This window comes from Pseudomonas sp. PDM26 (assembly GCF_019219185.1).
Taxonomy (GTDB): domain Bacteria; phylum Pseudomonadota; class Gammaproteobacteria; order Pseudomonadales; family Pseudomonadaceae; genus Aquipseudomonas.
The window spans coordinates 1-54,999 of the sequence record NZ_JAHUWC010000015.1; the positions used below are offsets into that span (position 1 = coordinate 1).

General features: G+C 60.7%; 58 protein-coding genes and 1 pseudogene. 30 read left to right on the top strand and 29 right to left on the bottom strand.

What is annotated here, in order from left to right; all coding sequences use genetic code 11:
* From KW849_RS25210 to KW849_RS25255, 10 genes are all read right to left on the bottom strand, one after another.
* On the bottom strand, positions 1 to 246 hold a 246-nt coding region (locus tag KW849_RS25210), incomplete at its 3' end, for a hypothetical protein (RefSeq protein ID WP_218431800.1).
* A complete protein-coding gene (gene tssH / locus KW849_RS25215) occupies positions 243 to 2,885 on the bottom strand; it encodes a type VI secretion system ATPase TssH (protein ID WP_218431803.1) in 2,643 nt (880 codons plus the stop codon). The genes KW849_RS25210 and tssH, both read right to left, overlap by 4 nt.
* Before the next feature lie 150 nt (positions 2,886 to 3,035).
* Positions 3,036 to 3,533 (bottom strand): type VI secretion system tube protein TssD, encoded by a 498-nt coding sequence (gene tssD / locus KW849_RS25220; RefSeq protein ID WP_218431805.1) that lies wholly within the window; start codon positions 3,531 to 3,533, stop codon positions 3,036 to 3,038.
* 24 nt (positions 3,534 to 3,557) lie between these two features.
* Positions 3,558 to 5,276: an OmpA family protein gene (locus KW849_RS25225; RefSeq protein WP_218431810.1), complete on the bottom strand. Its 1,719-nt coding sequence runs from the start codon at positions 5,274 to 5,276 to the stop codon at positions 3,558 to 3,560.
* 10 nt (positions 5,277 to 5,286) lie between these two features.
* Positions 5,287 to 5,967 (bottom strand): type VI secretion system protein TssL, short form, encoded by a 681-nt coding sequence (tssL, locus tag KW849_RS25230; protein ID WP_218431811.1) that lies wholly within the window; start codon positions 5,965 to 5,967, stop codon positions 5,287 to 5,289.
* On the bottom strand, positions 5,964 to 7,319 hold the full coding sequence (gene tssK / locus KW849_RS25235) for a type VI secretion system baseplate subunit TssK (RefSeq protein WP_218431812.1): 1,356 nt from the start codon (positions 7,317 to 7,319) through the stop codon (positions 5,964 to 5,966). Before tssK ends, tssL begins: the two co-directional genes overlap by 4 nt.
* A gap of 40 nt (positions 7,320 to 7,359) precedes the next feature.
* Positions 7,360 to 8,898, bottom strand: coding sequence for a type VI secretion system contractile sheath large subunit (gene tssC, locus KW849_RS25240; protein ID WP_218431813.1), 1,539 nt, complete (start codon positions 8,896 to 8,898; stop codon positions 7,360 to 7,362).
* Between the two features lie 33 nt (positions 8,899 to 8,931).
* Complete coding sequence (gene tssB / locus KW849_RS25245; RefSeq protein WP_218432126.1) at positions 8,932 to 9,435, bottom strand: type VI secretion system contractile sheath small subunit; 504 nt, start codon at positions 9,433 to 9,435, stop codon at positions 8,932 to 8,934.
* A gap of 471 nt (positions 9,436 to 9,906) precedes the next feature.
* On the bottom strand, positions 9,907 to 10,725 hold the full coding sequence (gene ppk2, locus KW849_RS25250; RefSeq protein ID WP_218431814.1) for a polyphosphate kinase 2: 819 nt from the start codon (positions 10,723 to 10,725) through the stop codon (positions 9,907 to 9,909).
* Between the two features lie 58 nt (positions 10,726 to 10,783).
* The gene (locus KW849_RS25255) at positions 10,784 to 12,505 is read right to left on the bottom strand and encodes a SulP family inorganic anion transporter (protein WP_218431815.1); all 1,722 of its coding nucleotides are present in this window, start codon (positions 12,503 to 12,505) and stop codon (positions 10,784 to 10,786) included.
* Positions 12,506 to 12,830: 325 nt separating this feature from the next.
* On the opposite strand from KW849_RS25255, the gene KW849_RS25260 reads away from it, so the two are divergent.
* Positions 12,831 to 13,283 carry a hypothetical protein gene (locus tag KW849_RS25260; RefSeq protein ID WP_108216005.1) on the top strand — a complete coding sequence of 151 codons (453 nt, stop codon included), beginning with the start codon at positions 12,831 to 12,833 and terminating at the stop codon, positions 13,281 to 13,283.
* 247 nt (positions 13,284 to 13,530) lie between these two features.
* Here KW849_RS25260 and KW849_RS25265 read toward each other — a convergent pair whose 3' ends face one another.
* Positions 13,531 to 14,013: a hypothetical protein gene (locus KW849_RS25265; RefSeq protein WP_218431816.1), complete on the bottom strand. Its 483-nt coding sequence runs from the start codon at positions 14,011 to 14,013 to the stop codon at positions 13,531 to 13,533.
* A 120-nt stretch (positions 14,014 to 14,133) separates the two neighbouring features.
* Positions 14,134 to 14,613 carry an anti-virulence regulator CigR family protein gene (locus KW849_RS25270; protein ID WP_218431817.1) on the bottom strand — a complete coding sequence of 160 codons (480 nt, stop codon included), beginning with the start codon at positions 14,611 to 14,613 and terminating at the stop codon, positions 14,134 to 14,136.
* Between the two features lie 111 nt (positions 14,614 to 14,724).
* Here KW849_RS25270 and KW849_RS25275 point away from each other — a divergent pair, with 111 nt between their 5' ends.
* The 3 genes from KW849_RS25275 (at position 14,725) to KW849_RS25285 (ending at position 16,207) form a co-directional block, all read left to right on the top strand.
* Entirely contained in the window at positions 14,725 to 14,868 is a 144-nt protein-coding gene (locus tag KW849_RS25275) for a hypothetical protein (RefSeq protein ID WP_218432132.1), read from the top strand.
* 175 nt (positions 14,869 to 15,043) lie between these two features.
* Complete coding sequence (locus KW849_RS25280) at positions 15,044 to 15,280, top strand: hypothetical protein (protein WP_218431819.1); 237 nt, start codon at positions 15,044 to 15,046, stop codon at positions 15,278 to 15,280.
* A 189-nt stretch (positions 15,281 to 15,469) separates the two neighbouring features.
* The gene (locus KW849_RS25285; RefSeq protein ID WP_218431821.1) at positions 15,470 to 16,207 is read left to right on the top strand and encodes a hypothetical protein; all 738 of its coding nucleotides are present in this window, start codon (positions 15,470 to 15,472) and stop codon (positions 16,205 to 16,207) included.
* A gap of 33 nt (positions 16,208 to 16,240) precedes the next feature.
* Here KW849_RS25285 and KW849_RS25290 read toward each other — a convergent pair whose 3' ends face one another.
* On the bottom strand, positions 16,241 to 17,044 hold the full coding sequence (locus KW849_RS25290) for a hypothetical protein (protein ID WP_218431823.1): 804 nt from the start codon (positions 17,042 to 17,044) through the stop codon (positions 16,241 to 16,243).
* Between the two features lie 219 nt (positions 17,045 to 17,263).
* Here KW849_RS25290 and KW849_RS31500 point away from each other — a divergent pair, with 219 nt between their 5' ends.
* A complete protein-coding gene (locus KW849_RS31500) occupies positions 17,264 to 17,548 on the top strand; it encodes a fructose-bisphosphate aldolase (protein WP_256357371.1) in 285 nt (94 codons plus the stop codon).
* 118 nt (positions 17,549 to 17,666) lie between these two features.
* Here the strand turns inward: KW849_RS31500 and KW849_RS25300 are convergent, their stop codons facing one another.
* The 4 genes from KW849_RS25300 to KW849_RS25315 form a co-directional block, all read right to left on the bottom strand.
* Positions 17,667 to 18,215, bottom strand: coding sequence for a cupin domain-containing protein (locus KW849_RS25300; protein WP_218431825.1), 549 nt, complete (start codon positions 18,213 to 18,215; stop codon positions 17,667 to 17,669).
* Between the two features lie 405 nt (positions 18,216 to 18,620).
* Positions 18,621 to 19,919 (bottom strand): FAD-binding oxidoreductase, encoded by a 1,299-nt coding sequence (locus KW849_RS25305; RefSeq protein WP_218431827.1) that lies wholly within the window; start codon positions 19,917 to 19,919, stop codon positions 18,621 to 18,623.
* A 51-nt stretch (positions 19,920 to 19,970) separates the two neighbouring features.
* Positions 19,971 to 21,461, bottom strand: coding sequence for an aldehyde dehydrogenase (locus tag KW849_RS25310; protein ID WP_218431829.1), 1,491 nt, complete (start codon positions 21,459 to 21,461; stop codon positions 19,971 to 19,973).
* A gap of 197 nt (positions 21,462 to 21,658) precedes the next feature.
* A complete protein-coding gene (locus tag KW849_RS25315) occupies positions 21,659 to 23,035 on the bottom strand; it encodes a glutamine synthetase family protein (protein WP_218431831.1) in 1,377 nt (458 codons plus the stop codon).
* A gap of 284 nt (positions 23,036 to 23,319) precedes the next feature.
* On the opposite strand from KW849_RS25315, the gene KW849_RS25320 reads away from it, so the two are divergent.
* The 5 genes from KW849_RS25320 (at position 23,320) to KW849_RS25340 (ending at position 28,673) form a co-directional block, all read left to right on the top strand.
* Positions 23,320 to 24,081, top strand: a complete 762-nt coding sequence (locus tag KW849_RS25320; protein ID WP_218431833.1) for a gamma-glutamyl-gamma-aminobutyrate hydrolase family protein — start codon at positions 23,320 to 23,322, stop codon at positions 24,079 to 24,081.
* A 352-nt stretch (positions 24,082 to 24,433) separates the two neighbouring features.
* Positions 24,434 to 25,576 (top strand): polyamine ABC transporter ATP-binding protein, encoded by a 1,143-nt coding sequence (potA, locus tag KW849_RS25325; protein WP_218431835.1) that lies wholly within the window; start codon positions 24,434 to 24,436, stop codon positions 25,574 to 25,576.
* Entirely contained in the window at positions 25,573 to 26,487 is a 915-nt protein-coding gene (locus KW849_RS25330) for an ABC transporter permease subunit (protein WP_218431837.1), read from the top strand. Before potA ends, KW849_RS25330 begins: the two co-directional genes overlap by 4 nt.
* The gene (locus KW849_RS25335) at positions 26,484 to 27,368 is read left to right on the top strand and encodes an ABC transporter permease subunit (RefSeq protein WP_218431839.1); all 885 of its coding nucleotides are present in this window, start codon (positions 26,484 to 26,486) and stop codon (positions 27,366 to 27,368) included. Before KW849_RS25330 ends, KW849_RS25335 begins: the two co-directional genes overlap by 4 nt.
* 207 nt (positions 27,369 to 27,575) lie before the next feature.
* The gene (locus tag KW849_RS25340) at positions 27,576 to 28,673 is read left to right on the top strand and encodes a polyamine ABC transporter substrate-binding protein (protein WP_218431840.1); all 1,098 of its coding nucleotides are present in this window, start codon (positions 27,576 to 27,578) and stop codon (positions 28,671 to 28,673) included.
* Positions 28,674 to 28,915: 242 nt separating this feature from the next.
* Here KW849_RS25340 and thpR read toward each other — a convergent pair whose 3' ends face one another.
* Entirely contained in the window at positions 28,916 to 29,458 is a 543-nt protein-coding gene (thpR, locus tag KW849_RS25345) for an RNA 2',3'-cyclic phosphodiesterase (protein WP_218431841.1), read from the bottom strand.
* A 391-nt stretch (positions 29,459 to 29,849) separates the two neighbouring features.
* Between thpR and KW849_RS25350 the strand changes: the two genes are divergently transcribed.
* Positions 29,850 to 30,044, top strand: coding sequence for a hypothetical protein (locus tag KW849_RS25350; protein ID WP_056727280.1), 195 nt, complete (start codon positions 29,850 to 29,852; stop codon positions 30,042 to 30,044).
* A 14-nt stretch (positions 30,045 to 30,058) separates the two neighbouring features.
* On the opposite strand, the gene KW849_RS25355 is transcribed toward KW849_RS25350, so the two are convergent.
* Together KW849_RS25355 and KW849_RS25360 are read right to left on the bottom strand one after the other, a co-directional pair.
* Positions 30,059 to 30,412: a DUF1428 domain-containing protein gene (locus KW849_RS25355; protein ID WP_108216019.1), complete on the bottom strand. Its 354-nt coding sequence runs from the start codon at positions 30,410 to 30,412 to the stop codon at positions 30,059 to 30,061.
* Positions 30,413 to 30,429: 17 nt separating this feature from the next.
* Complete coding sequence (locus KW849_RS25360) at positions 30,430 to 31,494, bottom strand: hypothetical protein (protein WP_218431842.1); 1,065 nt, start codon at positions 31,492 to 31,494, stop codon at positions 30,430 to 30,432.
* On the opposite strand from KW849_RS25360, the gene KW849_RS25365 reads away from it, so the two are divergent.
* Positions 31,472 to 31,819: a hypothetical protein gene (locus KW849_RS25365; protein WP_218432133.1), complete on the top strand. Its 348-nt coding sequence runs from the start codon at positions 31,472 to 31,474 to the stop codon at positions 31,817 to 31,819. The two genes, KW849_RS25360 and KW849_RS25365, sit on opposite strands and share 23 nt — an antisense overlap.
* Positions 31,816 to 32,076, top strand: a complete 261-nt coding sequence (locus KW849_RS25370; RefSeq protein WP_218431843.1) for a hypothetical protein — start codon at positions 31,816 to 31,818, stop codon at positions 32,074 to 32,076. Before KW849_RS25365 ends, KW849_RS25370 begins: the two co-directional genes overlap by 4 nt.
* A 23-nt stretch (positions 32,077 to 32,099) precedes the next feature.
* Here the strand turns inward: KW849_RS25370 and KW849_RS25375 are convergent, their stop codons facing one another.
* Positions 32,100 to 32,336 carry a hypothetical protein gene (locus KW849_RS25375; RefSeq protein ID WP_218431844.1) on the bottom strand — a complete coding sequence of 79 codons (237 nt, stop codon included), beginning with the start codon at positions 32,334 to 32,336 and terminating at the stop codon, positions 32,100 to 32,102.
* Between the two features lie 179 nt (positions 32,337 to 32,515).
* Between KW849_RS25375 and KW849_RS25380 the strand changes: the two genes are divergently transcribed.
* The 6 genes from KW849_RS25380 (at position 32,516) to yghX (ending at position 39,725) form a co-directional block, all read left to right on the top strand.
* Positions 32,516 to 34,279: an L-lactate permease gene (locus KW849_RS25380; RefSeq protein ID WP_218431845.1), complete on the top strand. Its 1,764-nt coding sequence runs from the start codon at positions 32,516 to 32,518 to the stop codon at positions 34,277 to 34,279.
* A gap of 178 nt (positions 34,280 to 34,457) precedes the next feature.
* Positions 34,458 to 35,957 carry a glycolate oxidase subunit GlcD gene (glcD, locus tag KW849_RS25385; RefSeq protein WP_218431846.1) on the top strand — a complete coding sequence of 500 codons (1,500 nt, stop codon included), beginning with the start codon at positions 34,458 to 34,460 and terminating at the stop codon, positions 35,955 to 35,957.
* Complete coding sequence (gene glcE, locus KW849_RS25390; RefSeq protein WP_218431849.1) at positions 35,957 to 37,021, top strand: glycolate oxidase subunit GlcE; 1,065 nt, start codon at positions 35,957 to 35,959, stop codon at positions 37,019 to 37,021. Before glcD ends, glcE begins: the two co-directional genes overlap by 1 nt.
* A gap of 3 nt (positions 37,022 to 37,024) precedes the next feature.
* Positions 37,025 to 38,242 carry a glycolate oxidase subunit GlcF gene (gene glcF, locus KW849_RS25395; RefSeq protein ID WP_218431850.1) on the top strand — a complete coding sequence of 406 codons (1,218 nt, stop codon included), beginning with the start codon at positions 37,025 to 37,027 and terminating at the stop codon, positions 38,240 to 38,242.
* A gap of 19 nt (positions 38,243 to 38,261) precedes the next feature.
* Complete coding sequence (locus KW849_RS25400; protein ID WP_108216027.1) at positions 38,262 to 38,663, top strand: heme-binding protein; 402 nt, start codon at positions 38,262 to 38,264, stop codon at positions 38,661 to 38,663.
* A gap of 174 nt (positions 38,664 to 38,837) precedes the next feature.
* A complete protein-coding gene (gene yghX, locus KW849_RS25405; protein WP_218431851.1) occupies positions 38,838 to 39,725 on the top strand; it encodes a YghX family hydrolase in 888 nt (295 codons plus the stop codon).
* 145 nt (positions 39,726 to 39,870) lie between these two features.
* Here yghX and KW849_RS25410 read toward each other — a convergent pair whose 3' ends face one another.
* Positions 39,871 to 40,524, bottom strand: a complete 654-nt coding sequence (locus tag KW849_RS25410; protein WP_218431852.1) for a peroxiredoxin — start codon at positions 40,522 to 40,524, stop codon at positions 39,871 to 39,873.
* Between the two features lie 123 nt (positions 40,525 to 40,647).
* Positions 40,648 to 41,592 (bottom strand): aldo/keto reductase, encoded by a 945-nt coding sequence (locus KW849_RS25415; RefSeq protein ID WP_218431860.1) that lies wholly within the window; start codon positions 41,590 to 41,592, stop codon positions 40,648 to 40,650.
* Between the two features lie 128 nt (positions 41,593 to 41,720).
* On the opposite strand from KW849_RS25415, the gene KW849_RS25420 reads away from it, so the two are divergent.
* The 4 genes from KW849_RS25420 (at position 41,721) to KW849_RS25435 (ending at position 45,051) form a co-directional block, all read left to right on the top strand.
* Entirely contained in the window at positions 41,721 to 42,509 is a 789-nt protein-coding gene (locus KW849_RS25420) for an alpha/beta hydrolase (protein WP_218431861.1), read from the top strand.
* Between the two features lie 253 nt (positions 42,510 to 42,762).
* The gene (locus KW849_RS25425; protein ID WP_218431862.1) at positions 42,763 to 43,392 is read left to right on the top strand and encodes a hypothetical protein; all 630 of its coding nucleotides are present in this window, start codon (positions 42,763 to 42,765) and stop codon (positions 43,390 to 43,392) included.
* A 19-nt stretch (positions 43,393 to 43,411) separates the two neighbouring features.
* Positions 43,412 to 44,041 carry a metalloregulator ArsR/SmtB family transcription factor gene (locus KW849_RS25430; protein WP_108216033.1) on the top strand — a complete coding sequence of 210 codons (630 nt, stop codon included), beginning with the start codon at positions 43,412 to 43,414 and terminating at the stop codon, positions 44,039 to 44,041.
* A gap of 149 nt (positions 44,042 to 44,190) precedes the next feature.
* Positions 44,191 to 45,051 carry a CAP domain-containing protein gene (locus KW849_RS25435; protein ID WP_218431863.1) on the top strand — a complete coding sequence of 287 codons (861 nt, stop codon included), beginning with the start codon at positions 44,191 to 44,193 and terminating at the stop codon, positions 45,049 to 45,051.
* A 570-nt stretch (positions 45,052 to 45,621) separates the two neighbouring features.
* Here KW849_RS25435 and KW849_RS25440 read toward each other — a convergent pair.
* Together KW849_RS25440 and KW849_RS25445 are read right to left on the bottom strand one after the other, a co-directional pair.
* Complete coding sequence (locus KW849_RS25440) at positions 45,622 to 46,254, bottom strand: DUF5074 domain-containing protein (RefSeq protein WP_218431864.1); 633 nt, start codon at positions 46,252 to 46,254, stop codon at positions 45,622 to 45,624.
* A gap of 35 nt (positions 46,255 to 46,289) precedes the next feature.
* Entirely contained in the window at positions 46,290 to 47,510 is a 1,221-nt protein-coding gene (locus KW849_RS25445; protein ID WP_218431865.1) for a helix-turn-helix domain-containing protein, read from the bottom strand.
* A gap of 84 nt (positions 47,511 to 47,594) precedes the next feature.
* Between KW849_RS25445 and KW849_RS25450 the strand changes: the two genes are divergently transcribed.
* On the top strand, positions 47,595 to 48,353 hold the full coding sequence (locus tag KW849_RS25450; RefSeq protein WP_218431866.1) for a DUF899 domain-containing protein: 759 nt from the start codon (positions 47,595 to 47,597) through the stop codon (positions 48,351 to 48,353).
* A 12-nt stretch (positions 48,354 to 48,365) separates the two neighbouring features.
* On the opposite strand, the gene KW849_RS31510 is transcribed toward KW849_RS25450, so the two are convergent.
* Positions 48,366 to 48,488 carry a hypothetical protein gene (locus KW849_RS31510; protein ID WP_256357372.1) on the bottom strand — a complete coding sequence of 41 codons (123 nt, stop codon included), beginning with the start codon at positions 48,486 to 48,488 and terminating at the stop codon, positions 48,366 to 48,368.
* Between the two features lie 5 nt (positions 48,489 to 48,493).
* On the opposite strand from KW849_RS31510, the pseudogene KW849_RS31515 reads away from it, so the two are divergent.
* Positions 48,494 to 48,607 (top strand): annotated as a pseudogene (locus KW849_RS31515) (thiamine biosynthesis protein ThiJ); the annotation flags it as partial.
* Here the strand turns inward: KW849_RS31515 and KW849_RS25455 are convergent.
* Entirely contained in the window at positions 48,590 to 49,360 is a 771-nt protein-coding gene (locus KW849_RS25455; RefSeq protein WP_218431867.1) for an APH(3')-II family aminoglycoside O-phosphotransferase, read from the bottom strand. The pseudogene KW849_RS31515 and the gene KW849_RS25455 overlap by 18 nt on opposite strands.
* 71 nt (positions 49,361 to 49,431) lie before the next feature.
* Entirely contained in the window at positions 49,432 to 49,926 is a 495-nt protein-coding gene (locus tag KW849_RS25460) for a DUF2938 domain-containing protein (protein ID WP_218431868.1), read from the bottom strand.
* A gap of 81 nt (positions 49,927 to 50,007) precedes the next feature.
* On the opposite strand from KW849_RS25460, the gene KW849_RS25465 reads away from it, so the two are divergent.
* Positions 50,008 to 50,442, top strand: coding sequence for a helix-turn-helix domain-containing protein (locus tag KW849_RS25465; RefSeq protein WP_218431875.1), 435 nt, complete (start codon positions 50,008 to 50,010; stop codon positions 50,440 to 50,442).
* Positions 50,443 to 50,548: 106 nt separating this feature from the next.
* Here the strand turns inward: KW849_RS25465 and KW849_RS25470 are convergent, their stop codons facing one another.
* Positions 50,549 to 51,163: a helix-turn-helix domain-containing protein gene (locus KW849_RS25470; protein ID WP_218431877.1), complete on the bottom strand. Its 615-nt coding sequence runs from the start codon at positions 51,161 to 51,163 to the stop codon at positions 50,549 to 50,551.
* A gap of 183 nt (positions 51,164 to 51,346) precedes the next feature.
* Between KW849_RS25470 and KW849_RS25475 the strand changes: the two genes are divergently transcribed.
* From KW849_RS25475 to KW849_RS25490, 4 genes are all read left to right on the top strand, one after another.
* Positions 51,347 to 52,483 carry an FAD-binding oxidoreductase gene (locus KW849_RS25475; RefSeq protein ID WP_218431879.1) on the top strand — a complete coding sequence of 379 codons (1,137 nt, stop codon included), beginning with the start codon at positions 51,347 to 51,349 and terminating at the stop codon, positions 52,481 to 52,483.
* Between the two features lie 27 nt (positions 52,484 to 52,510).
* Entirely contained in the window at positions 52,511 to 52,891 is a 381-nt protein-coding gene (locus KW849_RS25480; RefSeq protein ID WP_218431882.1) for a RidA family protein, read from the top strand.
* Positions 52,892 to 52,987: 96 nt separating this feature from the next.
* Complete coding sequence (locus KW849_RS25485) at positions 52,988 to 54,043, top strand: hypothetical protein (protein WP_150725381.1); 1,056 nt, start codon at positions 52,988 to 52,990, stop codon at positions 54,041 to 54,043.
* Between the two features lie 274 nt (positions 54,044 to 54,317).
* The gene (locus tag KW849_RS25490) at positions 54,318 to 54,743 is read left to right on the top strand and encodes a GNAT family N-acetyltransferase (protein ID WP_218431884.1); all 426 of its coding nucleotides are present in this window, start codon (positions 54,318 to 54,320) and stop codon (positions 54,741 to 54,743) included.
* Positions 54,744 to 54,999 lie beyond the last annotated feature (256 nt).

A 54,999-nucleotide genomic window follows, 5' to 3' on the forward strand; every position in this document is an offset into this window, starting at 1 on the left:
GGGCGGTTTGGGCGCTTCCCAGGAGAATACCTGCAGGGTCGAGGGATCGGCGTACAGCTTGAAGTCGGCGTATTGGCCGATGAGTTTTTCCGCGCCGAGGTCGAGGTCGCTGCAGGTGAATTCGATGGTGTAGCGGTACGGCTGGCTGAGGTGTTCTTCGCCGTTGAAGGCGAGGACGTCGAGGTCCGCGTCGAGCTGGTCGATGTGCAGTTTGTAGCGGCGGTGGTCGAAGAATTTTGTGCTCATGGTCGGGCCTCCAGAATCGTGGAGGGCAACAGGTCATCAAACTGCAAGGTGACGCCTTCCTCGTCGCTGTAACCCAGGGTCACGCCAAGGGTTTTCTGCTGGGCAGCCTGACGTTGCAGCAGCTGCTGACTGAGCACCGGCAGAATCTGCTGGTTGAGCAGGCTGTCGATGTTGCGCGCACCGGTGTCGGGTAGCAGGCAGGCGGCGACCAGGGCGTCGTGGAGTCCGTCGTCGATGTGGCAGGTCAGGCCGTAGTGACCTTGCAGACGCTTCGCAACCCGGGCCAGCTTGAGCACGACGATGCGTTTGAGCGCGTCGGCTGCCAGCGGGCGGTAGATCAGGGTCTGGAAACGGGCGAGCAAGGCGGGCTGGAAGTGCTCGCGCAGAATCGGTCGCAGCCATTCCTGCAGCTCGCTGTCGCCGGCTTCGGGATGTTCCTGCAGACCGCTTTGCAGTTCATCGCTGCCAAGGTTGGAGGTCATGAGGATGACGGTGTTGCGGAAGTCGATTTCGCGCCCTTCGCCATCGCGCATGAAGCCACGGTCGAACACCTGATAGAACAGGTTGAGCACGTCGCGGTGGGCCTTCTCCACTTCGTCCAGCAACACCACGCTGTAGGGCCGCTGGCGCACCGCTTCGGTGAGCACGCCACCCTGGCCGTAGCCGACGTAGCCCGGTGGCGAGCCTTTGAGCTGGCTGACGGTGTGGGCTTCCTGGTACTCGGACAGGTTGAGGGTGATCAGCGACTTTTCGCCGCCGAACAGGCAGTCCGCCAGGGCCAGGGCGGTCTCGGTCTTGCCGACGCCGCTGGTGCCGACCAGCAGGAACACACCGAGTGGCGCCTGTTCTTCGGTCAGGCCGGTCTTGGCTGCGCGCAGGCGCTGAGCCAGTGCGCCGAGGGCCTGTTCCTGGCCAATCACCCGCTCGGCCAGTTGCGATTCAAGGGCCAGCAGGCTGGCCTGTTCGTCCTTGAGCAGGCTGCCCAAGGGCACACCGGTCCAGTCGGCGATGACTTCGGCGACGCTGCGCGCGTCGACGTCGAGAGACAGCAACGGTTGTCCGACCTGGGCTTCGGTCAATTGCTGCTGCAACTGCGCACAGCGATCACTACTCAGAGGGTCGGCCTGGCGCGCGTCAAGCAGTTGCAAGGTCAGGTCGAGTTCATGGCGGTATTGGCCCAGCAGTTCGTCCTGCTGCTGTTGCAGCTCGGCCTGTTGCTCAATGATCAAGGTCAAACGCTCATCGGCGGCGTTGCCACTGAGTTGCGCGTCCTGTTCAAGCGCCTGCTGTTCCAGCGTCAGCGCGGCATGTCGGGCCTTGAGGCGGACCAGTGCCTGGGGCTCGCAATCGAGGCCCATGCGCACGCGGGCGCTGGCCGTGTCGAGCAGGTCGACGGCCTTGTCCGGCAACTGGCGGCCGGTGAGGTAGCGCCGCGACAGGCAGACCGCCGCCTGCACCGCCGCGTCCTGGATGTGCACGCCATGATGACTGGCATAACGGGCCTTGAGGCCGCGCAGCATCAGGCAGGCGCTGGCATCGTCCGGCTCGTCGACCTTGACCATCTGAAAACGGCGTTCCAGGGCGGCATCGCGCTCGAAGTACCGCTTGTATTCGCTCCAGGTGGTCGCGGCGATGGTGCGCAGTTCACCACGGGCCAGGGCCGGCTTGAGCAGGTTGGCGGCATCCGCCCCGCCCGCCTGGTTGCCGGCGCCGATCAGGGTATGGGCTTCGTCGATGAACAGCAGCACCGGGTGGGCCGACTGCTGCACGGCCTCGATGACATTTTTCAGGCGTTGTTCGAACTCGCCCTTGATCCCGGCGCCAGCTTGCAACAGGCCGAGGTCCAGGGTGCGCACGCTGACCGACCTGAGGCTGTCCGGCACGTTGCCGTCCGCGATGCGCAAGGCCAGGCCTTCGACCAGCGCCGTCTTGCCCACGCCCGGCTCGCCGACCAGGATCGGGTTGTTCTTGCGGCGGCGACCGAGGATGTCGATGACCTGGCGGATCTCATCGTCACGCCCGAACACCGGGTCGATCTGCCCTGCCCTCGCCTTGGCCGTGACATCCTGGGTGAATTTGTCGAGCACTGCTTGCAGGGCATCGTGGGGGGCGCCTCCCTGGAGTGGAGTCGCCATGGGTTGGTCCAGGGCACTTTCCTGCTGAACCTGCGGACGCTCCTCGGAGTGCTCATCGAGCAAGGCGCCCAACTGCTGCAACTGAGTCTGGCTGAGGCTCAGCAATGGCAAGGCTGCTTCGCATGCCAGCAGATCGGGACTTTCCAGCAAGGCACCGAGCAAGTGGACCGAACGCAGGCTGTCATGGCCGTCCAGGGATGCTCGCAGCCAGGCCTTCTCGATCAGTTTGTACAGCCGGCCACACAACTGCGGCTTGCCCTGCACGCTGCGCGGCAGCATGTCGAGTTGGTCGAGCAAGCCGCGCCACAGCACATCCATGTCCCACTCATGGCGACGCGCGATCAGGGTCAGGTCGCCCTCGCCCAGCTCCAGCAACTTGAGCAGCCAGTGTTCGATACTGATGCGTCCATGGGCTCGGCTCTGACACAACGTGGCCGCGGCACTGAGCGCCTGGGCGCAGTAAGGATTGAGGCGGCGCAGCAGGCGCGTGGAGTTGTCGGGCATGGCGATACGTCCTTGTGCTGAGGATTCAGCTTGTGGTCGGTGATGGCGAAGAAAGGGGGATTGATGGGCTCGGTTGAGCGTCCGCGAGCAGAGGCTCAACCGAGCACACCGAAACCAGCAGGCAGGTGCCCGCCTGCTGGTCGTCGTGAATTACCCCCTCTGGCGCGAGCGAGTTTTCCAGGAATCATCGTGCGCGATGTTGCCGTCCTTATGGAGCCAGGTGATTTCCTCGTAGCGCAGTTCAACCTCCTCCAGATGGTTGTACTTCGCTTTGCTCACATCCTTGATGTCGTGCATTTTCGAGGAAACATTCACCACCTTGACATTTACCAGCGTGGTGACGAAAAACTCCGCTTCCTGACCGGCTTCGTTGATTTTATACGACTTGAATACAGCCTCTTTTAAGGTCTGGCCGGTGGTCAGTGCTTTGTAAAGGTATGGGCTGGAAGCATCGACTTCCTTGGTGAACACGTAAGGCTTATGGACTCTGGCACCAGTAAGCTTGCCGGTATTGTCATCGGTGGGAACGGACATGTCGTGATTCTGACTGACCACCTCGATACTGCCTTCGCGCCCCTCGACATCGCTTGAGCCTTTAATTTCTGCGCCGCCATCATCTTTCAGCCACAGGTGTATGGGAGATGCCATTTGAAGCTCCTTTTCTCAGAACAGTTATGCCGCGTTTGCGGCAAGGGGTTGTACGCCTGCCCCGGCCGAGGGAAGCGCGCAGGCCCCCGCTTCCGGCACCAGACGGATATCGACGCGACGGTTGGCCTGACGCCCCGCCTCGGTGTCATTGCTGGCGATCGGCTGGCTCTTGCCAAAGCCCTGCACCGCGAAACAGCTGTCGGGGATGCCACCCATGCGTTGCATCCATTCGCGCACCGCTGCCGCGCGGGCACGGGACAACTGCAGATTGTGTTCGTCGCTGCCGACTGCATCGGTATGCCCGGAGATGATGATGAGCCAGCCGGGCTGAGCCTTGATGCCGACCAGAGCGTCAATCAGTACCTTGGTCGACTCAGTCTTGAGCTGCGCGCTTGCAGTGCTGAACAGCGATAGGCTGTCCAGGCGTATCGTTCGTGCCGCTCGCACCGGCCTGGGGCCTGATGACGGTTGTCGGTGGCCGGCGATGGTCGCCAGCAGCCGTTCACGCAAGCGTTCGCCGTGGTACAGGCCAAGCCCCAGTGCCAGGGGCGCGCCCTGACGGTAGTAACTGTCCAGGCGCACGGCGTCCTCACGCAGCACGTTCAAGGCCTCCTCCCGCAGTGCAAATTCGGGTTGATCACGACGCTCGGTGGGGGCAATTGAGGTGTAACGGCGCAGGTCATCAGTAACTTGCCGCAGCAACAAGGTGTTCTGCCAGGCTGAACTGCTCAGGGCGACGACAACGGCAACCGCAAACAACCACAACGCGACCACGCTCGCGCGGCGCATTGGCCGACGTTGGGCCTGCACTGGCAGCATGCTCAGCAAGGGATCAGGGAACGGCAACGATGCCGCCACTGCTTGCACCTGTGCATCGGCATCAAGCAACCCGGTCTTGTCCCGCCGCCATTGCTGCCACAGGTTGCCGGACAGTTTTCCGGGCAGCTGCGGAACCAGGGCGCTGGCACAAATCACCGGCAGGCCGACGGGATGGCGAGCTTCACGGCAGGCGAAATGCGGCAGGACATGCTCTCCCAGCCAGGCCGCAGCACTGTTGAACAGCACGCTGGCCTGCATCCGTTCACTGCGGGTGACGTTGTCAGCGGGCAGCCGCTGCCAGTCGTCAGGATTGAGGAAGGCGCCCGCCTCACGGACATTGGAGTGGCCCTGCCCTGCCTCCCGACTGAACCAGGCACCATTGCCTGCCGACGATTGCAGGTAGCTGACAAGCATCAGCGGCAGCGCGATGCCACGCTTGCGAATCAGCGATACCTGATAATTGAGCGTGCGCACTCGCCCGGCCAGAATGGCGGCATCGCTGTGCTCGCCCGGATTGACAATGAGCATCACGCTGAGCTGCTCGCCCCATCCCGGCCGCAAGGCCAGGATGTCTTCGACCAACTCCGGAAGCTGCTCCACCCGGGGCACTCGCAAGTAACTGCCTTGTTCGATATTGCGCAACACCGGCGGCCCGGTGTCGGCCTCACCAAACAGGCTTTCGAGGCCATCACCACATACCAGTACCAGCGGACGACTATAGGCCGCCGGTGGCAATGCCAAGCGATCAACCGAATCCGGCATTTGTCGCTGACGTGCGATGCGGGCACATGCGACCGCCACACCACCGACAACGATCACGGCGAGGGCAACTCGACTCCATCCGCTCTGGGGGAAGATGGCCAACAGCACCAGGGCAAGCGTCCCGGCCCACAGCCAAAGCCCTTGTCTAAGTTTGAGCGTCATCGGCCCCACCTCAGGCTTCTGCGGACAACAGGGTCGCCACCAGACCGTCCAACATCTGGTCGAGGCCATACCAGATACCGACCAACAACAGAGTGACGGCCGCGGCGTTGATCAACGGTGAGCGCAACCAAAGCCCATTGACGCCGGGGCGGTTGCTGCCAGGTGCCGTCGATGCCTGACGCAGTTTCAGCGGGGGGACCTGTGCAGTCAGCGCGGCCAGCAATTTCTCGCGCTCGGGGTCGTTGACGTCGCTATATTTCCCTTCAAAACCAAGGGCCAGTACCCGTTGAAAGGCCGTCAGTACATGCAGATCCGGCGCCGGTTCGCGCAGCAATTCACGCATGTCTTCGTACAGGAACACCCCGGCCTGGTGGCGATTGAAAAACTTCGCTTGCAGCGGCTCGCTGGCCCAGCGAGTGTGGGCATCATTCTTGGCAAGCTTGAGCATGGTTTCGTCCAGCAACGCGCATTGGGCGTGGCTGATATGTTCGATGCTGCGTTGTGCCAACCCGGCCGCCTCCAGGCGCTGGCGAACCTGTTCGACCTGCTTGATGCAATGCGCCTTGACCTCATCGCTGTTTTGCCCCGAGGCGCCTTGCTGCAACTCGACCACCAGCAGGTAGCTGTCTTGCAACAACTCATCGATATCGACCGTCATGGCGGCCTGTTTTTTTGCTTCGATCAGGTTCATGCGCGCAATACCGCAAACAGTTCAAGTTTGACTTCGGCCAGGGTACTCGGGACATAGAAGGCACAGACACCTTGGGCGAGGATGGCTTTGCCCTTTTCATGGCTGAGATCAAGGGCGAAGTACTGGTTTTCCAGACGCAGGGGAATGGCCGCCGGTACATGGCTGAGGGATTGCAACGGCACGCCGTCGAGGGCGGCATTAACCAGTTGATCGACCTCATCCGGTGAACCGATCTTGCACAGCCGCGGGAACTGACTCTGCAACTGCACGGCGGGCATGCGGCAACGCACCGACAGGTAAAAATCAGCGCCGTCGGGCTCGCGTAGACGGGCGTCTTCGAGCCGCACCTGCCAGCGGTTGGCGCTGTGTTCTTCGAGTGCCAGGGCGATGACGCGCGAAGGTAGACTGGCTTCCAGCAATGTTGAAATCAAGCGCAAAAGAGGCGGGAATACGCTTTCCAGCTGCTCGTGGCGGTACGGCGGAATCTGCTCGACATCGTGTTCAAGGGAAAAGGTCAGCAGGCTGCCGGCCAGTTTTGTCAGTTCCAGATAGACCTGCTCGGGAGGTCGCGCGGGCCAGGTCTTAAGATCGGCCAATACCGGCTGGTAGGTGTTCAAGGCATTGAGCAGCCAGAACAGCGACACGTCGGCCACGGCGAAGTCGGCCATGCGCTGGTTGCTTTCGCGGCGCAGGCCCATCAGCCGCTGACGCTTGGAGGACAGCTGGGTCAACAGGTTGTCCAGTTGGATCAGCAACCCCCCATGCGCCGCAAAATTGAGCAGCGGCGGTACGTAGGCAGGGTCAAGGCTCCAGGCTCCCTGCCCGTCACGCACCAGGCGCGCAATCGGACAGGTCAGGTAATCGCCATTCTGGTCGTGCTCGAAGCGCAAACTGAGCACGTGTTCCAGGACGCCGATGGATTGCTGCTCATCGGCGTAAATGTCCTGCACCTGACGCCAGTCCTGGCGGTAACGGGTGGGTCGCTCTGCCTTGTCAGCGTCGAACAGGCAGTTGTTGCCATTGGCCTGTTCGAGGGGCAAGGCCAGCAGCACAGTCGCCGCCTGGCTGTCGTCGGACAGCAGGCGCGAAAGTTCCAGGCCCGGGGGCAGCCGATCAACATGATCGGTGTCAATCAAGGTGCCGTCGGGCATGCGCAAGCGCAGCCGAGTGGCCTTGATTTTGCCAAGGCGCAGGGCTTCCAGGTCAAACGCGACGCCCTGAACGCCCCAGGGGTGCACCAGTGACAAACGAGCCAGACACTCGTTGGTCCAGGCTTCCCAGCGCGCCTGCTGCTGGAATTGCTGCGGGGACAGCAACGCCCCCGCGGCCCACAAGGGGCGGTCGATTTTCATGCGGTCGTATCCCTACGGAGTGGTCCGGGAGTTAACAGGCTCAGGCTTTTGCCTTGGGCATCTGCGAAACCAGCGACAAATTGATGTCCATGCCTTCCACCTGGAAATGTGGAACGGCATACAATTTGACGCGGAAGAAACCCGGGTTGTCCTCGATGTCTTCAACGGTAACCTTGCCAGCCCGCAGCGGGTGCGAAGCCTGCAAGGAGTCACCCGGATCCTTCATCTCAGTCACCAACCCACTCACCCATTTGTTCATTTCCAGTTCGAGCAAACGGCGGTCCTTGGTGGTACCGATGTTTTCACGCTGGATCAGCTTCAAGTAATGGGCAATGCGTGACAGCAGGAAGATGTATGGCAGGCGCGCGTTCACCCGACTGTTTGCGGTGGCGTCGGCAGTGTCGTACAAGGCCGGTTTCTGTGCGGAGTTGGCCGAAAAAAAGCACGCATAGTCGCGGTTCTTGTAATACGAGAGCGGGATGAAACCGAGGTTGGCAAACTCGAACTCGCGAGTTTCCGGAATCATCACTTCCGAGGGTATTTTCACCTGATTGCCAGTACCCAGGTCGTACAAGTGGATCGGCAGATCAGTCACCGCGCCGCCAGACTGCGGGCCGCGAATCTGCACACACCAGCCATTAGTGATGAAGCTCTTGATCATGTTGGCAGCGAAGGCGTATGACGCGTTGGTCCACAAGTACTTATCGTGGTCCGGCCCTTTGACGCTTTCGATGTAGTTGAAGCTACGCACCGGAACGGTGTCGGGGCCATAGGGCAGACGACCGAGGACGCGGGGCATGAGCAAGCCGATGTAACGGGCATCATCGCTGTCGCGGAAGGCTTTCCACTTGAGGTATTCGGCACGGTCGAAGTAGTTGCCGATGTCCTTGATGGCGGCGACCTCTTCCATCGAGCGCTTGCCAAAAAAGGTCGGGCCGACGGAGCCGATGAAGGGCATGTGCGCGGCGGCCGAGACTTTCGAGATGTTGCGCAGCAAGGCGATGTCCTGCGGGCTGCGGTCGAACTCGAAATTGGAAATGGCCGCGGCGATCGGCTCGCCACCCGGTGTGTCGTATTCTTGGATATACGTGTGCAGATACAGACCGCTTTGTGCGATTTCCGGTGCATCCTCGAAATCCTGGACCAGGTGATCCTTGCTGATATCGAGCAGTTCGATGCGTACGTTCTGACGGAAGTCAGTCTGATCGATCAGGGATTTGACGCCGCGCCAGGTGGACTCGACCCGCTGGAAATCAGGGTGATGCATCACCGCGTCCAGTTGGCGGCTGATTTGGGCATCCAGCGACGCGATGTGTTCATCCAGTAGAGCCCTGTTCAGGCGCTGGACTTTGTGCGAAGACTGTTTGATCAACTTCAGGAAAACACTGACTGCGGCTGTCACACGCTCGTCGGCAGACACTTCCGAAAGTGCCTCGGCGTTCTGAAAGACCTCGAGGTCACCCAATATTTTTACCGGACTGAGATTGATCTTGTTGAACAGCGTGCCATACAGACCTTGGTTTTTTTCAGGCAACAGGGTAGTGCCGCGCGATTGTGCGCCAGATTGTTCGAGAGACATTTTTAAACTTCCTTTTAAACGAAACGAGATAAATTAATGAACGGCTTCCGGAGCCAGGGCGGCCAGTTCATCTCGCAGTTCGTCGCTCAGTGTTTCGTCCATGAGAATACGCTCCAGTTCCTGACGGAACATGGCATTGTCCAAAAGATTCGACTTGAGGTCGCGCAACAAGTTGCGCATTGCCAGCAGTGCGCGCAGTTGCGGAACTTGCCGAGCCACCTGTTCCGGCTCGAAATCCTTCATGCTCCGAAAACTCAGATCGACCGACGTCTCGTTGGCATCCTCCATCAGGGTATTGGCCACCGCCAGCTCGATCTCGGGAGAAAACTCGGCCAACACGCTATCGAAATTATTCTTGTCGATTGCTACTTTTCTTCTCTGCGATAACGGCCGCTGTTCCTTGCCGTTACTGTAGTCGCCCATCACCATCAACTTGAGCGGCAGTTCGACTTTTTTCTGTGCATCGCCAGTATGCAAATCGAGCTTGATGTTGACCCGAGCCTTGGGCACTTCGTTTTGAAAACTACCAGAAGCCATAAAACCTCCATGGATACTTGCAACAATGACACCGTTACAAAATACAATGACAAAATCGAGCTCAACAGTTGAGCCGACATAACGCAACCAAACGAGCGAACACAGGTTGCACGCTTGCTTGAGCGGCAAAAGATGAACACCTTGAAAGGAAACCGCAACTGCTGAAACAGAAACTCAAACACTTGCGGAGCGCAATACTGAACTATCTTACGAAGTCATTCCACCCACAAAACCAATATTCAGAGACGTCTTACATTACGCTCAGATCTTGCCTGCACTCTAAATAGATCTTTCCTCACACAATTAAGGAAACTTCCTACGTGCGGATTATTGGCATGCTTTAGTTGCCACTCGGCATAGCCATTTTGACAGCGGATGATTGGGTATTTCAGAAAAAGCGAGGAGGCGATGTCACGACTGCTGTGCCCGAGTCTTGAAGACCGAGCACAGGCAGCGCAGTTTTGCGGGTTTCTAGAATTGTTCAGCAATAAGCCGGTACGGATAGTCCGGCTCCCGGTACTTACCGGGACCTTGCCGTTTGGGCAGTTTCACTTTCGCCCGAGGTACTTCCTCGTAAGGAATGCTTTTGAGCACATCACTGATGATGTTCAGTCGCGCCCGTCGCTTGTCATTGGAGTTGGCGACTCGCCAAGGGGCGAATTTGGTGTCGGTGTACTTGAACATGTCGTCCCGGGCACGGGAGTAGTCGTACCAGCGGTTGTAGGACTTGAGGTCCATGGGCGACAGCTTCCAGATCTTGCGCCCGTCGGTGATACGCGCCTTGAGGCGTCGGGTCTGTTCCTCCTGGCTCACCTCAAGCCAGTACTTGATCAGGATGATTCCCGATTCGACCAGTGCCTGCTCGACGCGCGGCGCCACGGTAAGAAACGTGCGCACCTGCTCCTCGCTGCAAAAGCCCATGACCCGCTCGACCCCGGCGCGGTTGTACCAGCTGCGATCGAAGATCACCACTTCACCGGCCGCCGGCAGGTGCGGCAGATAACGTTGCAAATACATCTGGCTTTTTTCCCGGTCGGTCGGTGCCGGCAGCGCCATCACCCGGAACACCCGCGGACTGACCCGTTCGGTCAGCGCCTTGATGGTCCCGCCCTTGCCGGCGCCATCACGGCCCTCGAAGATGATGCAGATCTTCGCGCCCGTGTGCTGCACCCACTCCTGCAGCTTGACCATCTCGACGTGCAGCTTCGCCAGTTCCTCGAGATACACCTTGTTCCTGAGCTTGTCGCCTTCGACCGGTTTGCTTTTCGGTGCAGCCTTCTTCTTTGCCATGCCCGTTACCTCCTTCAATGCGTCACACAGCGTCCGGAGTGCGCCCGGCCGCGTTCATTCAGCCTCGACTGCGCTGGTAGTGTTCAACCGCCTGCTCCAGATTCAGGAACATCCGCGCCTCGCCCAACGTATGGCCCAAAGGTGCCTTGATGACCATGTCCCAGACGCCCGGGCTCATGCCCACCAGCCACAGTGAAATGCCTTTTTCGCGCATTCGCTGTTCCGCTCCGGTGAGCATTTTCAGGGCCGTGTATTCCAGGTCGAACACGCTGCGCAGGTCCAGGACCACGACTTTGGGGGTCGCCACATCAATCAGCGGTCGGATCTTCTCGGCGATGCGCTCGGCGTTGGCGAAAAAAATCCGCCCTTCAGGCCGAAGCAACAGCAGCCCGTCAAAGTGTTCGTCATCGACGTGGTCGGCGGACTGCGGCCGGTACACATTGGTGCCAGGCTTGCGCCCGAGGATGTGCACGGGTGGGTCCGAGACTTGATAGGCCAGGGCCAGCAACGAGACGATAATCGCCACGACGATCCCTTGCAGCGTGCCCAGCAACATCACGCCGATCATGGCCACCACGGCCCAGGCAAATTCGGTACGGCGAACCGACAGGATCTCGCGAAATTCCGCCGGCTCGATCAGGCCTACCGAATACACAATCACTACGGCGGCGAGCGTGGCATTGGGCATCAGGCCAATCAGCGGCGCCAGCAGCAGGCAAGTGCCCAAAGCCAGTGCTGCGGTGACCAGTGCGGCCAGTTGCGAACGGGCGCCTGCCAAACGGTTCACCGCCGTTTGGGTGGTCCCGCCACCGGCGACCATGGCCCCGAGAAATGCGCCGCCGATGTTGGCAACGCCGGTAGCCAGCAGCTCCCGGTTCGGTTGTGGCGCGGGCTCGTCACTGCGGGCGAACGCGCGCCCTGCCGCGATGGTTTCGGTGAAACTCATCAGCGCGATACCCATCGCCGAAGGCCACAGGGTTTCGGCCAGCGACCATACCGGCAGGGTTGGCGCGGGCAATCCGATCGGCACCAGGCCGACGGCGGACACACCAAAGCTCTCCAGGCCAAACAGGCTCATGCCAAGGATGCCCAGCGCCACCGCAATCAACGGTGCGGGCAGGCGTGGCGTAAAACGCTTCATGCCGATCAGCAGCAAGACCATGAACGCGCCGACCGTCACGGTCGGCAGCGAGGCGTGACCGACGCTCTGTACCGTGGCCACCAGGTTGTGCAGGAAGCCACCTTTGTCGATGTGAGTACCGAGCAATTTGGGTAGCTGGTCAAGCACGATGACCACGCCGATGCCTGCCTTGAAGCCCACCAGCACCGGTTCGGAAATGAAATTGGCGACGAAGCCCAGGCGCAGCAACCCCGCGACGATCAGGATCGCGCCCACCATCAGGGCCAGTGTGGCGGAGCCAGCCAACAAGGTCGCCGCATCGCCAGCGGGGCTGATCTGGCCCAACGCGGAGCCGGCAAGAATGGCCAGGGTGGTCGTGGTGCTGACACTGAGCGGGCGCGAGGTGCCGAGTACGGCATAGATCACCATCGGCACCAGCGCCGTGTACAGCCCGACCTGCACCGGCAGGCCGGCAATCGTGGCGTACGCCAGCGCCTTGGGAATGACCACGGCCGCTGCCGTCAGCCCGGCGACCACATCGCCTCGCAGCCAGTCTGGCCGATAACTGCCGAGCCATTGCGGGATCATCAGGCTGCGCACGGTACCCCGCGGTGGAGTGCCAGGACCGCGCTCTTGCGGATGGCTGCCTTGTTGATTCATGAGTCACTCCAGTCGCCAATCGTCCCATGCGGATGATGAGTAGACTCAACTGACCGCACAATCCTTTAACTGCACGCGTAACCACTGCAAACCTTCATCGGCAGCGAAGCGCCTGTGCCGACAGGCAGTCCACGCAGGCTTGACCAGTAACAAATGTAGCCGGTTTGCACAGCTACGCCGCCCTATGACTGGCGAAGGGGCCAGACGCCCCACCATCACCGGTCAAAAATGCAAAGCCTTGTATGGACGACGTCATGAAAGCGATAAATGAGCTATACCGGCTAACTCCCCCCCCTTTGCAGTTCTTCAGCTCAGGAGTTTGGCAATGAAGCTCAAAACCTCACTGGCAGCACTCATGGTTGCGGCAAGCCTGTTCGGCTGCACCACCTCATCGACCCACGGCGTGAACGTTCCCCTGGTCGCCACCCGGCAAAACGCCGGTCAGATCGGCACCGTCACGTTGACGGACTGGGACAAGAAAACCGGGCTGAGTTTCTTCGTCAGCGGTGTTCCAACCGGGGTTATCCTGCCCTTGCGGCTTTACTCTTTCATCAATAACGGCAGCTGCCAGCAACCCGGGTCAGTCGCCTACGCGATGAACGACACCGTCAACACCGAACGCCAAGCCGTACGCGGCTGGTCTTTTACCAGAACCGCGCCTGTGCCGTTGCAGACCCTGCTTGACGGCAAGTATTCGGTGGTCGTGCGCACGGCTGCGACCGATGGCAACGTCGATATTTTTTGCGGGGATATCAAGGCTGAAATGTTAGCGAAATAGCTCGCGACCCATTCAGGCCGGCCCTCGATACCGCTCGTGCCACCGGTTGTCCGGTGCGAGCGGTGGCGTCTGGTGAGTGTAGATGGAGCCGGTAGAAGCTGCGGTCACGAACCTGTCATTACTCACTGATAACGTCCTGGCGCTTTTGAGTGTCCGTGTAATGTCCGGCGATCAAATTCCAAATGCAAAAAACCCGCCTTTGAGCGGGTTTTTGGCTTTTCAGAAACTAATGTCTACAACCACGAACTCAATGGGATTTTTTCGAGGTCGACAGCCCGGCTTTACTCAAGCCTTTGGTGTTGTGATCACCTGGCGTCGAGGCCGAAATAGCGCTGGCCTTGGCGACGCCACGGGTATCGGAGTGGGCGAGGCCTGAGGTCGTGGTGCCATGACCGTTATCGTCATTGCGCTCACTGCCGTAGTGGTTCCCGCTCAGGCCACGGTCGCGCACGGATTTGCCAGCATGGTCGCTGTCCAGCCCGTTGCCGCGACCGTTACTGCCGGAGTGGCCCGTACCGGCGTGTCCGCCACCCATACCGCCGCCGTGGCCTCCACCGTTTCCGCCGCCGTTACCACCGCCACCACCGCCGCCGTTTCCGCCACCGCCACCACCGCCGTCCTTCGCGTATGCGGAACCCATGATCGACAGGCCATCAGGGAGCAGCGGGGCGGCTGCAAGCATCATGGCGCATGACATTACAGCAACGAGACTCTTGTTTTTTAAAAGCATGATGGCTTCCATAGGTGGTTGATATCGCGTGACGTATGACGCGATATCCCTCCAACAGTTCAAATACCACGACAAATGGCTGAAGCACCTTGAAACAGCGGGAAGACTACCTTCCACACTTTAATCAAACGCACCGTCGAGAATTTCATAGACAAGCCCGGTGGCCAGCGCAACCAGGATCAGGTCCGTGCCGACTTGCTGCCATTCGTAGCCATCATAGTGGGGCAGCCTGCCGGCCAGTCGGCCATCCAGTTTTTTCGCAATGCCGGGTGGAAGCGGCTTGCCTCGGGCGAGGTTCTTTTGAATACCCGGTGGCAAATCAGGCCCGGGGCTCCAGTAGCCCGTATTCACGCCAATGATCTCGAGCACGCTGCCACGGTTGATGCTCGGGCCATTGCTCCAGTCCCCGCCGCCGGAGTCCTTGTTCTTGTTGCCATGACCGCCCTGGTTTCCCTGGCCCTTGTTGCCTTGGTTGCCTTGGTTGCCATGGGTGACCTTCCCGCTACCCTGGCCATTACCGGGATCGGCCAGCGCCGTCACCGAGCCGCAGACCAGAGTCAAACAGGTAACAGCTGCAATCAATGATCGAGTCCTGAACATGATTCATTCCTTCGCGATGGGAAATATTCCCTGAAATTTAGACGTTATAGACGAAGTTGGTTCCGTCGAGTCACCGAATGCTGAACCGTCTACGCTCATCCGATCCAAGTCTTGCTCCATGTCCGACAATACGCCGTTTTAACCTGGGCGTTTGCCGAAGGCCAGGGCATCCCCGTCGATGGCGTCACGATGCACGTGCGCGTCGGCGGCAAGGGTCCGGTGGTGGTGCTTTTGCATGGCTTTGGCCACGCTTGATACGTCGCAGATACTTCAATGCGTGGCGCTGTTTCCCGATTGTTACCTCAGCATCGCAGTTGTCACTTCTGCGCCGCCGAACGGGCCAATACAGTATGGCCATCGGTGTGGAACAGGGTCGTCGACTTGTCGGCCCGCGCTGGCACCGATCCCCCCATCACGGAAGAGGTGAATCATGAGTTTCGTCAAAGTGGAAAAAAACCAGAGCAGTGCCCCGTCGGATGCCGACATGAAAAAAGCCATGATCGAGTCGGGCGGCGAGCCGGGCGAGGTCACCGGGACCAATGCCGCCCGCACCCTGACCTACACCGGCGTGGTCAATCACACGGTGTACGAGAACAAGCTGATCGAGATCGCGAGAGGCAAACGCACCAGCTGGAACTTTGTCTGGGCCGATGCCCGGGCCGCCTGAGGTCAAGGCGGGGCGGCCGATCGGCTACCCCGCTGACTCAGCCCCTGATACATCCCCGATACCCGCTTGTAACACCAAGACACTTAGCCGCCCTGCCCCTCGCCCCTAGAGTGAACAGTCAATGGAATGCAGCGCCAAGCGCCAGCAGCCCATTGTTTGCCCAACACACCACCAAGGAAGAGGGAAACCATGAGCAAATCAATCGCTGTCAGCCAACAGAGCCAGCAGCTTCACAATGATGTGCAAGAAGCCGTCAAGTCGATCATGGGTGCAACGCAACTGAAGGCGGCAGATTACGGCCGGGTACTGAGGTCGGCCCTGGCGGCTTCGCAAAAAACCGTCACCATCGAAATCGCCGCCGGCGACCTGACGCTGCTGAAGAAGTCCGGCTACAAGCTGTGCTTTGCCAAGAAAGTGGGTGACGCCGACTACAACGTGGTCTGGCAGTCCTATGACGCTTACCTGAGCAACAACGAGTTCAGCTGGACGCCGCAGTATCAGCTGTTCGCCTCCAACGTGTTCAAGGAAAACGTGCAAGTCAAAGTCTCGACCAACATCGTCAACATTGGCCTGGGGCAAACCTCGACACTTGATGAAAGCGGCCTGCTGAGCCCGGCGGTAACCGGTGGCCCGGACATTTCCCTGACTTTCGTGAACAACTACGCGCCGATTCATCCAGGGGTCAACCAGTTGTCCACCGGCATTGATGGCAATCAGGTCAGTACGCCAATCTACGTGGCCGTAAACCAGGTCGTCACCGGCAATACCGTGCTGACGCCGGTGGAAACCATCCTCGTGTGGTTTGAACAGAACGTACAGACCAGCACCATGTTCAGTACCTCACGCTCCAAGGCGATCGAAATCGATTTGACGTTCGATAACACCGCAGGTCGCCTTTACGAAGGCGGTCAGTGGAAAACCGTGTAACCGTCATACCGGGGCAACCTTGCGGTTGCCCTTTCACGCCTCTTTGCCCGTCGTGGCGAAGTAACCCGTCAGCGAGCGGCAGATCGACTGCGCGAGGTCCTCCTGGGTGGCGATGCCATAGGGCCGATCACGATCGAACTGCGCCGACCAGCGAATCCGCCCCTGCGCCACATCCACCAGGCGCAATGACGCTCGCACCCGCGAAGGCTCGACCCGTACGCTGCCCTCCAGGCAATAGCTGTAACGCCCGCCTCGCTTGAGGTCCGGTACCGGCTCGCTGTTGCGTGCCACCCGCATCAACACATGATTGGTCCCGGTCTGCGACTGTTCGAACGACTCGAACAGTCGGCAGCTCAACTCCTCGCACAAGCCCCGGGTAAAGTCATCGCCATCGCGGGTGAGGCAGGTAAACGGCTGGATCTGGACCACAGGATGGCGCATGCCGACTCCTTTGGGCCGCAGCCGCTGATAGGTCAAGCGATAACACCCAGGTGGAATGCACAAACGCACCGGGTCCTGCTGGCCGTTACCGGCGTAATGCGCTGCGAGCTTGCGTCGCAAGCGCCCCACCTGCACTCGCACCACCGGATCGTCGCCCGTGCAATACACTGCCGGGTCACGACGAAACACCGCGATGCCAATGGCGTGTTCGGTCAGCGGCGTATTGCAAGCCTGAAGGTCGTGTTCGACCAGAAAGCGCAACAGGCTGCCCATGCGTCTGGACTTGGCAAACAACGGGCTGGCCAGCAACAGCGCCAGCACCCGCTCGATTTCTTCCCGATCGAGCGGCTCGGGAACCCCCGCCGCAGTCGAATCGGCCATGCATTTGATCACCATCGCCTGCCTCCGTGCAGGTTGCCGACAGGAATGGATGTCGCAATCCGTGATAACCCTTGCAGCGTGAGCAGGAACGGGGCTCGGGCGCTGCAACGACCAAGCGTAGCAGCCGTGTCGGTATCGGCAGGCAATTGCGATGGTAGCAACCCGCCATCCGACGAACGTTCAATCTTGACGCCTGAAAAATTTGTAGGGCTTGTCCCTTTGTGGCGAGGGTGCTTGTCGGATCGCCGCACCGTCCCGTTGGGCTGCGAAGCGGCCCCTCTCCCCTGCGACCCATTTCCTCAGACACACCGCAGTGCCCGGTTTTACGGCGGCAGAGCCGCCGAACGCCTCAACGCCGTCCTGCAACACCTCAACCTCATGGCCTGCACCAGCCTCCCCGACTACGCCGAAAACGACATCAACACCGTCACCAACATTTCGCGAATTCTGCTGCAGGATGTGCGGGATGTGTTTGGGGTGATCGAGCAGCGGGGGTTTGAGGTGTCCAAGGCGCAATAAGCAAATTCCAGTCGTAAAAAACCCGCATTAATGCGGGTTTTTAATGTCTGATCCTGGTGGATTCTGTTTGGAAGAACCGATTGTTCGGCCTGACAAAGCGTCACCGGGACAGACCCTATTAGAAATTCGCCGGCGTGTTGGCACTGATGATTTCCGCCTCATCCGCCCCGATATTGCGAAACTTGTGAGGCAACGTCGTCGGGAAGTAATAGCCATCCCCGGCGTTGAGCACACTCACCTGGCCATCCACGGTCAACTCCACGGTACCCCGTGTCACCAACCCGCACTCCTCACCTTCGGAATGCACGATCGGCTCTTCCCCGGAACTGGCGCCCGGTGCGTATTGCTCGCGCAGCAGGCGCATCTGCCGGCTCGGCACGGACGCGCCGATCAGCAGCAGGCGCAGGCCATTGCGGCCGAGGTCGGGCTGTTCGTTGGCGCGAAAGACGTATTGGTGTTCGCGCGGTGGCTGATCGAAGGTGAAGAAGTCGGCCAGGGACATGGGGATGCCCTCCAGCAATTTCTTCAGGGAGCTGACGGAAGGACTGACCCGATTCTGTTCGATCAGGGAGATGGTTGCATTGGTGACGCCGCTACGCCGGGCCAGCTCGCGCTGGGACATTTTGTAGCTTTCGCGTACTAGTTTGAGTCGTGAGCCCGTGTCCATGACAGCCTTATGTGCCAACCTGTAGGAGCGAGCTTGCTCGCGATTGCGATTTTAGCCTCAACATCGATGTTGATTGAACTGGCGCTATCGCGAGCAAGCTCGCTCCTACGGGGATAATGGATGGGTGGAGAGCAGGCGCGGATCACGCCGTTTTCCGGTCCCGGAAACGTGAAAGGCGGCTATTAAATCACGTTTGTTCGTAATGCTCAGCAGGTTCGATAAACGGCAGTACATGTAGGAGCGAGCTTGCTCGCGAAAAATTCAATGGCGCCGAGATGAATCAGGTTTCCCGCGTGATCATTGACCTCCTTCGCGAGCAAGCTCGCTCCTACAGGGGTCTTCGGTGTTGCCTGGATAAAAAACCGGCGGCCAGCTTTTGGGAGGCAGCCGCCGGCGAGGTAAAGCCTAGATGCCGAAACGGTCGCGCAGCGAGTAGTACACGGCGCCGAGGGCGGTCAATGGCGCCGAGAAGGTGCGCCCGCCGATCATCGGCATGTGCGGCAAGGAGGCAAACGCGTCGAAACGCTCGGCGTCGCCACGGATCATTTCCGAGATCAGTTTGCCGGCCAGGTGCGAGCAGGTAACGCCGTGACCGCTGTAGCCCTGCATGTAATAGGCGTTTTTCTCGATACGACCGAATTGCGGCATGCGCGACATGGTCAGCAGGAAGTTGCCGGTCCAGCGGTAGTCGATCCTCACGTCCTTCAATTGCGGGAAGGTCTTGAGAATCTTCGGACGGATCAGTTGTTCGATGTCGTCCGGCTCGCGCGCACCGTAGACCACGCCACCGCCGTACAGCAGGCGGTTGTCGGCGGTCAGGCGGTAGTAGTCGAGCAGGTAGTTGCAGTCTTCGACGCAGTAGTTGTTCTTGATCAGGCTGCGGGCCTGCTTTTCCGACAAAGGCTCGGTGACGACGATCTGCGAACCGCACGGCATGCTCTTGCTGGTCACGCGGTTGTCCAGGCCCTGCGGCAGGTAGGCGTTACCGGCGATCAGCAAGTACTTGGCCTTCACCACGCCTTTGGCAGTGCGCACGGTGATGGGCTCGCCGTAGGTGATTTCCACCGCCGCCGATTGTTCGTAGATCTTGCCGCCCAGACCGATGATGGCCGAAGCCTCACCGAGGGCCAGGTTCAGTGGGTGAATGTGGCCGCCCTGCATGTCCAGCAGGCCACCGACGTAGGCGTCGGAGCCGACTTCGCGCTTGATGTCGGCCGCGTCGAGCATTTTCAGGTTCTTGTTGCCGTAGCGTTCCCAACTCTTCTTCTGCTCGGCCAGGCCCTTGAGTTGCTTCTTGTTCATCGCCGCGAAGATACCGCCGGGACGGTAGTCGCACTGGATGTCGTAGTGCTGTATGCGCTGACGAATGATGTCGGCGCCTTCGAAAATCATGCTGCCGAGGACTTCGGCGGTCTTGTCGCCGTAACGCTCTTCGATGACATCGACGTCGCGACTGTAGGAGTTGACCAGTTGCCCGCCGTTGCGACCGCTGGCGCCGAAGCCGACCTTGGCTGCTTCCAGCACGGTCACGCTGTAGCCCGCTTCGGCGAGGAACAGGGCCGAGGACAGGCCGGTGTAGCCGGCGCCGATCACGCAGACGTCGCAGTCCACCGCCCCTTCCAGCACCGGGAAATCGCCGGTGAAGTTGCGGGTGGCGGCGTAGTAGCTGTTTACATGCTGTTGGTTAAAAGAGTCTTGTTTCATACAGTTCTCCGATGGCCGCCGACAGAGTCGGCGACCGTCGCTTTATTGTTATCAGAGCTTGATCCAGGTCGCCTTGAGTTCGGTGTACTTGTCGAACGCGTGCAGCGATTTGTCCCGACCGTTACCCGACTGCTTGAACCCGCCGAACGGGGCGGTCATGTCGCCGCCGTCGTACTGGTTGACCCAGACGCTGCCGGCACGCAGGCCACGGGCGAAGGTGTGGGCCTTGCTCAGGTTGCTGGTCCAGACGCCGGCGGCCAGGCCGAAGATGCTGTCGTTGGCAATCGCCAGGGCTTCATCGAAGGTGTCGAAGGTGATGACCGACAGCACCGGGCCGAAGATTTCTTCCCGGGCGATGGTCATGGCGTTGGTCACGCCGTCGAAAATCGCCGGTTCCAGGTACAGGCCACCGGTGTCCTCGAGGGTGCGGCTGCCGCCGGCGATCAGTTGACCGCCCTGCTGCTTGCCGACTTCGATGTAGCGCAATACGTTTTCCAGCTGACGCTGATCGACCACTGCGCCGACGGTGGTCGCTGGATCCAGCGCGTGGCCTGGTTTCCAGGCTTGCAGGGCTTCCACCAGCAATGGAACGAACTGCTCGCGAATCGAACGCTCCACCAGCAGGCGCGAACCGGCGGTGCAGACTTCGCCCTGGTTGAAAGCAATGGCACCGGCCGCGGCTTTTGCGGCGACGCGCAGATCGGGCGCGTCGGCGAACACCACGTTGGCGCTCTTGCCACCGGCTTCGGCCCAAACGCGTTTCATGTTGCTCTGCCCGGCGTAGACCATCAGCTGCTTGGCAATCGCCGTGGAGCCGGTGAAGGCCAGCACGTCGACGTCCATGTGCAGCGCCAGCGCCTTGCCGACGGTGTGGCCGTAGCCCGGCAGGACGTTGAACACGCCTTTCGGGATGCCGGCGTCCAGCGCCAACTCGGCGATGCGGATCGCCGTCAGCGGGGATTTTTCCGAAGGCTTGAGGATGAACGAGTTGCCCATCGCCAGGGCCGGGGCGAACTTCCAGCTGGCCATGATCAGCGGGAAGTTCCACGGTACGATGGCCGCGACCACGCCGACGGCTTCGCGGGTGACCAGCCCCAGTTGATCGTGGGGCGTGGCGGCGACTTCGTCGTAGACCTTGTCGATGGCTTCGGCAGTCCAGCGGATCGCGTTGGCGGTCGCCGGAATGTCGATGCTCATCGAATCGCTGATCGGCTTGCCCATGTCGAGGGTTTCGAGCAGGGCCAGTTCTTCCTGGTTCGCCAGGATCAGATCAGCGAAGCGGATCAGGATGCGCTTGCGCTCGGCCGGGGCCAGGTTGGCCCACACACCGGATTCGAAGGTACGGCGCGCGACGGCGACGGCGGCGTTGGCGTCGGCTTCGTCGGTGCTGGCGACATTCGCCAGGAAACGACCGTCCACGGGGCTTGTGCATTCGAACGTGGCGCCGCTGGCGGCCGCGCAGTATTGGCCGTCAATGAATGCGCGACCTTCGATAGAGAGGGACTGGAAGCGTTGCTCCCAGTCGCTGCGAGTGTTTGTCATGGTTGTGACTCGACGCAGGGGAATAGGTGATCGTCGGACCGATGTCCGTCAATTCAAGACTTGAAATGCGATCCCTGTAGGAGCTGCCGAAGGCTGCGATCTTTTGATCTTGAAAACAAAAGTCAAAAGATCGCAGCCTTCGGCAGCTCCTACAGGGGTAGTCACCCGCCATCACGGGTGTGGCGGGTCGCTACCTATCAAACGGTATGCAAGTACCAGTTGTACTCAAGGTCCGAAATGGAGTTCTCGAACTCGGCCAGCTCGCTTTCCTTGCACGCGACGAACACGTCGATGTACAGCGGGTCGATGTACTTGGCCATGACTTCGCTGTCGTCCAGTTCGCGCAGTGCATCGCGCAGGTTGTTCGGCAGGCTCTGCTCGTTTTGCTCGTAGCTGTTGCCTTCCACCGGGGCGCCCGGTTCGATCTGGTTGGTCAGGCCGTGATGAACACCGGCCAGGACCGACGCCATCAACAGGTAAGGGTTGGCATCGGCGCCCGCTACGCGGTGCTCGATGCGCACCGAGTCTGGCGAACCGGTCGGTACACGCACGGCCACGGTACGGTTGTCGATGCCCCAGCTCGGCGAGTTCGGCACGTAGAACTGTGCGCCGAAACGACGGTAGGAGTTTACGTTCGGGCAAAGGAAGGCCATCTGCGCCGGCAGGGTCTCGAGCACACCGCCGATCGCGTGACGCAGTGCGGCGTTCTGCTCGGGATCCTCGCTGGCAAAGATGTTGTTGCCTTCTTTATCGAGAATCGAAATGTGCACGTGCAGACCGTTGCCCGCCTGGCCCGGATACGGCTTGGCCATGAAGGTGGTGTCCATCTCGTGGTCGTAGGCGATGTTCTTCACCAGACGCTTGAGCAGGACGGCGTAGTCGCAGGCCTTGATCGGGTCGGCCACGTGATGCAGGTTGACTTCGAACTGCGCCGGGGCGCTTTCCTTGACGATGGCGTCGGCCGGGATGCCCTGCTCTTTCGCGCCTTCGAGGATGTCTTGCAGGCAGTCGACGTATTCGTCGAGGTCGTCGATCAGGTACACCTGGGTCGAGTGCGGACGCTTGCCGGACACCGGCGAACGTGGCGATTGCGGACGACCGTTCACGTTGTCCTGGTCGATCAGGTAGAACTCCAGTTCGAACGCGGCGCAGATGGTCAGGCCCATGTCGTCGAACTTGCGCACGATATTGGCCAGCACTTCACGCGGGTCGGCGAAGAATGGCTGGCCCTCGAGTTCGTGCATGGTCATCAGCAGTTGCGCAGTCGGGCGCTTCTGCCAAGGCTCGATACTGAGAGTGCCGGGGATCGGGAAACAGATTCGGTCTGAGTCGCCGATGTCCAGGCCAAGACCGGTGCTTTCCACCGTAGAACCGTTGATGTCCAGAGCAAACAGTGACGCCGGCAGGTTAATGCCTTTTTCGTAAACCTTATGAAGACTGGTGCGCTCGATGCGCTTGCCGCGCACCACACCGTTCATATCCGCAATCAGAAGGTCGACGTACAAAACCTCAGGATATTTCTTAAGGAATGCGTTTGCTTCGTTGAGTTGAACGGCACGCAGAGGGACCGACATGATGCACCTATTTTTTAGCTGTTAATTATTATGTTCACTACCCTTTCACGAGCCCAGTCAACCCGAACGACAAAGTGAAGTCAATAGCGAACACCCAGCCTTTAAGCGTTTATTTTCGGGCCTCCCAGAACGACGAGAGTGCCAGATACGCCCTCAAACACGCGTAAACCCTGAAGATTTGGCGCGCGGCGTTTAGAATTTTTTACATGAGAGTTGTTAATTAAAATCAACAAGGCTAAGCTCCGGAAAAGCTCGTTCAAGTGTGAAACTTCGAGGTGATAAAAATGGCACTCAAGCCATTGATCGGCGTTACTGCGTGCGTCAAACAGATTGGCCTGCACCCCTACCACATCAGCGGCGACAAGTACTTGCGTGCTGTCAGCGTTGCGGCGCTGGGGCTGCCTGTCGTTATTCCTTCCTTAGGCGACCTGACCGAAATCGAAGATCTGCTGCCGCAGCTCGACGGTCTGTTGCTGACCGGCTCGCCTTCGAACGTGGAACCCTTCCACTATCAAGGCACCGACAGCGCCCCCGGTACGGATCATGATCCGGCGCGGGATGCCACCACCCTTCCCCTGATCCGCGCCGCTATTGCAGCGGGCGTGCCGGTGCTCGGCATCTGCCGTGGTTTCCAGGAAATGAACGTGGCGTTCGGTGGCAGCCTGCATCAGAAGGTCCATGAGCTCTCGGGTTTCCTCGACCATCGCGAGGCCGACCATCCGGACCTGGCCGTGCAATACGCGCCGGCCCATGGGGTGAATGTGCAGCCCGGTGGCGTGTTCGAAGCGCTGGACCTGCCTGCGGTGTTCCAGGTCAATTCGATTCACAGCCAGGGCATCGACCGCCTCGCGCCCGGCCTGCGCGCCGAAGCCGTCGCGCCCGATGGCCTGATCGAGGCGATCTCGGTCGAACACAGCAAGGCCTTCGCCCTCGGCGTGCAATGGCACCCGGAATGGCAAGTGCTGGATAACCCTCCTTACTTGAGTATTTTCCAGGCGTTCGGCAAAGCCTGCCGGCAACGGGCGGCACTGCGTCACTCGAGCTGACGACCTGATACCCACATTCAACGATTGACTGCCCAACGCGAGCGGGCAGGCGCTTGTGCGTGCCCCGCTAGCGAAAACAACACACTGCGATAACAACAAGTACGACCAGGCAGCCAGGATGGCGGCGCCCAATTAACCCGGGATGGGAAACGCAATTCCCTGTAGGAGCGAGCATGCTCGCGATGGATGTCCGGACACCGCGGGCATTCAGACTGCCAGCGTCATCGTTGGCGACCTTCGCGAGCATGCTCGCTCCTACAGAGACAGCGTCGACCGTAAAGCCCCGGGTTTGCAATCCACTATTAAGCCGGGCCGTGTTGGCCGGGCGACTGAAACCTGTTGGGAGTTTCACATGGCAAACGCCTCCAGCATCTACAGGAAGGCTCTTGAGGGTCACCAGGCACCGAAAAAGGTGTTGGTGAAAGTCGATCGCGTCACCAAGAAATTCGACGAAACCACCGCTGTGGACGACGTATCCCTGGAAATCCACCAGGGTGAAATTTTCGCCCTGCTCGGCGGTTCGGGATCGGGCAAATCCACGTTGCTGCGCATGCTCGCCGGTTTCGAGCGCCCGACCGAAGGCCGGATTCTGCTCGACGGCGTCGACATCACCGACATGCCGCCGTACGAACGACCGATCAACATGATGTTCCAGTCCTACGCGCTGTTCCCGCACATGACGGTGGCGCAGAACATCGCCTTCGGCCTCAAGCAGGACCGTTTGCCAGCGGCCGAAATCGAAGCCCGCGTGCAGGAGATGCTGCGCCTGGTGCACATGACCCAGTACGCCAAGCGCAAGCCACACCAACTGTCCGGCGGCCAGCGTCAGCGCGTGGCCCTGGCCCGCTCCCTGGCCAAGCGGCCGAAACTGCTGCTGCTCGACGAACCGATGGGCGCACTGGACAAGAAGCTGCGCTCGCAGATGCAACTGGAGCTGGTGGAAATCATCGAGCGCGTCGGCGTGACCTGCGTGATGGTGACCCACGACCAGGAAGAGGCCATGACCATGGCCGAGCGCATCGCGATCATGCACCTGGGCTGGATCGCCCAGATCGGCAGCCCGGTCGACATCTATGAAGCACCGGTCAGCCGCATGGTCTGCGAGTTCATCGGCAACGTGAACGCCTTCGACGGCACCGTGGTCGAGGACCTGGAAGGTCACGCGATCATCCACAGCCCGGACCTGGAACAGAAAATCTACGTCGGCCACGGCGTCAGCACCTCGGTGCAGGACAAGTCGATCACCTACGCGATCCGTCCGGAAAAAATGCTGGTCAGCACCGTCAAGCCCGAGCACCGCTACAACTGGTCCAGCGGCAAGGTGCATGACATCGCCTACCTCGGTGGCCACTCGGTGTTCTACGTCGAGCTGCCTGGCGGCAAGATCGTCCAGTCGTTCATGGCCAACGCCGAACGCCGTGGCGCGCGTCCGACCTGGGACGATCAGGTCTACGTGTGGTGGGAAGACGACAGCGGCGTGGTACTGCGCGCATGAAAACCTTCAATCAGCAATTTCTGAGACTGGTCCCCAGCGGGCGCAAGTTCGTCATCGGGATTCCATTCATCTGGCTGTTCCTGTTCTTCATGCTGCCGTTCTTCCTGGTGATGAAAATCAGCTTCTCGGAAGCAGCGCTGGCCATTCCGCCGTACTCGGAGATCTACACCTTCGCCGAGCAAAAATTTCAGCTGCTGTTGAACCTCGGTAACTACAGCCTGCTGACCCAGGACGAACTGTACATCTCGGCGTACCTCGGCTCGTTGAAAGTAGCGTTGCTCAGCACGATGATGTGCCTGGTGATCGGTTTCCCGATGGCCTACGCGATCACCAAGGCCAGCAAGGAAGCGCAAAACGTCCTGCTGCTGTTGATCATGATGCCGACCTGGACCGCGATCCTGATCCGCGTTTACGCGTGGATGGGCATCCTCAGCAACAACGGTTTGCTCAACGCATTCCTGATGTGGACCGGGCTGACCACGGCGCCGATCGAGATCCTCAACACCAACACCGCCGTCTACATCGGGGTCGTTTACGCCTACCTGCCGTTCATGGTGTTGCCGCTGTACGCCAACCTGGTGAAGCACGATGGCAGCCTGCTGGAAGCCGCGTCGGACCTGGGGTCGAGCAATTTCAACAACTTCTGGAAAATCACCGTGCCTTTGGCCAAGAACGGCATCATCGCAGGCTGCATGCTGGTGTTCATTCCGGTGGTCGGTGAGTTCGTGATTCCGGAACTGCTGGGCGGCCCGGAAACCCTGATGATCGGCCGTGTGTTGTGGCAAGAGTTCTTCAACAACCGCGACTGGCCGGTGGCGTCTGCCCTGGCGGTGGTGATGCTGTTGATCCTGATTGTGCCGATCATTCTGTTCAACCGCAGTCAGGCCAAAGAGATGGAGGCACGGGGATGAAACGCTTCGGATTTTCAAAGTTCATGCTGATTTTCGGCCTGTCGTTTATCTACCTGCCGATGCTGATTCTGGTGATCTACTCGTTCAACGCCTCCAAACTGGTGACGGTGTGGGGCGGCTGGTCGATCAAGTGGTACGCCGGTTTGCTGGACAACTCGCAACTGATGGGCTCGGTGGTGCGCTCGCTGGAAATCGCCTGCTACACCGCCATCGCAGCAGTCGCACTAGGGACGTTAGCCGCGTTCGTCCTGACCCGCGTTACGCGTTTCAAGGGCCGCACCCTGTTCGGTGGCCTGGTCACCGCGCCGCTGGTGATGCCTGAGGTGATCACCGGTCTGTCGCTGTTGCTGCTGTTCGTGGCCATGGCGCAGTTGATCGGCTGGCCGCAGGAACGCGGCATCGTCACCATCTGGATCGCCCACACCACGTTCTGCGCGGCCTATGTGGCGGTGGTGGTCTCGGCGCGTTTGCGCGAGCTGGACCTGTCCATCGAAGAGGCGGCCATGGACCTGGGCGCGAAACCGCTCAAGGTGTTCTTCCTGATCACCATCCCGATGATCGCCCCATCGCTGGCAGCGGGCGGCATGATGTCGTTCGCCCTGTCGCTGGATGACCTGGTGCTGGCGAGCTTCGTGTCGGGTCCGGGTTCCACGACCCTGCCGATGGAAGTGTTCTCGGCGGTGCGTCTGGGGGTCAAGCCCGAGATCAACGCCGTGGCCAGCCTGATCCTGTTGGCGGTGTCGATCGTGACCTTCATGGTCTGGTTCTTCAGCCGCCGTGCCGAAGAAAGCCGCAAGCGCGCGATCCAGGAAGCCATGGACCAGACCGCCAGCGAATCCTGGCAGCAGCCTGAAAAGAAAATGCTCGAAGCCACCGCCTAAGGCACTGTGGTTTGCTCTTTGTGGCGAGGGGGCTTGCCCCCGTTCGGCTGCGCAGCAGCCGTAAAACCAGTACGTTCGGTGTAACTGAAACACCGAGGATTCCGGTTTTGGGGCCGCTTCGCGACCCAACGGGGGCAAGCCCCCTCGCCACAAAAGCTCGCTCGTCACAGGTTTTGTGTTTTGTATAAAAAGAATGGAGTTGTACAGATGAAAATGTTTGGCAGGACTCTGCTGACACTGTCCTTATTGGGCGCAATCGCCACGGTTGCCCAGGCCAATGACAAGGTTCTGCGCGTCTACAACTGGTCGGATTACATTGGCCCGGACACCGTCAGGAAGTTCGAAGACGAGACCGGCATCCAGGTGACCTACGATGTGTTCGACAGTAACGAAACCCTTGAGGCACGCCTGCTGGCGGGTAAATCCGGCTACGACATCGTCGTGCCGTCCAACAGTTTCCTGGCCAAGCAGATCAAGGCCGGCGTCTATCAGGAACTGGACAAGTCGAAGCTGGCGAACTGGAAAAACCTCAACCCGGTGCTGCTGAAGAACGCCTCGGCGAGCGATCCCGATAACGCCCACGCCATCCCGTACATGTGGGGCTCGATCGGCATCGGCTTCAACCCGCAAAAGGTCAAGGAAGTGCTCGGCGCCAACGCTCCAACCAACTCCTGGGACCTGCTGTTCAAACCGGAAAACGCCGAGAAGCTCAAAGCCTGCGGCATCAGCTTCCTCGATTCACCGACTGAAATGATCCCGACCGCCCTGCACTACCTGGGCTACCCGGTGAACGATCAGGACAAACAGCACATCGCCCAAGCCCAGGCGCTGTTCATGAAGATTCGCCCGAACGTGGCGTACTTCCATTCGTCGAAATACATCTCGGACCTGGCCAACGGCAACATCTGCGTGGCCGTCGGTTACTCAGGCGACGTGCTGCAGGCCAAGGCCCGCGCCCAGGAAGCCGGGAACAAGGTGAAGATCGACTACAGCATTCCGAAAGAAGGCGCCGCCAGTTTCTACGACATGCTCGCCATCCCCCGCGATGCCGCCAACGTCGAGAACGCTTACCTGTTCATGAACTTCCTGATGCGCCCCGACGTGATCGCCGACATCACCAACAACATCGGCTACAGCAACGCCAACGCTGCGGCCACGCCGTTGGTGGATGAAGCGATCCGCAACGATCCGGGCTCCTACCCGCCGGAAGCGGTAATGGCCACGCTCTATGCCGTGCCGGACCAGCCGATTGCCATCCAGCGGATCATGACCCGTGGCTGGACAAAGGTGAAGCTCGGCCAGTAATCCACCTGCTTTTGGTAGGAGCTGCCGCAGGCTGCGATCTTTTGATTTTGAGAGTTCGAGCCCAAGCAAGATCAAAAGATCGCAGCCTGCGGCAGCTCCTACAGGGTGATGTGTTCGATCAAGTGCGATGTTCAACCCTTTCCGTTCACGCAGCGCCTTACCACCGCTGCCGCTCCTGCAGTAGAACGGCCTCACCTGGCTCCCTCGGTTCAGGTGAAGTTTGGCGCCCTCGGGCGCCTTTTTTATTGGGGATCGATCAACGGCCATTCGGCCAGCGCCCGATAACGGCCCTTGTGGGATTCGAACAGGGTGAATCGGTCGGCACGCAGGAAGAATTGCGGTGCGGTTGTGGACTCCGGCACCGGCGCCCGATACTGCCGTGCCAGGGTCAGGTGCGGACGATATTCCCTGGGTGCCTCCTCCAGCCCGAACGGCAACATCGCCTGCTCCAGGGCATACACCAGGCGCAGCAATGCCGGGGGCGCCTGCTGCGGCGCGAGCACCAGCGCCCCTGCCCTGCGCCACACGTCCAGCCGATCCAGCACCACCGTCAAGCGCTCGCCCGGTGTACGGATGGACGCCGCAGCGGTGCAGAGCTCGGCGATCTGCGCCACACCCACCGCCCCCAAAAACTTCAGCGTCAGGTGAAAGTTTTCCGCCGGCACCGGCCGTCCGTTGCGCAGTTGCAGCGCACCGCGCCACTGGGCGATATCCCGGCGCAGGGCCGGGGCGCAGTTCAGTGCAAAGAACAGGCGTTTGAACGGCTCGCGGGATTCGTCGTTCATGCCGGACACCTCCTGGATAAGACTGCCTGAGTGTACTCAACACTCGCATTCCGGCCAGCGCATTTCTGGCGCCGTGCGGCAGGCGCGTTATAGTTCCAGGGGGCGTTCTCAATTAGTTTTCCCGCCGCGTTGTCGCCTTAAAGCGGGCCAGGCAAGGCGCAGGCCGCTGGGAATGGTTGTTCCCTTTCCAAGGCCTGCAACGCAGCCTGGCCCGCTTTAAGGCACAACCCGAAGGGCCGGGCCTGCTGTTGTGCAGGGCTGCGTTGCTCGAAGCTTATTTGGAATGACCAAACCACGCTTCTCGCGCCTTGCCCTGCACAACAGCAGACCCGGCGCGGCGTGAAAACTAATTGAGAACGCCCCCTACCATCCCGAAATACCGGAGGGGGCCATGCGACAGATCATCAGCAAGGAACCATGGTGGGCCAGACCGCCCGAGCCCGGCCAGGATGAACTCAAGCTGGAATGGGGCTGGCTGGTGCATTACAGCGAAGGTGAGCCGCGCTTCGAGTTCATCCGCGAGCGGCCGACGGACGACGAGATCCGCCAGCGCAAGAGTTGCAGGATCACCCCGACGCCGGAGTGATCCCGCGTGCAGCGTCAGGCCTGGAGGAGCACTTCGAACCCGCCGTAGACCATGCGCTGGCCATCGAAGGGCATTGGATTGACGTCCGGTTTCATGCGCGGGTCCTGCATCATCCTGCCCATTCCGGCATTGCGGGTGGCCTTGTCAGGCCAGATGATCCAGCCAAAGGCAACGGTTTCGCCTTCCTTGAGCTTAACCGACATTGGAAACGAGGTGACCTTGCCTTCCGGGACATCCTCGCCCCAGCATTCGACCACGCTCAAGGCACCGTTTTCCTTGAAGACCAAGGCGGCGACTTTGGCGTGCATGATGTATTGCTCACGGTTAGCGGTGGGTACGGCAGCGATAAAACCATCGACGTAAGACATGCGTTTTTCTCCTTGGGTCATGGGGTGTGCTGCAGGTTAGTCGGTTGCGCTGGCGTCCGATCGACAGTGCCGGCGCTCAAACCGACCGGCGGTTGAGTGCGGTCCGCCAGGCTTCCTTCGATCTGCGCCGCCATGTAAAGCGTGCCGGCCATGACCCCGCTGGTCGGGTCCTGCACCAGTTTGAGCCAGGCCTTGTCGAAGGTATTGCCCAGGCTACGGCGGATCAGCGCCTCGCTATCGGGCCGGTCAAAGGCCTGGATGAATGCGCGAATGCCCGCCACCCCTAGCGTGATCAAGCCACCGGCCAGTTTCCCGGTCGCTGCGGCCACGGCGCTGGCGGCCCCGCGCGGGGCCATCTCGGCTTCCATCCGCCGGCTGGCGCGCCTGGCCACCGGTGCCATCGCGGTGTCGGTCGAGCCCACCCCCTTGTCGCCACCGGCCTTATGGACTTTGTCGATCAGCGCGGCGAAGGCCGGCAAGGCGTTCAGCGGTTCGGTGTGCATGACCTGGTACAACGAGGCGTCCCTTGTCGGCGGAGGCCCAAGGGCGATGGCCGGGACTTTCTGGATGCGCCCGTTGAGCTGGGCCATCGGCACGCCGTGGCGGTCGGAGATTTTCTGCAGCTCTTCCTTGAGGATGTCGACATAGAACGCCGCTGCCAGGCCGAGAATCGCATCGGGATCGATTTCCACGGCCGCCGGGGCCAGGACCTTCTCCTGATAGGCTTCGAGCAGGTACGCCGCCAGGCGTTTTTCCACGGCGTCCTGCTCACCCTTGGCGCTGAGGGTGTACCAGCTGACCTTCATCGACAGCCATTCCTGGGTCCAGTAACTGCTGAACCACGGAATGAAATTCTGTTCGGTCAATTCATAGACCCGTGTGCGCCAGTAATCCATGGCGCCGCGGGCGTAGATTTTGCTCTGCTCGGTGGCCGCCTGCGACGCGGCGACGATCTCCCGGTCCACTTCTTGCCAGGTGCTGGCAGGAACGATGACCGGCGCCACTTCCACCGGCGCGCGCACAGGCGTGGCACACCCCGCCAACACCACCAGCACGGCAATGATCAGCGAACGCAGGTTCAAGATGGCGGCTTCCTGGAGTTGGCACCGGGCGAAATGCCCGACACGCGAAACTTTCGGTTTAAGTATAGGTGGCGATGTCCCGGAGCCCGCGAAAGGGCCTGCATCAACAGCGAAAAAAACCGCCATCACTTGCATCGATAATCACCATCGCCGCGATTACCTTCCGCTTAATGGCCGTCAGCGTAGGATCAATCCCAAGCCAACACGAAACCCCGAATCGGAGGGGGACATCATGCTGATCCATCTGCTGACCTGCCTGGCTCTGACGGCTTTCACTTTGAGCGTATTTTCCTGGTACGTCCTGAGCGAGGAGCAAACATCATGATTCACGTCGTCACCCTCGCCGTGCGTTTTCCGGTGTTCGGCAACAATTTCTACGCGCAGAAATACGAGTCGCGTAAAGAGTTGACTCTGCTGTTCGACGAGAAGTTCGAGGCGTTACTGATCCCGGCAGCCGATCATCACTTCAGCAACGAAGTGGTCGGGCTCAATGATCAGTTCCGTTTTTTGAATGATGTGCTGGTCGGGCATCTGCTGGATGTCGAGCTGGCAAAAGGCTCGGCCCGTTCGTTCGGGTTCTGACAGCGACCGCCGGTCGCCTGGTCTCACAACGTTCGCTGGCTATTGCCAATTCCCTTGGCAATATCGATCCCCCAATCCATCGCCGCTTCCATGTCCAGCATGTGCGGCCGTGGGTCGTGGTTTTCATCGATGGCCGAGCCGTCCGGCCGATAGACACCGATGAACATGCCCAACGAACCGTCCTTCAATATCTCGGCCTTGACCCTGATGTTGCATCCGTTCGATAGCGTTTCCTTGTGCTCCATATGGCGCTCGGTCATGACTAGACTCCTCCCCTGACTGAATTCAAACCCTACTGGCCATGCTAGCTCAGCCCTCGGAACTGCGCCGACTCGCTGGACCGGAGGCCTGCCCTGACAGCGGCGCAATGCCACCTATACTGAAGTCCACCTCCCCTCAGGGGATCTGCACGTTCAACAATAAAAAGCAGAGGTGGAACATGGTCTGGCAGCAAGTCTACGATCCGTTCGGTAACCCGGTGCTTTCAACACTCATGGCGGCTGTGCCGGTGGTGGTGATGCTGGCGTCCCTCGCGTTTTTCCATGTCAAGGCGCACCTGGCGGCATTGCTCGCCCTGGTTTCGGCCTTGCTGATCGCGATTTTCGCCTTCGGCATGCCCGCGAACATGGCAGGTACCGCGGCGCTGTTCGGTGCAGCCAACGGTCTGCTGCCGATTGGCTGGATTGTGTTGAACATCATCTTCCTGCACCGCCTGACCACCGAGAACGGCTCGTTCAAGGTGTTGCAAGACTCCCTGGCGCGCATCACCGATGACCGACGCCTGCAATTACTCCTGATCGCTTTCTGCTTCGGTGCATTTTTCGAAGGCGCGGCCGGTTTCGGTACGCCGGTGGCGGTGACCGGGGCGATTCTGATCGGGCTGGGGTTTTCGCCACTCGCCGCCTCGGGGCTGGCGCTGATCGCCAATACCGCCCCCGTGGCGTTCGGCGCCCTCGGCACGCCGATCATCACCCTGGCCAAGGTGACCGGGCTGGACGAAATGGAGCTGTCGATGATGGTCGGCCGGCAGTTGCCATTCTTTTCGGTGCTGGTGCCGTTCTGGCTGATCTGGGCCTTTGCCGGCTGGCGCAAGATGCTGGAAGTCTGGCCGGCGATTCTGGTGGCCGGGGTCAGTTTTGCCGTGCCGCAGTTCCTGGTGTCCAACTATCACGGGCCGATGCTGGTGGACGTGATCGCCGCACTGATTTCCATGGCCTGCCTGGCCGGTTTCCTCAAGGTCTGGAAACCGGCCACGGTGCACACCTCCGCGGCGCTGTCCGGCCGGGTCGACAACTCGAAGATCGACGCCGAGCACGACGAAAAGCCTGTACCGACTGCAACCTTCGCCAATGAGGCAAAACCGGCGGTGATGCGCGCATGGATGCCGTGGATCATCCTCACGGTCTTCGTGTTCATCTGGGGTACGCAAGGATTCAAGAACACCTTCGACACCCGCCCGGCGATTGACCCGCAAACCAGCTCAGCCAAGCTCGACCCTCAGGGCAAACCGCTGCGCGAGGCCAACCCGGTGTTCGCGCCGGTCCTGATCTTCACCACCCTGCACTTGCAGGTCGAGAAAGTCCCACCCGTGGTGCCCGCGCCGAAAACCGAAGAGGCGGTGTACAAGTTCACCTGGTTCACCGCCACCGGCAGCGGCATTCTGCTGGCGGCGATTGTCGGCGGCTTGCTGATGGGGTACTCGATCCCGCAACTGATTCACCAGTACCTGCGCACCCTGTGGGTGGTGCGCTACTCGCTGATCACTATTGCGGCGATGCTCGCGTTGGGCTTCCTTACGCGCTACTCGGGCCTGGATGCGACCATGGGCCTGGCCTTCGCCGCGACGGGCATCTTCTATCCGATGTTCGGCACCCTGCTCGGCTGGCTCGGCGTGGCATTGACCGGTTCGGACACGGCTTCCAACGTGCTGTTCGGCGGCTTGCAACGGGTGACCTCCGAGCAGTTGGGCATGAGCCCGGTGTTGATGGCCGCCGCCAACAGCTCCGGCGGGGTCATGGGCAAGATGGTCGATGCCCAGTCGATCGTGGTCGCCTCCACCGCCACCCGCTGGTACGGCCATGAAGGGGAAATCCTGCGCTACGTATTCTTCCATTCGATTGTGCTGGCGATTCTGGTCGGTGGGCTGGTGACATTGCAGGCCTATGTCGCACCGTTCAGCCATATGGTGGTGGGCGGGCATTGAGTCTGCGCGCCCTGTTCACCACGCTTGCAACGCCCGGGCTCCATCGCCCGGGCGTTGGCATTTTCTGCGCACATTTATTCAATGAATGCCCGCTTCCGACTGACAAACATCCCATGGACAGTCGGCTGTATCAGGCCAATGATTAAGGTCAGTGGCCTCCAGCGAGAATCGTGACCCCATGAACATTCTCTACGATGAACGCGTTGACGGCGCCTTGCCCGACGTCGACAGACAGGCGCTGTTGCACGCCCTGCGAACCCGCTTGCCGAATCTGGAAGTCCTGCATCAGCAGGAGGAACTCAGGCCCTACGAATGCGACGGACTGTCGGCCTATCGCACCACGCCGATGCTGGTGGTGTTACCCCGATATATCGACGAAGTGCAAGGGGTGCTGCGCGTCTGCCATGAGCTGCACGTCCCCGTGGTGGCCCGTGGCGCGGGCACAGGTTTGTCCGGCGGAGCGCTGCCCCTGGAGAAAGGCGTGCTGCTGGTGATGGCGCGTTTCAACAACATCCTGGGCATCGACCCCGCCGCCCGTACCGCACGGGTTCAACCCGGCGTGCGCAATCTGGCGATTTCCCAGGCGGCGGCACCGTTCGGCCTGTACTACGCGCCGGATCCCTCCTCGCAAATCGCCTGCTCCATCGGCGGCAATGTCGCGGAAAATGCCGGTGGCGTGCATTGCCTGAAGTACGGCCTGACCGTGCACAACGTGCTCAAGGTCGACATCCTCACCGTCGATGGCGAGCATTTGAGCCTGGGCTCCAACGCCCTCGACTCCCCCGGTTTCGACCTGCTGGCGCTGTTCACCGGTTCCGAAGGCCTGCTCGGGGTGATTACCGAAGTCACGGTCAAACTGCTGCCTAAACCGCAGACCGCCAAAGTGCTGCTGGCAGCGTTCGATTCCGTGGAAAAAGCCGGGCGCGCGGTCGGCGACATCATCGCCGCCGGCATCATCCCCGGTGGCCTGGAAATGATGGACAACCTGGCCATCCGCGCCGCCGAGGACTTCATCCACGCCGGTTATCCGGTGGACGCCCAGGCCATTCTGCTGTGCGAACTCGATGGCGTCGAAGCCGACGTCAGCGATGACTGCGAGCGGGTGCGCCAGGTACTGCAACAGGCCGGCGCCATCGAGCTGCGCCAGGCAAAAGACGAAGCCGAGCGCGTGCGTTTCTGGGCCGGACGCAAGAATGCCTTCCCGGCGGTGGGCCGCCTCTCGCCGGACTATTACTGCATGGACGGCACCATCCCCCGTCGCGAACTGCCCGGCGTGTTGCACGCCATCGCGGAGCTGTCGAACGAATACGGCCTGCGGGTGGCCAACGTGTTTCATGCCGGCGACGGCAACATGCATCCGTTGATCCTGTTCGACGCCAATCAACCCGGTGAACTCGATCGAGCCGAAGCCCTGGGCGGCAAGATTCTGGAGTTGTGCGTGAAAGTCGGCGGCAGTATCACCGGTGAACACGGCGTGGGTCGCGAGAAGATCAATCAGATGTGCGCGCAGTTCAACAGCGATGAGCTGACCCTGTTCCATGCCATCAAGGCTGCCTTCGACCCGAGCGGCCTGCTCAACCCCGGCAAGAACATCCCGACCCTGCACCGCTGCGCCGAATTCGGTGCAATGCACGTACATGGCGGTCAACTGCCCTTCCCTGAGCTGGAGCGTTTCTGATGCGCAGCCCTGAAGATTTCGATGACAGCCCGTCACTGCTGGAACAGGTCAATCAGGCGCTGGAAAACGCCACGCCGTTGCGCATCCAGGGTTCCAACAGCAAGGGCTTCCTCGGACGCAGCACGGCCGGGGAAATTCTCAATACCCGCGCGCACCGGGGCATCGTCAGTTACGACCCGACGGAGCTGGTGATCACCGTCCGCTGCGGCACGCCGTTGTCGGAACTGGCGCAAGTGCTGGACGCCGCGCAACAGATGCTGCCCTGCGAACCACCGGCCTTTGGCGACGGCGCCACCGTCGGCGGCATGATTGCCTGCGGACTGTCCGGGCCACGGCGCCCGTGGGTCGGTTCGGTGCGGGACTTCATTCTTGGCACGCGGGTGATCACAGGGCACGGCAAACTGTTGCGCTTCGGTGGCGAGGTGATGAAAAACGTCGCCGGCTATGACCTGTCACGCCTGATGGCCGGCAGTTACGGCAGCCTCGGGTTGATCACCGAAGTCTCGCTCAAAGTGCTGCCAAAACCCCGGCAAGCCTTGAGCATCAGCCTGGAAATGGACCCTGAACGCGCCTTGCTGCGTCTAGCGGAATGGGGCCAGCAGCCGTTGCCGATCAGCGCGGCCTGTCACGACGGTTCACGCCTGCACCTGCGGCTTGAGGGCGGTGAAGGTTCGGTAGCGGCAGCCCATGAGCGCCTCGGTGGCGAACGGCTGGAGGCTTGCTGGTGGGACGATCTCAACGAGCAGCGCTTGAGCTTCTTCGATGAAGACCAGCCGCTTTGGCGCCTGTCACTGCCGCACAACACGCCGCTCCTGTCATTGCCGGGTCGCCAGTTGATCGACTGGGGGGGCGCCCAGCGCTGGCTGAAATCCGATGCCGATGCGGCGTTCATCCGCCAGGTGGTCGACGAGGTCGGCGGCCATGCCACCTGCTTCAGCCACGGCCTGACCGACACCCCGTTCCATCCGCTGCCGCCGGCGCTGATGCGTTATCACCGCAACCTGAAACAACAACTCGATCCACGGGGCATCTTCAACCCCGGACGCCTGTACGCGGAGCTTTGAACCATGCAGACGACCTTGAGTGAAAGCGCCAGCCATCTGCCCCGTGCCGCAGAAGCCGAAAGCATCCTGCGCACCTGCGTGCACTGCGGCTTCTGCAATGCCACGTGCCCGACCTATCAATTGCTCGGCGATGAACTGGACGGACCGCGGGGCCGTATCTACCTGATCAAGCAAGTGCTGGAAGGCAACGAAGTCACGCAAAAGACCCAGCAGCACCTGGATCGCTGCCTGTCGTGCCGCAACTGCGAAACCACCTGCCCGTCGGGCGTCGATTACCACAACCTGCTGGACATCGGTCGCGCGGTGGTCGATGCGGCGGTGCCGCGCCCTCTCGGTCAGCGTCTGTTGCGCGAGGGGTTGCGGCAGACCGTGCCCCATCCAGAGCTGTTCAAGAGCCTGGTCAATAGCGGTCAGGTGTTCCGCGCGTTGCTGCCCGGCACCCTGCAAAGCAAGTTGCCGCGCAATGTCTACCCGGCCAAGCCGCGGCCCATGACCCTGCGTGAGCGTCAGGTGCTGATGCTCGAAGGTTGCGTGCAGCCCAGCCTGTCGCCCAACACCAATGCCGCGGCGGCACGGGTGCTGGACCGGTTGGGGATCAGCGTCATCGCGACCCGCGAAGCCGGTTGCTGCGGCGCCGTGGACTACCACCTTGGCGCCCAGGTCGCCGGCCTCGATCGCGCCCGGCGCAACATCGACGCGTGGTGGCCGGGCATCGAAAAAGGTGCCGAAGCGATTGTGCAGACGGCCAGCGGTTGCGGCGCCTTCATCAAGGATTACGGCCATCTGCTCGCCAGCGACCCGGCCTATGCCGACAAGGCAAAAAAGGTCAGCGCGCTGGCCCGGGACCTGGTGGAAGTGTTGCGCGACGAGCCACTGGAAAAACTTGGCATCCACGCCTCCCAACGCCTGGCCTTCCATTGCCCCTGCACCTTGCAGCACGGCCAGAAACTCGGCGGTGCCGTGGAAGCGCTGCTGACCGGACTCGGTTTCAACCTGACGACCGTCCCCGACGGGCACCTGTGCTGCGGTTCGGCGGGCACCTATTCGCTGACCCAGCCCGAACTGTCGCGGCAGTTGCGCGACAACAAGCTCAACGCCCTGGAAAGCGGCCATCCCGAGGTGATTGTCACAGCCAACATCGGCTGCCAGACGCACCTCGACGGCGCGGGCCGAACCCCGGTGCGGCACTGGATCGAACTGGTCGAAACCGCCCTGCCTTAACCCAATCCTGGAGGTCCCCATGAACAGCAAAGCCGTCCTGAGCCAGACCGAAGTCAGCCAGATCATCAAAGCCGCCCGCGCCGAAGCACAGGCCAATCAATGGGCCGTGACCATCGTGGTAGTCGATGACGGCGGCCACCCGCTGGCCCTCGAACGCCTCGACGGCTGCGCGCCGAGCAGCGCGTACATCGCCACCGAAAAGGCCCGAACCTCAGCCCTTGGGCGGCGTGAAACGAAAAGCTATGAGGACATGGTCAACGCCGGGCGCTACGCTTTCCTGTCGGCACCGTTGTTGACTTCACTGGAAGGGGGAGTGCCGATTGTTTTCGATGGCCAGGTGATTGGTGCTGTCGGTGTCTCTGGCGTCAAGCCCGAGCAAGATGCGCAAGTGGCCAAGGCCGGGGCGCAGTGCCTGAAATGAACAGAATGCACATCAAGCATCCACCATAGCCCCCTGTGGGAGCGAGCTTGCTCGCGATGGCGGCAGACCAGTCGACATCTATGTTGAATGACACTACGCCATCGCGAGCAAGCTCGCTCCCACAGGGTCCGTCCCACAGAGTCCGTGTTAAACCAGCCGAGAGGAGTTGCAGCAATGCCCCGTCTAACTGCCAAAGACTTTTCCCCGCAACTGCTGGAACTGTACGACTACTACGCACACGGCAAGATCAACCGCCGGGAGTTTCTCGACCGCGCGGCGTTGTTTACCTTCGGAGGATTGACCGCCGGAGCCCTGCTCGCCGCGCTAAGCCCCAACTACGCGCTGGCCGAACAGGTCGAGTTCACCGATCCGGACATTGTTCCCGAGTACATCACCTACCCGTCGCCCAAGGGCCACGGCCAGGTTCGCGGTTATCTGGTGCGTCCGGCCAAGGCCACGGGCAAGGTGCCGGCGGTGGTGGTCGTGCACGAAAACCGCGGGCTCAACCCGTACATCGAAGACGTGGCCCGACGTCTGGCCAAGGCCGGTTTCATCGCCCTCGCCCCTGACGGCCTGAGTTCGGTCGGCGGTTATCCCGGCAATGACGACAAGGGCCGCGAGTTGCAGGCCACGGTCGACCCGGAAAAGCTGATGAACGACTTTTTCGCCGCCGTCGAGTGGATGATGAAACACCCCGCCGCCACTGGAAAAGTCGGCATCACCGGGTTCTGCTACGGCGGTGGCGTGACCAATGCCGCTGCTGTGGCCTATCCGGAACTGGGTGCCGCCGTGTCGTTTTATGGCCGTCAGCCAACGGCCGAGGAAGTGCCGCGGATCAAGGCACCGGTGATGCTGCACTACGGCGAACTGGATACGCGGATCAACGAAGGCTGGCCGGCCTATGAGAAAGCGTTGAAGGCCGGGGGCAAGACCTATGTGGCCTACATTTATCCGGGCTGCAATCATGGCTTTCACAATGATTCGACGCCGCGTTATGACGAGGCGGCGGCGAAGCTGGCGTGGGAGCGGACGTTGGGGTGGTTTAAAAAGTATCTGGTTTGAATAAAAATTCTGGGCCAGCAGGACTGGCCCCATCGCGAGCAGGCTCGCTCCTACAGGGAAATTCAGTGAACACAAAATCTGTGTTCGACCGAAGCCCAATGTAGGAGCGAGCCTGCTCGCGATAGCGGTTTGAAGGCCGCAGCAGTTATTTCGGTTGCGCCACCGTCCGCAGATACGGCTTCAGGGTCTTGAAGCCATCCGGGTATTTCTTCTTCGCGTCTTCGTCAGACACCGAGGTCGGGATGATCACGTCCTCACCCGGCCGCCAGTTCACTGGAGTGGCAACGGTGTGTTTGGCGTTCAATTGCAGGGAATCGAGCAGGCGCAGCACTTCATCGAAGTTGCGCCCGGCGCTCATCGGGTAGATCAGCATGGCCTTGACCTTCTTGTCCGGGCCGACGATGAACACCGAACGCACCGTGGCGTTGTCCACTGCCGTGCGCGCACCGCCGCTGGCATTGGGATGGATCATGTCGTAGAGCTTGGCCACCACCAGGTTTTCGTCGCCGATCAGCGGATAGTTGACCGCCGTACCCTGAGTCTCGGCGATGTCACCGACCCAACGGTTGTGGTCACTGACCGGGTCGACGCTGAGGCCGATGATCTTGGTGTTGCGCTTGTCGAATTCCGGCTTGAGTTTGGCCAGGTAGCCCAGTTCAGTGGTGCACACCGGGGTGAAGTCCTTGGGATGGGAAAACAGGATGGCCCACCCGTCGCCGATCCATTGGTGAAAGTTCAGGGTTCCTTCAGTGGTTTCGGCGGTGAAATCCGGTGCTTCGTCGCCAATACGGATAGCCATGTTCGATCTCCTTGCAGTGATGGACAGGGACGCCGTCAGGGCAGCAAATACGCTTTCAACGGCATGGACGCGAGACATTATAGGATAGGTTCCGGCACTCGCCCGCCTGCGTTGGGTGAGTCGCTAGCCCACCAGCGCAATCAGTTGCTGACGCTGGGCATCGGTCAGCATCGGGCCGAAACCGGCCTGGGCATTTTCCGCCATGTAGCGCGGGTTGCCGGTGCCCGGAATCACGCAGGTCACCGCCGAATGCGACAGCAGGAACTTCAGCGCCAGTTGCGCCCAGCTTTTGACCCCGACTTGCGCTGCCCAGCCTGGCAGCGGCTTATCCTTGAATTTGGCCAGCAAGCCTCCACCGCCAAACGGCCGGTTGCAGATCACCGCCACCCCCCGCTCGCGGCACAACGGCAGCAGGCGATTCTCGGCACCGCGATCATCCAGTGCGTAGTTGATCTGCAAGAAATCCAGTGTCTCGGCCTTGAGTACCGCTTCCACTTCTTCATAGGCCGACGCCGTGTAATGGGAGATGCCGATGTAGCGGATGCGCCCTGCTTCCTTCCAGTGGCGCAGGGTCGGCAGGTGCGTCTGCCAGTCCAGCAGGTTGTGGATCTGCATCAGGTCGATCCGGTCGGTCTGCAACAGGGCGAAGGATTGCTCCATCTGCGCGATGCCTTCTTCGCGGCCCCGGGTCCACACTTTGGTGGCGAGGAACGCCGGTGAGCGTGGCTCATGGATCGACAGCAACTCGCCGACGGTCTGTTCGGCGCGACCGTACATCGGCGAGCTGTCGATCAACTTGCCACCCTTGTCGAACAACGCATCGAGCACCGCGGGCAAGTCTTTGTAGGCCGGTTGCGCAGGCTCGACATCGAATCCGCGATAAGTGCCCAGCCCTACGATCGGCAAGGACTCGTTACTGGAAGGAATGGCCCGGGTCTGCATGGTCTTGCCTCCTGTTCCCGTCGACGGCGCGGGTTGCGCAACCGCCGAACCAAACGTGAAGACCGCCGAAGCACCGGCAGCCAGCGTGAGTATTGCTCTACGGGTGTAACCCTCAGGATGGCTCATAAAACGCTTCTCACCAGTCTCACGGGCTCGGCACGTTGAATCGACAATCCGGATAATCCGCGCCAGGGTCGATTGACTACACTCAGGAAGCCTTGCGGCGCCAGCCACTTTCACTCCCCGAGCAGTCAATGCCGCCCACTAACGTTAGTCGAATGTCACGCATCCTGGTGTTACTCGTCGTCATCGTCGCTGCGTTGTACCTGGCGCTATGCGTGGCGCTGTTCGTGTTCCAGCGGGCACTGATTTATTTCCCGCAACCGCGTACCGTCGGCGGCGCCGAGACACTGCTCACCCTGCCGGTCGCCGACGCGCAGGTGCTGGTCTCCACCCGACCTCACGAGGGTCCCAACGCGCTGATTTATTTCGGCGGCAATGCCGAAGACGTCTCGCGCAACCTGCCCGGGTTCACCCAGGCGTTCCCTGACTACGCGCTGTATCTGCTGCATTACCGTGGCTACGGCGGCAGTTCCGGCTCGCCTTGCGAAGAAGCCATTGCCCGCGATGCCATCACGTTGTTCGACCAGGTGTATGCCAGTCATCGGCATGTGGCGGTGGTCGGACGCAGCCTGGGTTCCGGGGTTGCCGTACGCCTTGCCAGCGAACGCCCGGCCGCGCGACTGGTGCTGATCACACCCTACAACAGCCTCGAAGGGCTGGCCGCCCGTCAGTTCCGCTGGTTTCCGGTGCGCTGGTTGTTGAGGGATAAATTCCAGTCCTGGCGCTACGCTGCCCGCATCACGGTGCCGACTCGGCTGATTGCGGCCGAGCATGACGAGGTGATTCCGCGTCCGAGCACCGAGCGTTTGTATACACACTTCGCCAAAGGCGTGGCGTCATTGCAGATGATACCGGGGACGGGGCATAACTCGATCAGCGAAAGCCCTGAGTACTTGAGGGCGCTGAAGGAAGGGTTGTAGCCAGCAAAGCAGAACCTACCTGTGGCGAGGGAGCTTGCTCCCGCTGGACTGCGCAGCAGGCCCTGCTTTTCAGGTGAAGAGCTGGGGCCGCTTCGCGACCCAACGGGGGCAAGCCCCCTCGCCACAAAGAGCCAAGTCGCTTCCGGCGGCAGGCTATGACCACTCATCCGAGAATTCACCAACGCCCAATAAAAACATATTTTTATGTCTATATTGATATTGTCGAACGTTCCCACTCTCAGAGGGTCCCGTCATGAATATCAAAACCCTGGCTTTGCTCCTGCTGGCTTTGTGTGCGCAACCGGTGTGGAGTCAAACGCCCGCCGCCTCGCCTGCCGCTGTCGACAGCCCCGCGCTGACCACGCGCCTGGCCGAGCGTGACCTTTGGGTCGAACACATTTTCTGGATCAGAAACTACGCGCTGGCCAATCAATCCGCCGATAAAAAGCAAGCCAAAGTCGCGGCGGACCAGGTCGTCGACAACGCGACCAAAATCGCCAACAGCATCGCCCCGCTCTACGGCCAACCGGCGGCGGATCAACTGCTCAAGCTGCTGGCCGGTCACTGGGGCGCGGTGAAACACTACAGCGATGCCACTGTCGCGAAAGACGCCAAGGGCAAGCAGGCTGCCGTCGCCGAGTTGACCAGCAATGCCAAGGCGATTGCGGCTTTCCTGGCCACCGCCAACCCCAATCTGCCTGAAGCCACACTGGTCAACATGTTGTCGGCCCATGGCGGTCACCACGTCGCCCAGATCGATGAGTTTGCCGCGCACGATTACGCCGGCGAAGCCCGCACCTGGGCGATGATGCGCACGCACGTCCAGGCCCTGGCCGACGCGCTGACCGCTGCGCTGGTCAAGCAATTCCCTGACAAGTTCTGATATCGCGCGAGGGCATCCCATGCTGGAAGGACTGGGCCGAACACAGCAGGACCTGCTCAATGCGCTGCTGCACCATGCGGGCGGCATGAGCATTGACGAGTTGGCTGAACATCTGGCCGTCACGCGCACGGCGATCCGCCAACATTTGGCGGCGCTGGAGCGTGACGGTCTGGTGCTGCGCGGCGACACCCGTCCGACGGGTCGTCGTCCGGAGCAGTTGTATCGGCTCACCGACCACGCGCGGGAGCAGTTCCCTCGCCACTATCAGCTACTGGCCAGCGTATTGATTGATGAAGTCGCCGCCATCATCGGCCCCGAAGCCCTGGCCACGCTGATGCGCAGCATGGGCCGCAAGCTGGCTTCGGACCTGGAACAACAGGTCGTGGACGAAGCCAGAATCGTCCAGCACATGAACCAGACAGGCTACGAGGCCGAGGTGTTTTTTCGCTCAGGAGGCACCCCGGAAATCGTCGCGCATAACTGCGTCTTCCATCGCCTGGCCGCTGCCCACCCGGTGGTCTGCCAACTGGACCTGGCCTTGATCGGCACGCTGGGCGGCGGTGAAGTCGAGCACAGCGAATGCATGGTGCGCGGCGGGCATGTCTGTCGTTTCAGGCTGCGACCGAGAGAGGACCAGGATCCCGTTTAAACGGCGCACCACGCCTTCCCCTTCGTCGAACGCATCGGTTGGACGACAGGCAGTTGCTTGTCCGCCGTGAACCTTGTGTCGAGTCACCAGTCATACCCAGCGCTTTCCCCCACTCCTATCGTCGTCATCTCTTCCGAGTTGCCCGTCCCATGCGCCAAACCGCCGTTGCCTTGCGCTTTTCTTCGCTGTGCCTGTTTTCCCTGCTCCCCGTTTTTGCCAGCTCCGCCCACGCCGATGGGCAACGGCAACTGGTCGACGCCATCAACGACTATCGCGCCCATCCGCAACGCTGCGATCGACGACCGACACAACGTTTATCACCCCTGACGCTCAAGTCGAACCTGGCCTTGCCCGTTGGCTATGGTGGAGGGTTGCGGGACCGGTTAAAGGCTTCCGGCTATCAGGCAACCATGGTGCGCTCTATCCGCGTGGTGGGTGCACGGGATGCCGAAGAAGCGTTCGATATGTTCCAGGACGAGCACTGCGCCGCACTGCTCGACAATCAATACGCCGACATCGGCGTCAGCCGCGCCGGGAGTGAGTGGCAAGTGGTGCTGGCGCGGCCGGTGCTCGACGGGCAGACCGGTGATCCACGCAACGCCGGCCAGGCGTTGCTGGCGCAGGTCAACGCAGCCCGGGCAAGGCCGCGCCTGTGTGGTCGCCAGCGCTTCGCTGCCGCGCGGCCGCTGACCTGGAACGCCGCCCTCGGCGCCGCCGCCCAAGGCCATAGCAAGGCCATGGCCTACGGCAACTATTTCGCCCACCAGGACCCCGACGGTGACATGCCCTACGACCGCGCCAGGGCTGCCGGCTACCGTGGTCGGCAGATCGGTGAAAACATCGCCGCCGGGCAAGGCTCACCGAGCAAGGCCATGGCCGGCTGGCTCGCCAGCCCCGGGCACTGCGCCAACCTGATGAACCCGATGTTCACCCAGGTCGGTGCCGCTTATGCCGCCAACGCCCGCAGCGACAACGGTGTTTACTGGACGATGCTGTTTGGCGCGCCCTGAGGCGCTGACCAGACCCACCTTGCGGGCATTAAAAAGCCCGCACTGGGCGGGCTCGCGGGTGAGTATAAGTAGGTGGCCGGCGCTGGTCTCCGGCTTACAAGGTTTATCAGGCCTCCCACAAAAGAGCCGTGAATCTGTCTTGGAACTCTTCTGCTTCACACGGCATAAGGGCTGGATCCCAGCGCGGGGATCTTTCTAACCGTGTACCCTTCGGAACGCGCCCCACGTCTCCTTGCTATCCTTTTGCGCATCAGTCTGCGTCTTCACCTACAAGGTTGAGGATAGCAAAACAGGCACGATTGCCAACCAGGCTTTTAGACCGATTTCGACCAGCAGAAAACACGGCAGGATTGAAAAAAACTAAGCCTGCAGCGCGGTTTGAAAAGGGCTGCACATCCAACATTGATGGTGTCTGACACGCCGCCTTCGCTGTGTAGGAGCGAGCTTGCTCCGGGCGGCGTTCAGACGAAAGCGGAGTATCAGTCAGCATTGATGTTGAAGCTAACGGCCCCTTCGCGAGCAAGCTCGCTCCTACACAGCGAAGGGGCCGGTACATCCAACATCGGTGCCTCAGGCAGGCCGACGCACCACCCTCACCTTGCCGCTGTCGCCGCCACCGCAGAACAACCGCTCGCCGCCATCGGACTCCAGCCCCGACACGCCGACACCTTCCGGCATCTTGAGGCTTTCCAGCACTTCACCGGTTTGCGAGTCGATGCGCCGCAGTTCACTTTCGTCGCCCTCCCAGGTGCCATGCCACAGCGAACCTTGCACCCAGGTCACGCCGGTGACGAAACGGTTGGATTCGATGGTGCGCAGGATCTTGCCGGTCTCGGGATCGATCTGGTGGATCTTGCGTTCGCGGTACTGGCCCACCCACAACGTCCCTTCGGCCCAGGTCAGTCCCGAATCGGTGCCTGCGCCGGGAGCGGGAATCGTGGCGAGGATACGGCCGGTGCGGGGGTCGATTTTGTCGATGCGGTCTTCGGCGATCTGGAACAGGTGCTCGCCATCGAACGCGGTGCCGGCATGGGCAGCGACATCGATAGAGCTCAGCACCTTGCCGCTTTCCGGGTCCAGGGCGTTGATTTTGCTGTTGCTGGCGAACCAGACCTTTTCGCCGTCCCAGGTGACGCCGCACACATGGTCGACCTCGGCAAACGGGCCATATTCACGAATGATCTCAGCAGTTGCGTGTTTCATTCCGGCATTCCTCATTGGGGTTGGTGGCGTTCATCCTAGCCACCGGGCGGCGGCACCGGGAGTAACAAGGTCGTCGCGAATCCCGGCACGGGCGGCGTCATCCAGCGCCGCGCGCGACCACGGCCAAACCATTGCACCTTACCCTCCTCTGCCAGTGTATCGAGTGTGCGCTGTACCGTGCGCTGGCTGGTGCCCAGCGCCAATGCCAGGGCGGAGCTCGACCACGACTCGCCATCGGCGAGGCAGGCGCATACCGCGGCAAATTTTTCCTCGACCGGCGGCGCGAGTGTCACCACCTGCGTACACACCGGTGATTGCAGGGCAAAACCGCGAGCCGTCGCGGTGATGCCGGCCAAGGGCTTGAGTGCTTGACGCAGCCTGCCGATTTCCACGCGAAGCCGGGCGCGATGGGATTCATCCGAGAGCTTCAAGCGGAACGCCCGCGCGATCAGCGTTTCCCGCGCTACGTCGGCGGGCCACGCTTCGGCCAACGCGCGGGCAAGCATGAACAGAATCGGCCGCGTCGCGAGCGACACCGACATGCCACAGCCACGCACAGCGTACCGGCAGGCATCCACCACCAGCGACGTTGAACCGAGCAACGCTTGAACTTCACCGAGCAACAGCGGCCGTGCCTCACCCTGGGCAATCAGGCGTGCCGCGGGGGCATCGAGCAGGCGCGCAGCGTGTTCGACCTCGGCCATCAGCGCGGCAATCCCCGCTTGACCGGCCGCTTGCCCGGCCCTGGTCAATGCGTCCCGTGCCGCGTTCGATTGCAGGCGTCGAATGGCAATACCCGCCAGTACCAGTTCATGGGTCGCACGCAATGCCGGCGGCAATGGCCCGGGATCGAGTTCGGCCAGTCGCTGCTGCGCCTCATCGAGCTGACCGATCAGCAGCAACCGGCGGATTTGCAGATACCGCGCATGGGCGGCATTGACCCGATCACCGTGGTGTTCAAGGGTGACCCGCGCCGTTTCGAGCGCCTTGACCGGCCACCCGAGTTCCCGCGAAGCCAGGGCGATTTCGGCCTCGGCCACCACACAGCGCGCACGGGCCAGCACTTCCCTGGGCGCAAAGGCCCGTTGCGCACGCTTGACCAGCGCCCGGGCCCGCACCAGATCGCCCAGTTGCGCCATGGCGATACCGCGCAGGGCCAGCGCCGGCGCATCGTCGCGCAAGGCCACACGGTCCAGTGCGCCCAGCGGATTGCCCGCCGCCAGCGCCTGTGCGGCTGCCATGATCATCGAGTCCATCGAAATCCCGCCACACTTGTCACTCCCCTCATTCGATACCCGGGTTTAGTCTAAATCACGACCTTTCACCAGGAGCGTACAACGATGAACACGCACAATACCGCGACCCGGGAACAATGGCTGGCAGCACGCCTGCAACTGCTCGAAGCGGAAAAGGCCCTGACCCGACGCAGCGATGAAGTCGCCAGGCAACGCCAGGCATTGCCATGGGTTCGCCTCGACAAGACGTACCGTTTCGATACCGACAACGGCAGCGCAACCCTGGCCGAGCTCTTTCAAGGGCGCTCGCAACTGCTGGTCTACCACTTCATGTTCGGGCCCGACTACACGGCTGGCTGCCCGTCCTGCTCAGCCATCGCCGATAGTTTCGACCCCATCGTCGTTCACCTGGCGAACCACGACGTGACCCTGATGGCCATATCCCGCGCGCCGTTGGCGAAACTGCAGGCCTACAAGCGCCGAATGGGCTGGACTTTCCCCTGGGCTTCGGCCGCCGACAGCGACTTCACCGCCGACTTCAACGTTTACTTCACCGAGGCGCAGCAGCGTGAAGGGCTGGTCGAGTACAACTACCAGCGCGGCGGCCATGCCATGGACGCCAGTGAAGTTCCGGAACCGGTGAAACAGTTCGCCGCAACCTGTGGCACCGATGCCCCGACCTATACCCGCGACAGGCCAGGACTGAGTACGTTTGTGCTGGAAGACGGCGAGATCTATCACACCTATTCCACCTACGCCCGGGGCCTGGACGGGTTGTGGGGCATGTACCAATGGCTCGACCGCGCACCCAAGGGGCGCAATGAAACGGGGCCCTGGTGGCGCCGGCATGATGAGTACCAATGAGCGCCAGCGGTGTCACTGACTGCTGATGTAGACGTCCGCCAGTTTGTCCACCGGCGCAGGCTTGGTCTGGGAGACCCAGCGCCGGGTCGCCCATTCCTGCCATCCCTCGGCACGGTCCAGGGTGTAGCGCGGCACAAAGTCGCCGCGCGACGCTGCTCCCGGTTCTGCCAGCTGGGCAGCAAGAGCTCTATGATGCCTTGATCGGGCTCAGCATCCGACAAGGAGAAGTCGGCTCATCAGTAGAACTCGTCTAGCAAACAGTAAAACGCTATACGTTGCTGATCTGGCTCTACACCATAGGCGCGAAAAAATGGCGCTACCCATGCCTGTCCAAGGTTGCGCTCTATGCTTCGGGCAGCCAGTGCAAGATCTTGATAGATGTCACTGATGCCTAGCCGGCCGCAGTCGATGTAGCCGGTAAAGCTGCTTCCTTCGACCATGAAATTCGGTAGGCAGGCATCGCCGTGGGTGACCGCAAGATCATAGGTTTCAGGGAGCGTCGACAGCATCTCTGCGAAAACATCCCCAGCGGTCCGACCCAGCCGCTCATCGTCAAAGTCTGCCTCGTCAACGAGCCCGGCACTCACTCGACTCCTGGCGGCGGCTATGCGCTGCTCCAAGGGGTGATCAAAGGGACATGTCTCAATTGGCATCTGGTGCAGAGTACGTAGTGCCACCGCCAGGATGCTGATGACTTGGGGTGGAGACAAATCGTTGGCACTGGCCAGATCATGTCCAGGGACGGCACTCATGAGTAACCAATGGCGATTGTTTTCTGTCGTAGCATCAAGAACTGTTGGCCCAGGCAGGTCAAGCCGGTTCATCCAACGAAGACGCTCAATCTCTTCCGGCAGCTCACTGTGTACGCCAATGGGTTCGGACTTCACGAACAGGTGTTCCCCATTGATGCAGCGGATGCGAGAAACCTCGGCTCCTGACTCTCCGATAGTTTGTCGTTCAATAGGCGCCCCACTGACTATTTGGGACCATTGGGTAGGAATGTACATACTGTCACTTACTCAAGTGTTGGCGGATTTACTGCCAGTCGGTTGCACGACAAGCAAGACTCAAACCCTGCTCACTTCGAAGCCAAGGCAATCACCACCGCGGACAAGTAGAGGCCAACGCCAAAGACGGCATGATTTATTAAACTGCGCATGCAGTTCTTGGCCGGCGTCGGCGTCTTGGAGGATGCAAATCCTGCCCCCATGGCGGGCTGTATAACAAAAAGCGGGACTGCCACTGTTGCCACGCCCAAAGCGACTGCTGGCAGGAAAGTTGGTTCCTGCAGCCAGGCGACTCCTTGAATGCACGCCAGTAACACCGCGAAAGCAACACCCGTGGCGTAGTGCGCCACCCAGCCCAGGACCACTTCACCTCGCACCGGCATCGCTTGTCCAATGCTGGCATGAGCGAATTTTCCTTGGCATACATGACCTGCCCAGCGCCCGACGAAAGCGAAATTCAGCGTAGGAACGCCAAAGGCCTTCATGAGGAACATCCACAAATCCATGACGACGGTAGCGCCAACCCCCAACAGAAAAACGTGTGCAACCACTTCCAGCGATGCCATACCTACCTCTTGTTCATGGACCAATTAATCTTGCCGATGCATGATAGAAGTTGAAGTCAACTTCAAGTCAATGGGCTGAAAATGGATATCACTGAGGTCGTCAAACGCACGGGAATTCCTGCCCACACATTGCGTTTCTACGAGAAGAAAGGCTTGATCGCGTCAGTCAGCCCGCGCGGGGCTCGCCGCCAGTTTGCGTCTGCCGTGGTTGAGCAGTTGGCTGTTATCGCACTCGGACAGGCAGGCGGTCTCTCACTGGACGAGATACGTGCCATGCTTTCCCCGAATGGTAAGGCAGTTGTTGATAGAGACGTGCTTTTGGCCAAGGCGGATGAGATTGATGCGACCGTCAAGCAACTACAGGCGATGAGCCGGGGATTGCGGCATGCGGCTGCATGTCCAGCCCCTAACCACGCAGAATGCCCGAGATTTCATCGGTTACTCAAGGTCGCAGCGGCTGGTGTCTTTAAACGGGGCAGGCATTCGGCGCCACATCCTGCGCCCGTTCGGCCTTGAGCACACCGCACGAGCGCAATGGAGTTCCTGGCGTCCTTGGAATATGGCAGTCCCTATCTCGAGCTGGAATGTGAGTTCAACCTGGATCTGACAGCCCCCCTCAGCGTCAATACTCCGACATCACCACCATCACTTCAGCGTCGGCGCCATCCTCGCCTTCAGCCAGATAAATATGACCTATTGAGCTGTTGAAATAGGCTGTTTCTCGACAGCCAATGCTGAGGGATTCACCCGTTTCGAATTGAATGCGCACACGACCTGAAAGGACGACGACGAACTCTTGTCCGGGGTGACGGATATAGTCTTCGAACTGATTCAGTTCGCGCGCACAGATCCGCGCGTACATGGGCGTCATACTGCGCCCGGGGAAATCTCCCGCCATCGGGTGATATTCGTAATTGCCCGTGCTGTAACCCGCAGTACTGTCGATGGCGGTGCTGACCACCGTGGGCTGTACAGCACTGACGCTCGCCTTGGTCGGACTGAAAAGCTGGGAAATGTCCACACTCAGGGCCCGAGCTGCGGCCGCGAGTTTTTCGTAACTCACCGACACTTGCGCCAGCTCCATCTTCGACAAGGTCGACAGCGCCACGCCTGAACGCTCAGACAGTTGTTTAAGCGTCAACTTCTGTTTTTTGCGGATGACACGCAAGCGGGCACCGACCTGAGCGCGGTCTATCAAAGGATGGTCCGTGGAACACGAGACTCGATCGGAACTCATGCAGACTCTCTATCGTACAAAAAACGGTGCCCGGAACTGAGCCAAGGCAGGGGCTGGAATAATACCTCAAGGTAATGGGTTGACTGGGAAATTCTCATATCTTACATTTCTCTTATCTGAGAATTATAAAAATAGAGGGAGGAACATTTCTTCCCCATCCCCAGAGACAGGAGGTACTTCGGTATGCACGACAGCGAATGTTTCGATTTCGCCATCATCGGCGGTGGTATTGCGGGGGCCTCCCTGGCCTATCGCTTGGCCGGGCAAGCCAGCGTTGTGGTGCTCGAGCGTGAGAGCCAGCCGGGTTATCACGCCACCGGACGCTCCGCCGCGATGTTCATGGAAAGCTATGGCACACCGCAGATCCAGGCATTGACCCGCGCCAGCCGGGACTTCTATGAGCAACCGCCAACTGACTTCACCGAGCATGCGCTGCTGGAACCTCGCGGCTGCCTGTACGTCGCAGGCGAGGGGCAGCAATCCCTCCTGAAACAAACCTTCGAAGTCAGCCGGGCACAGGCTGGTAATGTTTCATTGATTGATACCGAGCACGCCCTCGCGTTAGTGCCGTGCCTGCGCCCAGAGGCGATTGTCGGGGCGATGCTCGAAACCGACGCCCGTGACCTGGACGTCCACGCGCTGCACCAAGGTTTTTTGCGGGCCATGCGCCGAGCCGGTGGCGTGCTGCAGTGCGACGCCCAACTGAGCGTCGCCACCCGCGAAGGTCGACACTGGCACCTGACACTGGCCGACGGCCGCCAGTTGCGCGCACGCAATCTGGTGAACGCCGCAGGTGCCTGGGCCGACCAGGTGGCGCAGCAATGCGGTGTGAAGCCCATTGGGATGCAGCCCTGCCGACGCACCGCCTTTACCTTCGACGGCCCTGAGGGCATGGACTTCTCGCGATGGCCTGCGGTGATCGGCATCGACGAAAGTTTTTACTTCAAACCGGACGCTGGCCAACTGCTTGGCTCGCCGGCCAACGCCGATCCCGTCCCGCCACAGGACGTGATGCCCGAAGAGCTGGACATCGCCACCGGGATCTACCACATCGAAGCCGCCACCTCCTTGACCATCCGCCGCCCACGCCACAGCTGGGCCGGCCTGCGCTCGTTCGTCGCCGACGGTGATCTGGTGGTCGGCTGGGACGATCACCGCGAAGGCTTCTTCTGGCTGGCGGCACAGGGCGGTTATGGCATTCAGTCCGCGGCCGGCGTATCGCAATTGGCCTGTGCCCAATTGCTCGATCAACCCCTACCCGAAACACTGCGCCGCCAGGGCGTCGAGCCACAACGCCTGGCACCTGGCCGCCTGCGTTAATCATTCATCCCAATGAGGTTCCATACCATGTCTGACAATCTCCAGCGTTACCCCAGCCACCTGCCCTACCCGTTCTCCAAGGCCATTCGGGTCGGCGATTTTTTGTTCCTCTCAGGGCAAGTACCGATGACCCCTCTGGGCGAGGTGGTGCTCGGTGATATCCGCGAGCAAACCGAGGCCGCCATGGCCCGCATCGGCGAGACCCTGGCCGAATGCGGGGTGGGTTTTGATCAGGTGGTGAAGGCCACGGTGTGGCTATCGGACATGCAACATTTCGCCGGTTTCAACGAGGTGTACAAGCGCCACTTCCAGAACGGTTTTCCGGTGCGCTCCACGGTCGGCGGCGCCCAGTTGGCGCTGGGGGTCGATGTGGAGATCGAAGTCCAGGCCTGGGTCGGCGCCCGCTGATCCACCCCCGCTGTTTGCCAGTGCGATGCCCCGGGAGGGCCATGAACAGTGGTTGTCCCCATAAGCCATAACAAAAACAATTTGAGGGAAATCGTCATGAAAGAAAGTCTGAAAATAGCCGGTGCATTTGTCGGTGTGATTGTCGGTGCAGGATTCGCTTCCGGTCGGGAGCTGCAGATGATGTTCGTGGATTTCGGCGTATGGGGACTGCTCGGGGCGGTGGTCAGCGCCGCGCTCTTCACCTTTCTCGGGATGGCATTGGCGGGCATGGGTAGCCGACTGCGGGCAAGGTCCCATAAGGACGTGGTGTATGCACTGTGCGGACGCTACCTGGGCACCTTTGTCGACCTGATGATCACCTTTTTCATGTTTGCGGTGACCGTGGTCATGTTGGCCGGCGGCGGAGCCTTGCTGGAACAACAGTTCGGTATCCCCGCCATGTTCGGCAGCGTGGCGGTGACCCTGATCGTGGTCGCCATCGTGTGCCTGGATGTGCAGAAGGTCATTGGCATGATCGGCGCCGTCACTCCGCTGCTGATCCTGACGGCGGTAGCGGTAGCCCTTTATGGCGTCGCCACCCGGGGTTTGAGTTTCGGTGAACTCAATCAACTGGCCAGCCAGCAAGACGCTGGCGCAAGCCATTGGCTGCTGGGAGCGTTATTGTACGTGTCTTACAACATCGTGGCCGGGGTGCCGTTTCTGGCGATCATGGGCGGCGCCGCAAAATCCGAGAAGCAAGCCATCTGGGGTGGCATCTTCGGTGGCGCGTTGCTGGGGCTGCTGATGCTGGTGATGAGCCTGGGATTGCTGTCACGCCTGGACAGCGTGGCGGATTTGCCAATGCCCATGCTGTCCATCGCCACGGAGGTTTCGCCGGTACTCGGTCTGCTGATGGCGGTGATCATTTTCCTGATGATCGTCAACACGGCCGTCGGTACCTTGTATTCCTTTTCGGCCCGGCTACTGCCGGCAGGCACTCGCAAATTCCGCGTCGGCTCAGCGGCCGCTGGCGCACTGGCTTTCGTCGGCAGCCTGGTCGGGTTTGTCAACCTGGTGGGCCAGGTCTATCCACTCTTTGGCTACCTGGGCTTTTTGCTGATTGGCGCAGTGGTCGTTGGCTGGTTACGCGTAGGACGCCTGGCCCAGGCTTAATCAGTCGATAGTGGCGTGCTGAGCAAAAAAACGATCAGTGCGACATGACCATCAACGGAATCGGCAGGCCGTACGAGGCGATACTCATGCCAGCGGCCCAAATAGACTGTCAGCGTCCAGAGCAAACCGGTGCTGGCGTTGGCGGTCACAGTTCCAGCCCCATGTATTGCTGATCGATCAGAATCAGTGCCAGGTAGATCTGCAAACGGAGGACCGTTGCGTGGAGCACGCATTTGGCACAATGTTTTCTTCCTGACTCAATCGTTGAGGCCTCATGATCCGCTACTTTCGAAACGTTGACCTAGAGCCCGTATTGGACATTTGGCTACGAGCGTCAATCCAGGCGCATCACTTCATAGCCCCCGAATTCTGGCGTAGCCAGCTTGCTGCTATGCGTGAGGTCTACCTACCCGGCGCCATGTCCCGAGTGTTTGAGGCAGACGGGACGGTAGTAGGATTCTGCTCTGTCTATGGAGACACACTTGCGGCGCTATTCGTATCGCCTGAACGTCAGGGGGACGGTATAGGTACGCAGCTTCTCGCGGACGCCATGGCATCCAAGTCAACTCTACTGCTGACTGTGTATTCGGCGAATGCGCCTGGTATCCATTTCTATGAGAAGCAGGGCTTTGTAGTTCTCAATGAACAACTGGACGCGCACACTGGCCACCTTGAGAAGGTGATGCGCTGGGTCGCCTAATCTGACTAATGTAGCTACAGGCGAAAGGAAAACGACAGGTCGCGCTAGCTTCAGCGTAAGCGTCTGCCCAACTGACCTTGCGTCGTTAAGGGCCCGTGATTTTCGATGGGAAGACGGACAAGGAGCAATCAATAGCTGGCGCAACCCCGGCGGGTACTCCGTACCATCCGCGATCTCAAACCGTACCGCCGATGAAGATCAGCAGCTCCAAAAGCGATTCGGTCCATTGCCTGCGTCGTAACTTCGGCGTTTGATC

Bases quoted from the DNA above. Each gene is read 5' to 3' on its own strand.
- tssH (WP_218431803.1), bottom strand. From the start codon at position 2,885: ATGCCCGACAACTCCACGCGCCTGCTGCGCCGCCTCAATCCTTACTGC.
- tssD (WP_218431805.1), bottom strand. From the start codon at position 3,533: ATGGCATCTCCCATACACCTGTGGCTGAAAGATGATGGCGGCGCAGAA.
- KW849_RS25225 (WP_218431810.1), bottom strand. From the start codon at position 5,276: ATGACGCTCAAACTTAGACAAGGGCTTTGGCTGTGGGCCGGGACGCTT.
- tssL (WP_218431811.1), bottom strand. From the start codon at position 5,967: ATGAACCTGATCGAAGCAAAAAAACAGGCCGCCATGACGGTCGATATC.
- tssK (WP_218431812.1), bottom strand. From the start codon at position 7,319: ATGAAAATCGACCGCCCCTTGTGGGCCGCGGGGGCGTTGCTGTCCCCG.
- tssC (WP_218431813.1), bottom strand. From the start codon at position 8,898: ATGTCTCTCGAACAATCTGGCGCACAATCGCGCGGCACTACCCTGTTG.
- tssB (WP_218432126.1), bottom strand. From the start codon at position 9,435: ATGGCTTCTGGTAGTTTTCAAAACGAAGTGCCCAAGGCTCGGGTCAAC.
- ppk2 (WP_218431814.1), bottom strand. From the start codon at position 10,725: ATGGCAAAGAAGAAGGCTGCACCGAAAAGCAAACCGGTCGAAGGCGAC.
- KW849_RS25255 (WP_218431815.1), bottom strand. From the start codon at position 12,505: ATGAATCAACAAGGCAGCCATCCGCAAGAGCGCGGTCCTGGCACTCCA.
- KW849_RS25260 (WP_108216005.1), top strand. From the start codon at position 12,831: ATGAAGCTCAAAACCTCACTGGCAGCACTCATGGTTGCGGCAAGCCTG.
- KW849_RS25265 (WP_218431816.1), bottom strand. From the start codon at position 14,013: ATGCTTTTAAAAAACAAGAGTCTCGTTGCTGTAATGTCATGCGCCATG.
- KW849_RS25270 (WP_218431817.1), bottom strand. From the start codon at position 14,613: ATGTTCAGGACTCGATCATTGATTGCAGCTGTTACCTGTTTGACTCTG.
- KW849_RS25280 (WP_218431819.1), top strand. From the start codon at position 15,044: ATGAGTTTCGTCAAAGTGGAAAAAAACCAGAGCAGTGCCCCGTCGGAT.
- KW849_RS25285 (WP_218431821.1), top strand. From the start codon at position 15,470: ATGAGCAAATCAATCGCTGTCAGCCAACAGAGCCAGCAGCTTCACAAT.
- KW849_RS25290 (WP_218431823.1), bottom strand. From the start codon at position 17,044: ATGGTGATCAAATGCATGGCCGATTCGACTGCGGCGGGGGTTCCCGAG.
- KW849_RS25300 (WP_218431825.1), bottom strand. From the start codon at position 18,215: ATGGACACGGGCTCACGACTCAAACTAGTACGCGAAAGCTACAAAATG.
- KW849_RS25305 (WP_218431827.1), bottom strand. From the start codon at position 19,919: ATGAAACAAGACTCTTTTAACCAACAGCATGTAAACAGCTACTACGCC.
- KW849_RS25310 (WP_218431829.1), bottom strand. From the start codon at position 21,461: ATGACAAACACTCGCAGCGACTGGGAGCAACGCTTCCAGTCCCTCTCT.
- KW849_RS25315 (WP_218431831.1), bottom strand. From the start codon at position 23,035: ATGTCGGTCCCTCTGCGTGCCGTTCAACTCAACGAAGCAAACGCATTC.
- KW849_RS25320 (WP_218431833.1), top strand. From the start codon at position 23,320: ATGGCACTCAAGCCATTGATCGGCGTTACTGCGTGCGTCAAACAGATT.
- potA (WP_218431835.1), top strand. From the start codon at position 24,434: ATGGCAAACGCCTCCAGCATCTACAGGAAGGCTCTTGAGGGTCACCAG.
- KW849_RS25330 (WP_218431837.1), top strand. From the start codon at position 25,573: ATGAAAACCTTCAATCAGCAATTTCTGAGACTGGTCCCCAGCGGGCGC.
- KW849_RS25335 (WP_218431839.1), top strand. From the start codon at position 26,484: ATGAAACGCTTCGGATTTTCAAAGTTCATGCTGATTTTCGGCCTGTCG.
- KW849_RS25340 (WP_218431840.1), top strand. From the start codon at position 27,576: ATGAAAATGTTTGGCAGGACTCTGCTGACACTGTCCTTATTGGGCGCA.
- thpR (WP_218431841.1), bottom strand. From the start codon at position 29,458: ATGAACGACGAATCCCGCGAGCCGTTCAAACGCCTGTTCTTTGCACTG.
- KW849_RS25350 (WP_056727280.1), top strand. From the start codon at position 29,850: ATGCGACAGATCATCAGCAAGGAACCATGGTGGGCCAGACCGCCCGAG.
- KW849_RS25355 (WP_108216019.1), bottom strand. From the start codon at position 30,412: ATGTCTTACGTCGATGGTTTTATCGCTGCCGTACCCACCGCTAACCGT.
- KW849_RS25365 (WP_218432133.1), top strand. From the start codon at position 31,472: ATGATCAGCGAACGCAGGTTCAAGATGGCGGCTTCCTGGAGTTGGCAC.
- KW849_RS25370 (WP_218431843.1), top strand. From the start codon at position 31,816: ATGATTCACGTCGTCACCCTCGCCGTGCGTTTTCCGGTGTTCGGCAAC.
- KW849_RS25375 (WP_218431844.1), bottom strand. From the start codon at position 32,336: ATGACCGAGCGCCATATGGAGCACAAGGAAACGCTATCGAACGGATGC.
- KW849_RS25380 (WP_218431845.1), top strand. From the start codon at position 32,516: ATGGTCTGGCAGCAAGTCTACGATCCGTTCGGTAACCCGGTGCTTTCA.
- glcD (WP_218431846.1), top strand. From the start codon at position 34,458: ATGAACATTCTCTACGATGAACGCGTTGACGGCGCCTTGCCCGACGTC.
- glcE (WP_218431849.1), top strand. From the start codon at position 35,957: ATGCGCAGCCCTGAAGATTTCGATGACAGCCCGTCACTGCTGGAACAG.
- glcF (WP_218431850.1), top strand. From the start codon at position 37,025: ATGCAGACGACCTTGAGTGAAAGCGCCAGCCATCTGCCCCGTGCCGCA.
- KW849_RS25400 (WP_108216027.1), top strand. From the start codon at position 38,262: ATGAACAGCAAAGCCGTCCTGAGCCAGACCGAAGTCAGCCAGATCATC.
- yghX (WP_218431851.1), top strand. From the start codon at position 38,838: ATGCCCCGTCTAACTGCCAAAGACTTTTCCCCGCAACTGCTGGAACTG.
- KW849_RS25410 (WP_218431852.1), bottom strand. From the start codon at position 40,524: ATGGCTATCCGTATTGGCGACGAAGCACCGGATTTCACCGCCGAAACC.
- KW849_RS25415 (WP_218431860.1), bottom strand. From the start codon at position 41,592: ATGAGCCATCCTGAGGGTTACACCCGTAGAGCAATACTCACGCTGGCT.
- KW849_RS25420 (WP_218431861.1), top strand. From the start codon at position 41,721: ATGCCGCCCACTAACGTTAGTCGAATGTCACGCATCCTGGTGTTACTC.
- KW849_RS25425 (WP_218431862.1), top strand. From the start codon at position 42,763: ATGAATATCAAAACCCTGGCTTTGCTCCTGCTGGCTTTGTGTGCGCAA.
- KW849_RS25430 (WP_108216033.1), top strand. From the start codon at position 43,412: ATGCTGGAAGGACTGGGCCGAACACAGCAGGACCTGCTCAATGCGCTG.
- KW849_RS25435 (WP_218431863.1), top strand. From the start codon at position 44,191: ATGCGCCAAACCGCCGTTGCCTTGCGCTTTTCTTCGCTGTGCCTGTTT.
- KW849_RS25440 (WP_218431864.1), bottom strand. From the start codon at position 46,254: ATGAAACACGCAACTGCTGAGATCATTCGTGAATATGGCCCGTTTGCC.
- KW849_RS25445 (WP_218431865.1), bottom strand. From the start codon at position 47,510: ATGGACTCGATGATCATGGCAGCCGCACAGGCGCTGGCGGCGGGCAAT.
- KW849_RS25450 (WP_218431866.1), top strand. From the start codon at position 47,595: ATGAACACGCACAATACCGCGACCCGGGAACAATGGCTGGCAGCACGC.
- KW849_RS25455 (WP_218431867.1), bottom strand. From the start codon at position 49,360: ATGTACATTCCTACCCAATGGTCCCAAATAGTCAGTGGGGCGCCTATT.
- KW849_RS25460 (WP_218431868.1), bottom strand. From the start codon at position 49,926: ATGGCATCGCTGGAAGTGGTTGCACACGTTTTTCTGTTGGGGGTTGGC.
- KW849_RS25465 (WP_218431875.1), top strand. From the start codon at position 50,008: ATGGATATCACTGAGGTCGTCAAACGCACGGGAATTCCTGCCCACACA.
- KW849_RS25470 (WP_218431877.1), bottom strand. From the start codon at position 51,163: ATGAGTTCCGATCGAGTCTCGTGTTCCACGGACCATCCTTTGATAGAC.
- KW849_RS25475 (WP_218431879.1), top strand. From the start codon at position 51,347: ATGCACGACAGCGAATGTTTCGATTTCGCCATCATCGGCGGTGGTATT.
- KW849_RS25480 (WP_218431882.1), top strand. From the start codon at position 52,511: ATGTCTGACAATCTCCAGCGTTACCCCAGCCACCTGCCCTACCCGTTC.
- KW849_RS25485 (WP_150725381.1), top strand. From the start codon at position 52,988: ATGAAAGAAAGTCTGAAAATAGCCGGTGCATTTGTCGGTGTGATTGTC.
- KW849_RS25490 (WP_218431884.1), top strand. From the start codon at position 54,318: ATGATCCGCTACTTTCGAAACGTTGACCTAGAGCCCGTATTGGACATT.